Origin of the sequence: Variovorax rhizosphaerae (genome assembly GCF_037889975.1) — a bacterium.
GTDB classification, from domain to species: domain Bacteria; phylum Pseudomonadota; class Gammaproteobacteria; order Burkholderiales; family Burkholderiaceae_C; genus Variovorax; species Variovorax rhizosphaerae.
Map to the genome: position 1 here is coordinate 1 of NZ_JBBKZT010000033.1, position 47,145 is coordinate 47,145.

A 47,145-nucleotide genomic window follows, 5' to 3' on the forward strand; every position below is an offset into this window, starting at 1 on the left:
CGCAACGGTCACGGAAGAAATGACTGAAGTGACGGTGATCGCCAAGCCGGCGCGCCGCGCTGCTCGCAAGGCCTGAAGCATCCGAGGCTGAGGGCTGCGCAACTTGTGCAGGCTGCGTCCACGCGACGAGCCGATGCCCTCACCCCAGCCCTCTCCCAGGGAGGAGAGGCAGGCAGAAAGACGTCTGCGTCGTGGCCGGGAAGGACATCTCGGCCGCTCAAGAAAAAACGCCCCTCGGCTTCCCGAGGGGCGTTTTTCATGGGCTTTGCACCGTCAGGCAGCAGCCGGCACGTTGCGCAGTTCGCGGCGCAGGATCTTGCCCACGGTGGACTTGGGCAGCGCGTCGATGAGGCGCACGACCTTCGGGATCTTGTAGCCGGTCAGCGCCGTGCGGCAATGCGCGATGACATCCTCTGGCGTCAGGGTCGCGCCGGGCGCAGCCACCACGAAGAGCTGGATCGCTTCGCCGGTCTTCGCATCGGGCACGCCGATGCAGGCGCACTCGGCGACACCGGGGCAGCCAGTAGCAACGGCCTCGATCTCGTTCGGGTACACGTTGAAGCCCGACACGATGATCATGTCCTTGATGCGGTCCACGATCTTCAGGTAGCCGCGCTGGTCGAAGACGCCGACGTCGCCCGTGCGGAAGTAGCCGTCCGCCGTGAACGATGCCTTGTTGGCCTCGGGCTTTTCCCAGTAACCGCTCATCACTTGCGGACCCTTGGCGCAGATTTCGCCGGACTGGCCCAGCGGCACTTCATTGCCGGCGTCGTCCACCAGCTTGATGTCCGTCGAGGGCAGCGGGAGACCGGTCGTGGCCGAGAATTCCTTGATGAAGGGCGGGTTGATGGACAGGATCGGGCTGGTCTCCGACAGGCCATAGCCTTCCAGGATCAGCTTGCCGGTGACTTCCTGCCAGCGCTTGGAGGTCGCGTCGATCACCGCCGCGCCGCCGCCCACCGACAGGCGCAGGTGCGACCAGTCGACTTCCTTGAGCCGCGGATGCGCGGCCAGGCCGGCATACAGCGTGTTGACGCCGGCGAACACCGACATCTTCGAATCCCTGAAGGTGTTGATGAGCCCGTCGATATCGCGCGGATTGGCCACCAGCCAGTTCTCCGCACCCAGCGAGAAGTAGCTGATCAGGTTCACCATCAGCGCGAAGATGTGATACAGCGGCAGCGCGGTGACGATCACGTCCTCGCCCGGACGCAGCGTCTCCTTCATGAAGGCCTTGTACTGCTCGGTATTGGCGACCAGGTTGCGGTGCGAGAGGCATGCGCCCTTCGACAGGCCGGTGGTGCCGCCGGTGTACTGCAGGAACAGCAGGTCTTCGCCGGTGATCGTGGCGGGGGTGTAGTCGGTCGGCTTGCCCGCGGCCAGGATGTCGCCCATCGAGATGGTGTTGGTCAGGCGTGCATCGATCGCCGGTGCCGGCAGCGCCGAATTCGGCAGGCCATCGCCAGGGGCCACGGTGATCACCGTGGTAACCGGCGTCTCGCCGATGATCTCGGCCAGCGTGGGCGACGAGCCATTGAAGACGATGACGGTCTTGACGCCCGCATCCTTGAGCTGGTGCGCCAGTTCACGCGGCGTGTAGAGCGGGTTCACGTTGACCTGCACGGCGCCCAGGCGGGCCATGCCGAAGAAGGCAATCGGGAAAGCCGCCAGGTTGGGCATCATGACCGCGATGCGATCACCCTTCTTGACACCGATTTCACGCTGCAGGTAGCTGGCGAACTGCGCCGTCAGGCGGTCCACGTCCGCAAAGCTCAGCTTTTGCCCGAAAGAAACGAACGCCGTCTTGCTGGCGTACTTCTTCATCGCCTGTTCGACCAGCTCGGTGACCGAGCCATAGGCATCAGGATTGATTTCCGCGGGAACGTCGCCGTAGGCGGCCACCCAGTGTCGTTGAGTCACTCTCGTCTCCTCTGTTTGTATTGAATGTTCCAGCACTGCGCTGGAACGCTGATTGTCGCCCTTCGCGAAGGGCCCTCCGGCGCGCAACATGGCGAAAGCTGTGGCTTTTTACCAAGGCTTGCAATCCGGCCGGGGACGGGAGTTTACGACGCGCGCTCCCGCAGTCGCATGCGAAGCCCCACAGGCATCATCGTGAATGCCAGCCGTTCGCGTGCCGGCTGGCCGTCGGGGGTATCGATGCTGGCGATGTCGAAGTGGCTCAGCAAGACGGCCATGGCCATCTTGATCTCGAGCAGCGCCAGGTAGCGCCCGGGGCAGATGCGCGGGCCGGCGCCGAAGGGCATCGACGTGCGCCTGGCGCTGCCGGCCATCGCGCCCGGCCCGGCGTCCGACAACCAGCGCTCTGGCGCGAAGGCAGCGGCGCGCCGTACGTGGACTTCATTCACGCCGTCGCGCCTCATGAGGTTGATCGCCACGGTGCCGGCCGGCACCCGGATGTCTCCGACGATCACATCCTTCTTCGCCTGCACGCTGAGGACAGGCGCCACCGGACGCAGGCGCATCGTCTCGTGCGCGCAGGCCTCGACGAAATCGAGCTGGCCCACCTGCTCGAAGCTCGGCCGCGCCGCATCGCCAACCACGCGGCGCACTTCCTCGGTGACGCGGGCCAAGGCTTCGGGGTGGCGCCACAGCAAGTCGATCATCCATGCGATGGTGTTGGCGGTGGTGTCCTCGCCAGCCAGAAGCATGGTCATGACATTGCCCGAGACCTGCACGTCGGTGATACCGCTACCGGGCTCATCGGCGGCAGCAATCATGGCTTCGAGCAGGTTGCGCGGACGGCTGCGCAGCACAGGATCGGACGCCATGCGTCGGCGCGCCTGGGCGACGAAGCCGTCGACGGCCTCGTTGACCGCCGCCATCCCTTGTGCAAGCTGGCGGTCCGCCGCGCTTGGGAACCAGCGCCAGGTCGGCAAAGGGGAGAGCATGCGCTTGAGCAGCGCCGGAAAGATCTTGTCGAGGTGGCGCTGGATCACGTCGCCATCGGATTCGAGCGTATTCACCTCCGCGCCAAATGCCAGGCCGGCTATGGTGTCGACGGTGTAGCGCATCAGGTCGGCCTGCAGGTCGATGGCGCTACCATCGCGCGCGGCCTTCCGCCAGCGCCGGACGAGCCGATCCGCCACGCCTTGCAGCGACGGGAAGTAGCCCTTGACATGCGCCGGGTCGAAGCCCGCCATGACCATGCGGCGCTGCCGCCGCCAATCGTCGTCGTTGGCGCCGAACACACCGGGCTTCAGCCCCATTTCCGCCCCGATCTGTTCCAGCCGCGTGGTGCGTTTCCAACCATCCGGCCGATCACGCAGCATGGCCGCGACGGCATGGTGGTCGCCGACGATCAAGAGGTAGCGGCGGCCAACCTTGACCTTGAAGTAGGGGCCGAACTCCTTGCACCACTGCTCCAATTGCTGGTGCATGCGGGGCGGGTCGAGCTGCAGCAGGTTGCCCAGCAGCGGGATGCCGCGCGGGCCAGGCAGGTCGGCAAGCTGGCGCGGCGTGGGCTGCGCGGGGACTGCGGGCTTGTCGAGGGTGGGCGTGTCCATGGTCATGGCGCTATTGGGCCACTCTGTCGCATGGAACGCGAACACATGGTTTCCCTTGTTGTCGCCGAATTTCCAAGAGTGCGGCACTCAAGGCCGAGCAGCATTTCGCGAACCTTCGAATCCAGAGCGTCCAGACCGGTGATTGCTAGACATAGGCTCCTGGTCTTCATCGATATGATCGCGACCGTCCGTTGTGCGTCTCAATGGACATCAAAAAATCTACAGGGAGTGAATATGAAAACTACTGCCGCCGCATTGCTGGCAGCAACCTTTGTCGTCACCGGGTGCATCGTGCCACCTGGATCGCAGACCAAGAACAACGGCTCGTCTCCGGCGACGTCATCGCGCAATGCGCAAATGCTTCAACCCACAGAAGCGCAAGACGCCAAACTCGCCAGCGCGCTTCGGCAACAGGCGACCAACAAAGACACGAGCGCGGCAATTGCTGAATCGTCAGATGTGATCTCAAAGTTCCTGCGGATCAATTCGTGCATCACCGGCTACAACGCATCTGCGCTAAACGCATTTGCGGCTCCTGGCAAGAATTTTCCGTCCTTCAACTACCTCAACGCGCCGATTCCATTGATGAGGTATCACGACAAGGGAAGTTGCGCCACGGTGTTGCGCATACAGGGCTGGCAAATGCCAACTAAAAATGCGCTTCAATTTGAGGTCGTGTACACGTCTGACGCAAGTGGAGAAACAATAAAGATGAGCAATGAGGTAGTCAGGCAACCAACCGGTGCATGGCTGTTCACCCGCTAGGAGTGCACTGATCCCATCAGCAGATCGGGGCTACCGTGCTGCCATACGCGCTCCCCGCGTGCACGTTTAACCCGCCGCGCTCACCATCGGCTGCCCCGCCAGCGCCGCCGCCAGGTTCTCCTCCACCCGCCCAGCCATTGCCGCGCGCGTCTCGTTCGTGTTGCTGGCCAGGTGCGGCAGCAGCACCACGTTGTCGAGTTCGAAGAAGGCCGGCGGGACATTGGGCTCGTCCTCGAACACATCGAGTCCTGCACCGGCAATGCGCTTTTCTTGCAGCGCCTCGATCAGCGCCTTCTCATCGACCACGCTGCCGCGCGAGATGTTGACCAGGTAGCCATCGGGACCGAGTGCATCGAGGATTTCGCGCGAGACCAGGCCGCGCGTCTCGGGACCGCCGGCGCTGGCGATCACCAGGAAGTCGGCCCATTCGGCGAGGCTCTTGAGCGTCGGCTCGTAGGCATGCCCGGTGTCCGTGAGAGGCCGCCGGTTGTGGTAGCGCACCTCCATGTCGAAGCCCGATGCGCGCCGCGCGATCACGCGACCGATGCGGCCCATGCCGAGGATGCCGAGCTTCTTGCCCGACACCTTGGTCGCGAGCGGGAACGGCCCGTTGCGCCACTCGCCGCGCCGCACGAAGCGGTCGGATGCAGAGATGCGCCGCGCCACGTCCATCACCAGCACGAAGGCGGTATCTGCCACGCAGTCGTTCAGCACATCGGGCGTGTAGCCGACCGGGATGCCGCGCGCGCGGGCCGCGTCGAGGTCCAGGGTTTCGAGGCCGACGCCGAAGCTGGAGATCGCCTTCAGGTTGGGCATGGCCGCGATCATGGCCGCGTCGGCGCCGAAGCGGGCCGAGGTGACGAGCGCGGTGAACTCGCCGCCGTGCGCAGCGAGGTAGGCCTGGGGGTCGGCCTCCTGCCACAGGTTGTGAAGGTCGTAGCGCTCGGCCAGACGTTGTTCGAGGGCGGGCAGCAGCCGGCCGTGTTGCAGCACGCGGGTCTTGGACATGGGTGATTTCTCTTCTTCGGTTTTCATTCGGGCTGGATGCCGGCGTCCTTGGCAACCTTGGCCCACTTGACCATCTCGGTGCCGATGAAGTCGCCGAATTGCTGCGGCGTGCCGCCACCGGGCTCGATGCCGTTCTCCTGCAAGGTCTTGCGCACGTCGGGCAGGGCGAGGATGCGGTTGACCTCGGCGTTGAGCTTGGTGACGGTCGCTTTGGGCGTGCCGGCCGGCGCGAGCAGGCCGCCCCACGTGCTGGTCTCGTAGCCGGCGACGCCCGCCTCCTGCATCGTGGGCACGTCGGGCAAAACCGAGGAGCGCTTGGCGGTCGTCACGGCCAATGCGCGCAGGCGCCCGGCCTTGATCTGCACATTGGCCGCGGCCACGGTGTCGAACATCAGCGAGGTGCGCCCGCTGATGAGGTCGGGGTGCGCCAGCGTGCTGCCCTTGTACGGGATGTGCGCCATCTCCAGCCCCGTCATCGACTTGAACAGTTCGCCCGAGAAATGCGGCGCGCCGCCGGTGCCGCTCGACGCGAAGGACAGCTTGCCGGGGTTGGCCTTGCCGTAGGCGATGAGTTCCTTCACCGACTTCACCGGCAGTTCCGGCGACACGATCAGCACCAGCGGCACCACGTGCGTGAGCACCACCGGTTCGAAGCTCTTGACCGTGTCGAAGGGCAGCTTCTTGACCATGCTCGGATTGATCGCATGGCTGCTGGCGACCAAGGCCAGCATGTGGCCGTCGGGCGGGCTCTTGGCGACGAGGTCGGTGCCGATGATGCCGGTGGCACCTGCGCGGTTGTCGATGACCACGGGCTGGCCCCAGGCCTCGGTGAGCTTCTGGCCGATGAGGCGGGCGGCCAGGTCGATCGCGCCGCCCGGCGAGGCCGGCACGACGATGGTGATGCCCTTCGAAGGAAACGTGCCTTGCGCCATCGCGGGCATGGCGTGGGCAAGGGCGAGGCCGGCCGCCGAGGCGACGAATGTTCTGCGTTGCATGGTGAGGTTCCCGTTGTGTGGGTCAGATGCCCTTGGCCTTGCGCCAGGTTTCGAAGGCGGCCTTGGTGTCGGCGTTGGGCGGATAGGTGCCGGCGAGCTTGGCGCCACCCTCGATGCGTTCGAGCACGAAGGCTTCCATCTTTTCCTGCTCGGTCGCGTCGCGCGCGACCTCTTCAGCCAGGTGCTGCGGGACCACGACCACGCCTTCGTCGTCGCCCACGATCACGTCGCCGGGATACACCGCGACGCCGCCGCAGCCGATCGGCACGTTCAGGTCGATCGCATGGTGGTGAATCAGGTTCAACGGCGCGCTGCCGCCCGCGCAGTACACGGGGAAGTCCATCTGCGAGATCGGGCCACTGTCACGCACGGGGCCATCGGACACGAGCCCTGCCGCGCCGCGCACCTTGAGGCGCGTCGTGAGGATCTGGCCGCCCGAGGCCACGCGCGTCTCACCGCGGCAATCGATGACCAGCACATGGCCTTCCGGCACGCTCTCGATGCCCTTGCGCTGCGGGTGGTTGGGGTCGTCGAAGGCACTGATCTGGTCGAGGTCTTCACGCGCGGGGATGTTGCGCATCGTGAAGGCCGGGCCGACCAGGTTGCCGCCGCTCGGCTTGGTGAGCCGGCCGACGCCCTGCAGGTAGACATTGCGAAAGCCGCGCTTGAAGAGTTGCGTGCAGAGCGTTGCGACGCTCACATGGCGCAGCTGCTCGCGGGCGGTGTCGGACAAGGGGGTGGTCATGAAATGCCTCGATTGACGTGTCTGTGTCTGAATCTGTTCGGGAGACACCGCGGAACCGGCTTTGCCGGGCCGCTGGTGTCGCCCCCGGTAGGGGGTTGGAGGAGCGCACGCAGTGCGCGGATCCTGGGGGCGAGCGAACGTTAGTCGGCCTTCGCCCCGCTTTTTCGCACAAGCTCACCCCAGCGCGGGATCTCCTTCTGCATCAACGCAGCCAGTTGCGCCGGCGAGCCGGCCACCACATCCATGCCGAGCTGGTTGCTGAGCTTGTCCTTCACCTCCGGCGTCAGCAGGATCTTGTTGATCTCGGCCGAGAGGCGTTGCGCGATGGGCTCGGGCAGGCCTTTCGGTGCATACACCGCCTGCCATGACGCCATCTCGAAGCCCTTCACACCCGCCTCCTGCATCGTGGGCAGTTCCGGCGCCAGTGCCATGCGCTTGGCGGAGGTCACGGCCAGCAGCTTGAGCTTGCCGCCCTGCACCAGCGGCAGCGCGGCCGTGATCTGGTCGAACATGAAGGTGACCTGCCCCGACGACACGTCGAGCATCGCGGGCGGCGTGCCCTTGTACGGGATGTGCGTGAGCTTCACGCCGATCATGTCGCCCAGCATCTCGCCGGCCAGGTGCGTCGATGTGCCCGAGCCGGACGACGCGAAGGTGCGCTTCCCCGGGTCCTTCTTCAGCAGCGCGATGAGCTCTGCCACCGAGTTCACGCCGAGGTTCGGGTCGACGATCAGCACGTTCGGCAGGAAGGCCACCAGCGAGATCGGATCGAAGTCCTTCACCGGGTCGTAGGGCAGGTTCTTGTAGAGGCTGGCGTTGATGGCGTGCGTGCTGATGGTGCCGCCGAAGAGCGTGGAGCCATCCGGCTTGGCCTTGGCCACGAAGGCCGCGCCGACCGCGCCCGCGGCACCCGGCTTGTTGTCGACGATGACCGGCTGGCCCAGCGCTTCGCCGAGCTTCTGCGCGATGACACGGCCGATCACGTCGGTCGAGCCACCGGGCGTGAAGGGCACGACATAGGTGATCGGGCGCGAGGGCCATTTGTCTTGCGCGACCGCCAGCAGCGGCATGGGCAGCAGCAGTGCCGTGAGTGAGGAAAGCGCGATGCGGCGCGTGAGGAAGCGCATGGTCATTCCACCTTGACGCCGCGCGCCGTGATCACCTGCCCATAGCGCGCCTTGTCGTTCGCGATGATCTTCTGCAGTTCGGCCGGCGTGGTGCCGCGCGGCGTGGCGCCCTGCTCGATCAATGCCTTGCGCATGTCCTCGGTGCCGACGATCTCCTTCACGTCGGCGGCGATCTTGTCGATCAGTGCCGGTGGTGTGCCGGCCGGCGCCAGCAGCGCGACCCAGGAGCCAGACTCGGCATTGGGCACGCCCTGCTCCGCCAATGTCGGCACGTCGGGCATGGCCGGCGAGCGCTGCGCACTTGTCACGGCCAGCGCGCGCAGCTTGCCGGTCTTCACGTAGCTCGAAGTCTCCAGGATCGAAGCGAACAGCATGTCGACATGCCCGGCCATCAGGTCGGCCATGGCCGGCCCGCCGCCCTTGTACGGCACATGCACGAGCTTGACGCCGGCGGCCTGCTGGAAGATCTCGGCGGTAAGGTGCGGCGAGCCGCCGCTGCCCGAACTGGCGAAGGTGTACTTGTCCGGCGCGGCCTTGGCGAGCGCGATGAACTCCTTCGGCGTCTTGGCCGGGATCGATGGATTGATCACCCATGCGAAGGGCAGGTCCGCGAACAGGGACACGGGCGCGAAGGCCTTGTCCGGGTCGTACTGCATCTTGTAGAGCGACGGGTTGATCGACTGCGTGCCGACATTGCCGATCAGGAAGGTGTAGCCGTCAGGCTTGGCCTTGGCCACCATGTCCATGCCCACGATGCCGCCCGCGCCGGTGCGGTTGTCCACCACCACCGACTGGCCCCACTTCTTGCCGAGCCGCACGCCCAGCAAGCGCGCCGCGATGTCGGTGCCGCCACCCGGTGCGAAAGGCACCACGAAGGTGACGGGCCGCGCGGGCCAGCCTTCGGGCACCTGGGCACTGGCCGCGATCGGCGCGAACGGCAGTGCGGCCAATGCAAGCCGTGCTGCGAGCCGGCCGAGCGCCTTGCCGGTTTGCGGGCGCACCATGTGTGTTGTCTCCATGCTGTTCATTTCCTTGTGAGTGGATTCAATGGATTTCGGGCTCGCCTTCACCGGCGGCTTGCGCGTAGTCCGGTGCGAGGAAGTCGAAGTCGCAGCCGGTGTCGGCCTGCTGCACGTGCTTGAGGAACATCACGCCGTAGCCGCGGCCGAACTTGGGGATGGGCTTCTGCCATTCGGCGCGACGCCTGGCGAGCTCCTCGTCGCTGACGTTCATGTCGATGCGGCGCGCGTCGACGTCGAGCGTGACCAGGTCGCCATCGCGCACCAGCGCCAGCGGGCCGCCGACGTGCGACTCGGGCGTGACGTGCAGAACGCAGGCGCCGTAGCTGGTGCCGCTCATGCGCGCGTCGCTGATGCGGACCATGTCGCGCACGCCTTCCTTGAGCAGCTTCTGCGGGATCGGCAACTGGCCCCATTCGGGCATGCCCGGCGCGCCTTGCGGGCCGGCGCTTTGCAGCACGATCACGCTGTCCTTTGTGACCTGCAAGTCCGGCGAGTCGATGCGCGCGGACAGGTCGTCGTAGTTCTTGAACACGACCGCGGGGCCGGTGTGGCGGCGCAGGTGCTGCTCCATCGCGGCCGGCTTGATGACCGCGCCATCGGGTGCGAGGTTGCCGCGCAGCACGGCGAGGCCGCCGCTTTCGAGCAAGGCCTCCTTGCGCGGGCGGATCACGTCGGCGTTGTAGACCTCGGCGCCGGCGATGTTCTCTGCAAGGCTCTTGCCGGTGCAGGTCATCTGGCTGCCGTCGATGAGGTCGCCCATCTGATTGAGGAACGCGCGCAAGCCGCCCGCGTAGTAGAAGTCTTCCATCAGGTACTTGCCGCCGGGACGCAGGTTGGCAATGACCGGCGTGCTGCGCGCGAGTTCGTCGAAGCGGGCCAGGTCGAGCGGCACGCTGGCACGCCGCGCCATCGCGATCAGGTGGACGATGGCGTTGGTCGAGCCGCCCAGGCCGAGCACGGCGGTCACGGCGTTGTCGAAGGAGGCCGGCGTGAGGAAGTCCAGCGGCTTCAGGTCTTCCCACACCATCTCGACGATGCGCTTGCCGGTGTGCGTGGCCATCATCGCGTGGCGCGAGTCCGGCGCGGGGATGGACGATGCGCCCGGCAGCGTGAGGCCCAGCACTTCGGCCGCGCTGGTCATGGTGCTGGCCGTGCCCATGGTCATGCAGGTGCCGGGCGAACGGGCGATGCCGTCTTCCACGTCCTGCCAGTCGTCTTCCGTGATGTTGCCGGCGCGCAGTTCGGCCCAGTACTTCCATGTGTCCGAGCCGGAGCCGAGGAAGGTGCCCTTGTAGTCGCCGCGCAGCATGGGGCCGGCCGGCACGAAGATGGTCGGCAGGTTCATCGCCAGCGCGCCCATCACGAGGCCGGGCGTGGTCTTGTCGCAGCCGCCCATGAGCACGCAGCCGTCGGCTGGGTAGGAGCGCAACAGCTCTTCCGCCTCCATGGCGAGCATGTTGCGGTAGAGCATGGTGGTCGGCTTCTGGAAGGCCTCGCCCAGGCTCATCGCCGGGATCTCGACCGGGAAGCCACCCGCCTGCCAGACGCCACGCTTGACCTCCTCCACCCGCTGCTTGAAGTGCGTGTGGCAGGAGTTCATGTCGCTCCAGGTGTTGAGGATCGCGATGACCGGCTTGCCCAGGTAATCGTCGCGGCTCAGGCCCATCTGCGCAGTGCGCGAGCGATGGCCGAAGCTGCGCAGGTCTTTCACGCCGTACCAGCGGTGTGAGCGGAGGTCTTCGGGCTTCTTGCGTGGGGTGGTCATGATCTTGTCTCGAAATGCGCTTTGAATGTTAGCGCTGTCATTCGATCATAAGCAGGTCCGGCGGCTGGCGTCAACCGGAAAATTCAGGGATCGCGGAACTTCAGGGCGAGGCAAAACAATGCCCTTTCCAGGGCCCCCGCGGAACCGGCTGCGCCGGGCCGCTGGGTGCGCCTCATGAGGGCTGAGGGCCGCGGCTCCGATCCTGCCTGCGCAGGCTTGGACGGCCCGCAAGACCAGCCGCCTCTGGCCGCCCGGAGCGCCGCAGGCGCATTCGGGGGTGGGTCAACCTACGCGCTTTGCCGCTCAATCAGCGTGAAGCCGAGGTCGACGATCTTCTCCGTCACCTCGCGTCCCTCGGCACGTTCGACGATGAAACGCGCCGCCTGCCGACCGATGCCGGTGCCGTCGATGCGCACCGTCGTGATGGCCGGATGCGCATACTGCGCAAAGCCCAGGTCGCCGAAGCCGATCACGCCCATGTCGCCCGGCACCCGCATGCCGCGCGCCTGCGCCTCGGTGATCACGCCGTGGGCCAGCGCGTCGGAGCTGCAGGCCACGGCATCGATGTCCGCGCCCGCCGCCAGCAGCGCGGACAAGGCCTCGCGCCCGCTGCCCAGCGTGGTCGGCGCCGGCACCTCGCGCACCGGCACCGTGCCGCCGCCGAGCAGCTTCCAGGCCTGTTCGAATCCCTTGCAACGCAAGGTCGCGCGCTGGTCATCCCCGGTGACGATCACCGGCTTGCGATAGCCCTTGCGATGCAGGTATTGCGCCGTGGCCGCGCCGGCCTTCTCGTGCGAGAAACCGACCAGCATGTCGATCGGCGTGGGCGTCAGGTCCCAGGTCTCCACCACCGGAATGCCGGAGGCCAGCAGCCGCCGCCGCCCATCGACGGAGCGCATGATCCCGGTCAGAACGATGCCGTCCGGCCGCCGCCCGATGATGGCGTCGATCAGCGCGTCTTCGCGGGCGTTGTTGTAGCCGGCCTGGCCGAGCATCAGTTGATAGCCCTTGTCGGCCAGCGCCTCGGTCAGCGCCTGGATGGTTTCGAGGAACACCGGCCCGGCGATGGTCGGCACCAGCGCCGCGACCAGGCGGCTGCGGTTCGAGGCCAGGCCGCCGGCCAGCAGGTTCGGAACATAGCCGGTGCGCTCCACCGCGAGGCGCACCTTCTCTCGCGTCTCGGGCGTCACCAGGTCCGGCGTGTTCAGCGCGCGCGATACGGTGATGGCCGAGACGCCCGCCAGCTTCGACACGTCGCTCAGGGTGATGCCGCCGCTGCCGCGGCGCGAGGCTCGTCCGGACAGGTTCCGCTGGGTCAAGAAGGGGCTCCGATGGTTGCGCTAACGTCCGCACCGGACGCCTGGGCGGATTATGGTTGAAACCAGCCGCCATGGGCCCCGGTGCTACGCTGCGCGCATGTTCAATCCTTCCCCCGAAGACGTACGCCGCTTCTTCTGCGGCGTCTACGCCAAGAGCCGCCAGGGCCAGCCGCTGGAGGCGCTCGAAACCATCGCCGCCGGCTGGATCGACCAGCATCCCGAGTACCACGCCGACCTGGCCGACGCCGACGCCGCCGTCACGCGCGTGTACGACGGCAAGGACGGCCGCGAGAACCCGTTCCTGCACTTGTCGATGCACCTGTCGATCAGCGAGCAATGCTCCATCGACCAGCCGCGCGGCATCCGCCAGGCCGTCGAACTGCTGGCCGCACGGCGCGATTCACTGCTCGAGGCGCACCACGAAGCGATGGAATGCCTGGGCCGGATGATGTGGGAGGCGCAGCGTGCGGGCCGGCCGCCGGACGGCGAGGCCTACATCGCCTGCGTCCAGCGGCGAGCGACCCGGGATTGACGCCCTCCGGCATTGCCTAAGATGGGGCGATGAACAACACCGCAAAAACCAGGACGGGAGACAACGTGCAGTCACCGCACACACCCTTGCCCGAGTACTACCGCGACGAGGCCGATCACCAGCGCTACCTGCGCCGAATCTTCGACGAGACGGCAAGCGACTACGACCGCATCGAACGCGTTCTCGCGCTGGGCACCGGCCCCCGCTATCGCCGCATGGCGCTGGAACGCGCGGGCCTGCGTTCAGGTGACAAGGTCATCGACGTGGGCATCGGCACCGGGCTGGTGGCACGGGAGGCGCTGGCGCTGATCGGCTCGACCGGCAGCCTGGTCGGCGTCGATCCGAGCCCGGGCATGCTGGGCCAGGTCAGCCTGCCCGGCGTGCAACTCAAGGTCGGCCGGGCCGAACAATTGCCCTGCGACGACAACCAGGCCGACTTCCTCAGCATGGGCTATGCGCTGCGCCACGTGTCCGACGTCGGCCAGACCTTTGCCGAGTTTCATCGGGTGCTGCGCCCGGGCGGCCGCCTCGTCATCCTGGAGATCAGCCGCCCCGAGAGCGCGCTCGGCAACACCTTGCTCAAGGCTTACATGCGCACGCTCGTCCCGATCATTGCCCGCGTCGTCGCGCGCCAGCGCGGCACGTCGGAACTGTGGCGCTACTACTGGGACACGATCGAAGCCTGCATCGCGCCGGCGCAGGTCCTGGCGGCCCTGCAGGCGGCCGGCTTCGAGACGGTGGCGCGTCACAAGGAAGTCGGGATCTTTTCCGAGTACACGGCCATCAAGCCGGGTTGACCCTGGCTGGCGGGCTTGCGCCACGCCGACCGGGCAAGGCGCGACCGCTGTGCACAGAAGCGGTTCAGCTGTTCTCTGTTCCAGCCCTGGCCAGCGCGTCGATCCTTGCCTTGAATGCCTCCAGATCAGCTCGCGTCACGATCGGGCCCGTGCTCGGTACGACCAGTTCGAAGTCAAGTTTCAGGGTCTCCGTCAACACGTGTCCCCATCCCACGAAGCTCCCGCCCGCGGCCACGTCCAATGCCGGCGTTCCGGGTGTGAAGAGACCGCCGACCGCGACGATTTTCATGTCGGGGAAGTACACAACCGTGCTGTCGTTTGTGTTGGCGTTGCCAAAGTGCCTGAGTTGGATCTCGACACCCCCGATCCGCATCGCGTAATCGCGGTCGTAGGTGATCACCGGCGGGGCGGGCGTCCCTTCAGCGGTCGTGAATGCAGGGAGATTTGCGACCGCGTTCTGCTGCGCGATGACCCTGACCCCTGACGCGGCGAACTGGGCGCTGTTGCCAGCGTGCATGTCGAGGTGATCCGTGAGGATGAGTGCCCGCAGCGGCAGGTCCGAGAGCTTGGTGGTCTTTCGGATCTGCGACATCAGTGGCCGATAGTTTCCGGGAAGCTTGCCGTCCACCAGGACCCATCCGTTCGCGCTCATGCGCAACAGCGAATTGCCCCCGCCTCCCTTGATCAGGTAGAGGCCGGTCTTGACCAGTTCGGTCTCCAGCGTCGGGGCGACGTAGGCGGCACTTCCCGGTGGCGCTGCATGCGGCTCTTGTTGTGCCACCGCACCAGGCGATGCACCCAGCGCGGCCAGGATCAACGCGAATCGGGCAAGCACCGGGTGTTGAAAACGCATCCGCCCCGTACCCGGCCATCCACCAGTTTGCGCGTTCATGCTTCTACTTCCCGTTCTTCGAGAACGCGTAGAACTTGTTGTTCCCTGTGTAGCCCGGGATGCCAAGGTGGGCGTAGCCGGAGCCCCAATAGATCACGCCATCCACGACGGATGCGCCCGCGTTGACAGAGGAGCCAGCCGCGTAGCTCCAGAGCGTCTGCCCCGTTGCCGCACTCAATGCCAGCATGGTTGGCGCACTCGCAGAGCCAGCCATCGAGGACGCGAACACCACGCCATCGATGACGGTCAGGGCGCCAATCGCGATCGCCCCGTTGGGATCTCCGACCTGCCACAGGATGGCGCCCGTTTCAGGATCCAGCGCGGACCATGATCCACCGCCGCCGACGCTGGTCGGGATTCCGTAGAAGTTGGCATTCGACACATAGATTCGCTTGCCATCGGTTGCCGATCCCCACTCCATGCCGCCGAGCGACGAGCCGGGCCCGACCTGCGTGTGCCAGATTTCCGCACCGGTGTCAGGGTCGAGCGCGAAGTAGATCCCGCTCTTTTGCCCTGCACCGAGGAACTGCTTCAGGCGACCGCGGCTGTCGACGTAGGTGACCAGGTTCGGAGCGGACGCGAAGTCGAAATCAGGGCCTGCATTGGCCGGACAGTTGCCGGGGTTGACCGGCGTGAAGCAGGCCACGTTCCAGTTGTCGCTGCCGTCTGTCACGCCTGGCTGATTCCACGTCACGAACGTCTTGCCCCACTTGACCTGGCCCGTGAGCAGGTTGAGTGCCACGACCGCATCCACATAGTTGCTGGGCGAGTTGCAGGAAGCGGCGGTCCCGCCCGCCGCGATGCAGGCGACGTAAGCAGGGTCGGTGGGAATGCTGTAGTTGTTGCCGGTCGCGACGAACACGGTCCCGCGGATCGCATCGATGACGAAGTTGCTGCCCCAAACGCCGCCGCCGGAATAACCGGTTGGCACCATCGGTGTCTTCCATGCAATCTTGCCGACGTTCTTGCCGCTGATATTCACGGCGACGACGCTGCCCCGCCCCTTGCAACAGACAAACCCTGGGACAAAACCCGCGAGGCCTTCTTCGTTGGATGCGATGCCGGTGTAGAGAAGGCCACCCACGACGGCGGGCGACGCGGTGATCATGGCGTAGGGGTTGTCTGCCGGTGTCTCGAGCTGCGTCTTCCAGATCAGGTTTCCGGAGTTGGCGTCGATCGCCAGTAGCCATGCACCTTCCTGCGTTCCGATGTAGACCACCCCACCGGCAACCGCAGGGGTCGTGCGCGAGTGCGTGTTGGCGGGCAGCCCGTATTCGGAAAGTTGGCGGCCCCAGACCTTGGCCCCGGTCTTGACGTTGACCGACCACAAGTACCCGCCCCAATCCGGGAAATACGCGCGCCCATTGACGACGGCCGCGCGAGCCGACACGTCACCGCCAGTCGTGAAGGTCCATTTCACTTTCAGCTTGCTCACGTCACCGAGGGAACCAGATCCCAGGATGTTGTTCCCGGTGTTCCAGAGGTTCTGGCCGAACATGGGCCAGTCGGTCGTGATGATTGCCGAAGTCGAACTGCTGTTCGTCGTGGCGGATGTCGTGACTGCCGAAACCGCCGTGGGGGCGGCCAGCGCCGAAGAGGCGGCGATGCTGGCCGGCGCGCCGACGGCGGTGGACGCGCTTGCGCTGGCCTCGACCGCGCCAGCGGGCACTGGAACAAATACAAGCGCCAGGTAACCGACCAAAGCGTAACAAGCGTCCAGAATTCGCCCTCTTCCCTTCAATTTCTCAATAAAAAAATCAAGACGCGCGCAGGAAGCCATACCGCCCTCCGTTCGGGAAGAAAGCACCTCTTCACCTCTGTCGAAATGACAGATTGAATTGATGCAAAAATAATGAAGCACCCTCGAAAAAATATTCTTTTGAGCAACCCCTTATTGATTTGGTGCGAGTATGCGGCGCGCACATGAATTGTCAACGAACAGTAACGTGACAAATAGTTTTTGGCGTGTCGGCGTGAGACCGTCTTTCAAAAACGTCTTGTATTTGCGACGGAATCCATAAATCTTGCACAAATATCCGTTCAACTGTTCATTAAAAAGAACATGGTCGGATCTTGTCTTGAATTAAAAACATCAAGGACGCCATAAATTCCAAAGGCGCTCTGGCTGAGATACGTACTGGCGTGCAGATGCTTGATGAACCAGACCGCGAGTCCGGCGCCTGCAAGGGTGATAAGCAGCGTCGGCCCCTCCCGGCGGGCAGAGACGGTGCAACATTCGACGCCGCCGTCGCCCCCGTCGAAGCAAACGTCTGCACAAACGGATTGAATATCGCCCCACCGAGAGTTGCAGGATCTGCCGTGACATAACTGCCGCCAACGCAAGTGGATTGCCCGCCTCACGCCGCAGCAACCGGAATATCTACGGCGAGATCCATGTCTTCCGGATCAGACCTGGCCTGTGCCCCCATGACGACGCCAAGACCAATATGGCAGTCCGGAACGAGCGAAAAAAGACACGCGACTCCTCCGTCATGGAGGAGACACATTCCCGATGCCATTTTTCTCTGTTTTTGGCCGCATGGAGAGCGACTACCCAGGCATTTTCTTTTTCTCTGCAGCAGCTTTACTGATGCGCCGCACACGCCAACGACGCTATGAAAATTCGAAATCCGGGATTAGTTACCTTCGGCAGGCCAATGCGGCCCAGTGGACTTCGGGCCGCAGCCGTGGGAGCTGATGGCCGGTGGGTTCCAGGATCTCGGGAGGAGCCGGCAGCTGCACGCCGGCGGCGAGGCATTCGCGCAGCAAGAGCACGCCGTCGGCGTGATCCCGCTCCCAGACCCATCGCCCCAGGCAGCGATGAACGCCTTCCTGGACTTACTTCAGGATCGTCTCGCCCCGCAACTGCCCCATGTCCCGGATGTTGAACCGGTGCCGCTTCCACCCCGCATAGGTGCGGCGCCAGTTGAACAGGGAGACGGTGTAGTACACCACCTTGAACATCCACAACGAGCGGCGATAGGCCCAGCCCTGGTGGATGTCGGCCGCCAGCAACGACATCAGCCCCTGCTTCACGTTGAAGATGTTCTGCGGGTGCATGAACATGTCGCGGATCGTCGGGTTCGTGACGCGGTAGATGAACCACGAATAGTCGCGCGGCCCCACGCGCATGCGGGTCTCCACGGCCTCGCGCGCCGCCGGGAGTTCGGCCGGCCGGTCGAGCGCGGTCTGCACCAGCTTCGCGCCGTCGAAGGCGCTTTGCATCGCCAGGAACACGCCCGACGAGAACATCGGGTCGATGAAGGTGAAAGCGTCGCCCAGCATCAGGTAGCGCTCGCCGGTGGCATGCGTGCTCGAGTAGGCGAAGTTGCCGGTGGCGTGGACCTTGTCGTCGACGAGGGTCGCATCTTTCAGGCGGTCGTTCAGCTCCGGGCACATCGCGATAGTGTCGAAGAAGTAGTCCTTCAACGGCTTGTCGCGCGCCTTCAGGTAGTAGGCCCAGCACACCGCGCCGACGCTGGTCGTGCCGTCGGCCAGCGGGATGAACCAGAACCAGCCGTGCTCGAACCAGCAGATGCTGATGTTGCCCTCGCGCCTGCCCTCCAGCCGCCGGGCGTTGCGGAAGTGGCCGAACAGCGCGGTGCTGTTGTGCTTCGGATTCTTCTGCTTGCACTTGAACTTGTTGGCCAGCACCGTGTCGCGGCCGCTGGCATCGACGACGAAGCGGGCTCGCCAAGTGCGACGTGCACCGTCGTCCAGGTCCGCCTGCACGGTGGCGCCCGTGCTGTCGAAATCGATCTCGCGCACCCGCGCGCCTTCCATGGCCACCGCGCCCACTTTCGCGGCATTGCGGAACAGCAGTTCGTCCAGTTCGGAGCGGCGCACCTGCCAGGCCGAATCCTTGGTCGGATCCCAGCCTTCGGAAAAATCGACATAGCTGCAGTAGTCGAGGTCCGGCGGCACGAACTCGATGCCGAACTTCGGCATGCCGATCTTCTCCACCTGCTCGCGCACGCCGAGCCTCTCGAACAGCTCGACGTTGCCCGGCAGCAGTGATTCACCGATGTGGAAGCGGGGGTGGTGTTCCTTCTCGAGCAGGACCACGCGGCGGCCTTCGCGCGCGAGAAGTGCGGCAATCGTCGAACCGGCAGGGCCTCCGCCGACGACGAGCACATCGCATTCCTGAACTGCATCCATGGGCTGACTTCTCCTGGGATTGAGCAAACTATTGGGTACATATTGTGCCGCCGCGGCACTTACCCACCTACCGTCCGACCCGGGGCCTCGCGCGCAGATTGCCATGCGCAATCACACATGGGCGCGAGCAAGTACTCCCACAAAGCAAGGTGGCGCGCGGCGCCCGCAGGTTGTAAGCTGAAAAGTTGGGCCGTCGCCCAAAGGAGACTCTGATCAAGTCTGCCGCATGGGCGCGTACCCTCGGCTCCGGATGGGATGGGATGCAAGGCGCAAACCGCAGCCATGGCCGTAGCGATGGCGAGGATTTGCAACGCCGCAGACCGCCCGAGCCGGGGATGCACGCTCCCGGCAGACTTGATCAGAGTCCCCCTGACAAACAACCTGGAGATAGCGCCATGGTGGAGACAAGGACCGACGACACGACGACCGCGGCCAGCAGTGCCAAGCTCGACGTCGACGTGGTAGTGGTGGGCGCCGGATTTTCCGGCCTCTACATGCTGCACAAGTTGCGGCAACTGGGCTTCTCCGCACGCGTGCTCGAGTCCGCCGGCGACGTGGGCGGCACCTGGTACTGGAACCGCTACCCCGGCGCGCGCTGCGACATCCCGACCACCGACTACACCTACAGCTTCGACCCCGAACTGGAAAAGGCCTGGACCTGGTCGGAGAAATACGCGACCCAGCCGGAGATCCTGCGCTATGCCCAGTTCGTGGCCGAGCGCTACGACCTGCGGCGCGACATCGACTTCAACACCCGTGTGGTCGCCGCCCGCTGGGACGAGGCCGCCGCGCGCTGGCGCCTGCGCACCGACACCGGCCAGGACATCACCTGCCAGTTCTACGTGATGGCCAGCGGCTGCCTGTCGCTGCCCAAGGCGCCGGACATCCCGGGCGCCGGTCGATTCAAGGGCGAGGTCTACCTCACCGGCCGCTGGCCGCACGAAGGCGTGGACTTCACCGGCAAGCGCGTGGCGGTGATCGGCACCGGCTCCTCGGGCATCCAGTCGATCCCGCACATCGCCGCGCAGGCCAGCCAGTTGACCGTGTTCCAGCGCACGCCCAACTTCTCGATCCCGGCCGGCAATGGCCCGGTGCGGCCCGAACGGCTCGCGCCGCTCCAGGCCGATCGTGACGCCTACCGTCATGCAGCCAAGTGGTCCCGCGCCGGCGTGCCGAACGAGCCCACCCAGATCTACGGCCGCTACAGCCCGCCCGAGGTGCATCGCGAGCGCTTCGAGGCCGCCTGGCAGTCGGGTGAGTTGATCCCGATCCTGAGCGTGTTCGCCGACCAGATCTTGTTCCGCGACGCCAACGCCATCGTGGCCGGCCTGGTGCGCGAGAAGATCCGCGGCGTCGTGCAAGACCCGCAGATCGCCGACCTGCTCTGCCCCACCGACCATCCCTTCGGCACCAAGCGCCCCTGCCTGGACACCGGCTACTACGCGACCTTCAACCTGCCCCACGTGCGGCTGGTCGACCTGCGCCGTCACCCGATCCAGAGCATCACCGAGACCGGCATCGAACTCGCAGGCGAAGCGCTGGCCTTCGATGCGATCGTCTATGCCACCGGCTTCGACGCGATGACGGGCGCCATCGTGTCGGTCGACATCACCGGCCGCGACGGCCTCACGCTGAAGCAGAAGTGGGCCAGCGGCCCGCGCACCTACCTCGGCCTGATGACCTCTGGCTTCCCCAACCTGTTCACCATCACCGGCCCGGGCAGCCCGTCGGTGCTGTCGAACATGATGGTCTCGATCGAGCAGCACGTCGACTGGATCGCCGACTGCATGGCCCGGTTGCGCGCGGACGGCATGACCGCCATCGAGCCCACCGACACCGCCGAGGCCGGCTGGGTGCAGCACGTCGACGACTGCGCCAACATCACCCTCTATCCGACGGCCGACTCCTGGTACATGGGCGCCAACGTGCCGGGCAAGCCGCGCGGCTTCCTGCCGTACGTCGGTGGCGTCGACGCCTACCGCGCAGCCTGCGACGAGGTGGTGGCACGCGACTGGCTGGGCCTCAAGCGCAGCGGACCGCAGGTCACGCGCTGCACGGACGGCGTGGTCCGGCGCCTGCAGCCCGATGTGGCCATGGTCCTGCAGATGATGGCAGCGATGAACCTGCCGACCTTCGATTCGCTCCCCGTGGACCATGCCCGCGGCCTGCTGCAGCAACTGTCGGCGGCTCGCCCGCCCGGCCCCGTGATCGGCGAGACCGTCGATGGCACCCTGCCCGGAGCAGCCGGACCGCTGCCATACCGCCTGTACCGGCCGAACACGCCGGGACCGCATCCCGTGGTCGCCTACTTCCACGGCGGCGGCTGGGTGCTGGGCAGCCACGATTCCGACGACCCCCTGTGCCGCGACCTGTGCCAGCGCTCGGACACATTGATCGTCTCGGTGAACTACCGCCACGCCCCCGAGGCCCGCTTCCCCGCCGCAGCCGACGATGGGCTGGCCGCCGTGCGCTGGATCGCCGATCACGCGGCCGACCTGGGCGGCATACCCGGCGAACTGGCAGTAGCAGGCTGGAGCGCCGGTGCCAACGTCGCGGCCGTGACCTGCCAGCAGGTGCGCGACCAGGGCGGGCCGGAGATCTCGGGCCAGCTGCTGCTGACACCGGTGACCGACTGCGACATGAGCACCCCCTCCTACGTCGAGAACGCCGAAGGCTACGTGCTGACCGCCCCGTTGATGAAGTGGTTCTGGGATCACTACGCCGACCCGGCCGATCGCCCGCATCCCAAGGCCTCGCCACTGCGCGCCAGCGACCTGTCGAACCTGCCGCCCGCCTTCGTCGTCACCTGCGAATTCGATCCGCTGCGCGACGAGGGCATCGCCTATGCCAAGGCACTGGCCGCCGCCGGCACGCCGGCACGCTGGATCACCGCACGCGGCCACACCCACACCTCGCTGTCGATGATCGACGTGGTGGTCTCGGGCGAGCCAGTGCGCGGAGAGATGGCCGATGCGTTGCGGGGCTTCTTCAAGGTCGCGGTGCCGGCCTGATGCAGTGGCGCCACAGGGGCCGGATTTTCGGGCGGCGCCACCCGGGCATTCGGCGATGCATGCCGTGCAGGCCCGTGCAGCCCATGTAGGCAAAGTTCTACCGAGCGAAAGTGCTTCGTCCGATCCCTTGCACCGCTCCCGATGAAATCATGGTCCTCTTTGCGAATGGAGTACCCCATGCCCACACCCGACAAGACCCTCATCGACCTCGAGACGAAGTTCTGGCAATCGATGGTGGACCAGGACACCGACGCCGCGCTGGCGCTGCTCGACAAGCGCGCGCTGATGGTCAGCCCGCAAGGGACGATGCAGTTCGACCACGCCGGCTATCGAAAGATGGCGGAGCAGGGAACGATGGTGGTGAAGTCCTTCGAGCTCAGCGACGTCGAAGTGTTTCAGCCGAACGACACGACCGCCATCCTGACCTACCGCGTGAAGCAGGCCGTCTCCAGCCGCGGCAAGCCGGAAAAGAGCACCACGGCGGACATGATCGACACATCGACCTGGGTGAAAGCCAAGGACGGCTGGCGCTGCGTGGCACACACGGAAGTTCCCGCCGCGGCGAAGCATTGAACGGTCATTGATCCCCTGCGGGTCCCCCGCGCTCCCTTTCGCTCGCCCGCCTGGATGCAGGTCGTCGAAGGCCTGCGGGCAGCGGCGCCGGCGTGCGCAAGGTCGCCCTGGTTTTGCGCACGCCGGCGCTGCGATCGCAAGGACTCAACTTGCGGATCGCTTGCGCGAAGCGCCCGCTTTCGCAGGACCCGCAGTCCGCTTCGTCTTCGGCTGGCCCTGGCGCGCGGCGTCGCGCAGCAGGCCCACCATCGCCGCACAGGCCGGCGAACCTTCCGCCTCGCTGCGCATCAACAATCCGACCGGCTCCTCCGTGCCTGGCGTGTCGATGCGCAGCTTCACCAGCGTACCGGCCTGGAAATCGTCCCGCGCCGCGCCCAGCGGCGTGACCCAAACTGCATCGGAGGCAGCCACCAGCGCACGCGCCACCATCAGGTCCAGCGTTTGCAGTGCATCGGGCGGCACGGCAAGGCCGCGCGAACTGAAGAAGCTCTCCGTGTTGTGGCGCGGAATGGTGCCCTGGCCATAGACCACCAGCGGATAGCCCAGCACCGCCTGCACCGAACTCGCCCGCCGCGCCAGCGGATGGCCCTTGCGCACCGCGAACACCAGCGGCTCCGTGTACAGCAACTCGAAGCTCAAACCCGTCATGAGACGCGGGTCGCTGATGCGCCCGGCCACCAGATCAAGTTCGCCAGCGCGCAGTTCGTCGAGCAGCACGGCATTGGTCGCGCTCTTGACCATCACCTGCAGCGCGGGCCAGTGCGCGCGCAGTCGAGCGAGCGCCTGCGGCAGCAGCGCGGGCGCCACGCTCGGCAGCGCACCGATGCGCAGTCGCTCCAGCCGCGCGCCGGCTGTTGGCGCGATCGCCTGCGCGCCGGCATCGACCGCCTCCAGCACCCGCAAAGCATGCGCCAGCAGTTGCTCGCCAGTGGGCGTCAGGCCTTGCACGCCGCGCCGCCCCGCGCTGCTGCGCTCGACCAGCCGCGCACCCGCCAGTTCCTCGAGTTCGTTCAAGGTCTTGGAGATCGCTGGCTGACTCACGGCCAGCCGCTCCGCCGCCCGCGCCAGGTGCCGCTCCTGCGCAATTGCGACGAAGCAGCGCAAGTGGCGCAGCTGCACGTTGCGCGAAAACGCCAAGGCCGGCGCGGCGTCCTTTTTCATAACCAATGCTTATTGAAAATCTGTGATTGTTCAATTTACATCAACTAACGAGACCTCTAAAGTCAGGGCTCCTCACGAGACCCTTCCCCTGGAGACACACCCCATGCTGGACCGCACCAAGACGCCCGCCAAGACCATCGCACCGCGCGACTTCGAGAGCCACCCCTCGTACATCTACCCCGGCTACAAGTCGACCGTGAAGCGCGGCCCGACGCAGCCGCTAATCCCGCTCAAGGCCTCCATCGGCGAACTGCAGCAACCGGTCTACGGCCACAGCAGCATCGGCGAGTTCGACAACGACCTCACCCGCAATGCCCGCCGCAACGGCGAGCCGCTCGGCGAACGCATGATCCTCACCGGCCAGGTGATGGACGAGCGCAAGCGCCCCATCCGCAACACGCTGGTCGAGATCTGGCAGGCCAACGCCTCCGGCCGCTACGTGCACAAGGTCGACCAGCACGACGCGCCGCTGGACCCCAACTTCCTCGGCGCCGGCCGCTGCATGACCGACGACGAAGGCCGCTACCGCTTCCTCACCATCAAGCCCGGCGCCTATCCCTGGGGCAACCATCCCAACGCTTGGCGTCCGCAGCACATCCACGTGTCGCTGTTCGGCGAACACTTCGCCAGCCGCCTGGTCACACAGATGTACTTCCCCGGCGACCCGCTGATGCAATACGACCCGATGGTCACCGGCACGCCGGCCAAGTACCGCAACCGCCTCGTGGCCGACTTCAGCCTCGACATCACCGAACCCGACTACGCCCTCGGCTACATCTTCGACATCGTGCTGCGCGGCGCCGATGAAACGCCTTTCGAGAACCGTTGAACTGACACAAGCAAGGAGACCCACGCCATGATGAGCGCACTCGAAACCAACTTCGGCCAGACCCCTTCGCAAACGGTCGGCCCCTACTTCGCCTACGGCCTCACCGCCGCCCAGTACGGCTACGACTTCGACCAGCCCTTCGATGCCACGGTGGCGCTCGACAACGCCACCGGCGAACGCATCCGCCTCGAAGGCCGCGTGATCGACGGCGACGGCGTGCCGATCTTCGACGCGCTGGTCGAGATCAGCCAGCCCGATGGCGAAGGCCGCTATCCGCAGACCGTGGAGGAGGCCAACGAGATCGGCTTCCGCGCCTTCGGCCGCTGCGGCACCGGCACCGACGCGCACAAGCGCTTCGTGTTCCACACCGTGAAGCCGGGCGCCGAGGCGCCGGGCGAAGCGCCGCACATCAACGCGATCATCACGATGCGCGGCATGCTGCTGCACGCCTTCACGCGCATCTACTTCGGCGACGAAGTTGAAGCCAACGCGAAAGACGCGGTGCTGCAAAGCGTGCCCGAGCAGCGCCGCAACACGCTCGTCGCGCAACGCCACGAGCAAGGCGGCGCAGTGGTGTATCGCTTCGACATCCACATGCAAGGCGCGCAGGAAACCGTCTTCTTCGACGTCTGAAGGTGCGAATCTTTCTACTGCGGCCACCGATCTCGGGCCTTGCGGTGTTGGCTCCGGCATACAAGCGCTTGCGCGCAGTTGTTAGCCTCGCCGCAACTTCGTTGTCACCGCACGAGCGTGCGGTTCCGCGCCGCAGACCCGACCTCGGCACCCTCGCTACGAGATCTTCACACCTTCAAACCGGTCGTCCATCCGGACAGCAAAAAGCCCGCGATGCGGGCTCTTTTACGGGTGCAGAAAAAGCCTGGTCGGCTTATTTCGCCTTGTGAATCATCGACTCCGGCACCGTCTTGAGCTCACCCGGCACCGCGCTGATGTAGCTCGCCAGTTGCTTCAACTCGGCATTGGTGAAGTTCTTGGACTGGCCGCCCATGATCGCGTTGGAGCGGCTGACCATCGGCTGGTGTGACTTGTACGACTTGAGCGCCACCAGCAGGTAGTCGGCATGCTGGCCGGCCAGCTTGGGCACGGTGCCGTCATTCGGCGTGTTGAAGTTGGCGCCGTGGCACTTGGTGCAGTTGTTGTCCTTGTCGCGCGCGATCAGGGCCTGGACCGTGTCATTGGGCGGCGGGGCGGTGGGCGGCGCCGCATCGCCCTGGGCCATGCCGAGCGTCGCGTAGTACGCGCCGAGGTCGGCCATGTCCTGGTCGGTCAGCGTGTCCGCGATGGCGCGCATCGTCGGATGCTTGCGGTCGCCGGCCTTGTACGCATTGAGCGCGGCCACGATGTAAGTCGCGCTCTGGCCCGCGATCTTGGGCACCTTGTAGATCTCGGGGAAGCTGGCCTGATAGCCGATGATGCCGTGGCAACCCACACACATGGCCGTCTTCTTGCCCCCGTTTTCGGCATTGCCCGTCACCTTCTGGGCATTGGCCGAGACCGTCACGCAAGCGACAGCGAGGGCAAACATCGTGGTCAACAACTTGTTCATTTTGCGCGCACAATCTCGTGGAGAAATCAGATTTCAGATCAACATTTGATTATATGCAGGGCGCATTGCAGCCCCGGCGCAAGGCATCGAATGCAGCGCATCGCAGATCGAATGTGTTTCCTTTTCACCCACAGCTCCACCGATCCAATGAAATTCCAGGGCTCTGACAACTACGTCGCCACGCAAGACCTGATGCTTGCGGTCAATGCCTCCATCACGCTCAAGCGCCCGCTGCTGGTCAAGGGCGAACCCGGCACTGGCAAGACCATGCTCGCCGAGGAAGTGGCCGCCGCACTGAAGCTGCCGCTGCTGCAGTGGCACATCAAGTCGACCACCAAGGCCCAGCAGGGCCTCTACGAATACGACGCGGTGAGCCGCCTGCGCGACTCGCAACTCGGCGACGAGCGCGTGAAGGACATCCACAACTACATCGTCAAGGGCGTGCTGTGGCAGGCCTTCACGGCCGATGCGCCGGTCGCGCTGCTGATCGACGAAATCGACAAGGCCGACATCGAGTTCCCGAACGACTTGCTGCGCGAACTCGACCGCATGGAGTTCTATTGCTACGAGACGCATGAACTCATTCGCGCGAAACATCGCCCGGTCGTCTTCATCACCTCGAACAACGAGAAGGAACTGCCCGACGCCTTCCTCCGCCGCTGCTTCTTCCACTACATCAAGTTCCCCGACGCGGCGACGATGAAGCAGATCATCGACGTGCACTTCCCCAACCTGAAGCAGGAACTGCTGACGGCTGCGATGAAGACCTTCTACGACGTGCGAAACCTGCCCGGCCTGAAGAAGAAGCCATCGACCTCCGAATTGCTCGACTGGCTCAAGCTGCTGGTCGCGGAAGACATCCCGGTGGAAGCGCTGCAAAGCAAGGACGACAAGGTCGCGGTGCCGCCGCTGGTCGGCGCGCTGTTGAAGAACGAGCAGGACGTGACCCTGTTCGAGAAGCTCGTCTTCATGCAGCGCCACAACCGCTGAACCCGCAGTGCCAGGGCAACCGCATCCCACCAGTCAATTGATGATCCTCGGCGTGGCGCAGGCCGCGCTGTTCCTGGTGGGCGCCTCGCTCGGCCGCTGGCTCGGCCTGGTGCTGGGTTTCGATGCGCTGGGCGATGGCTATGGCAACAGCACGCTGGTCGGCATCCTGCTGATCGGCCTGGGCGGTGGCGGCGGCGCGCAACTCGCGCGAGCCTGGTACCGGCGCAAGTACGGCGATCCCCGCGTCTGAGCGATCGCCGCGTCTGAGAAATTGAAGAGCATGGCTTTCGTAGAACCCGTCACCCTGTCCAGCCGCGGCATCGCACTCGTGCCGCTGGCCCTGTCCCACGAAGAAGGCCTGAAGGCGGCCGCCGCCGACGGCGAGCTGTGGAAGCTTCGCATCACTTCCGTGCCCGAGCCGCAGGACACGCGCGCCTACATCGAGACGGCGCTCAAGACCGCGGATCGCTTTGCCTTCGCCGTGACCGACGAGGCCACCGGCACGGTGCTCGGCAGCACCAGCTATCACGACATCCTGCCCGCCGTGAAGCGCGTGGAGATCGGCTACACCTGGTACGCCGGGCGCTGCCAGCGCACGCACGTCAACACCACCTGCAAGCTGCTGATGATGTCGCATGCCTTCGATACCCTCGGCTGCAACGTGGTGGGCTGGCGCACCGACAATTTCAACTATGCATCGCAGGCCGCCATCGAGCGCCTCGGCGCACGCAAGGATGGCGTAATCCGCGGCCATGCCATGCGGCGCGATGGCACGATCCGCGATACCGTGATGTACAGCCTGCGCTCGGGTGAATGGCCCGAGGTGAAGGCGCAATTGCTTTACCTGCTGGACAAGCCAAGAGGCGAATCCACGGCCAAGGAGTGACGCAACATGCTGATCGATTTCTTCTACACCTTGCGCTCGGCCAAGCTGCCGGTGTCCGTCAAGGAATACATGATGCTGCTGGAGGCGCTGCAGGCCGACGTGGTCGGGCCGAACTCCGACGGTGCCCACAGCCTCGATGACTTCTACTACCTCAGCCGTACCACGCTGGTGAAGGACGAGAAGCACTACGACAAGTTCGACCGCGCCTTCGCCGCCTACTTCAAGGGTGTCGAGATGCTGGCTGACTTCACCAAGGAGGTGCCGCTCGACTGGCTGCGCAAGACGCTGGAGCGCGAGTTCACCGCCGAGGAAAAGGCCAAGATCGAGAAGATGGGCTGGGACGAGCTCATGGAAACGCTGAAGAAGCGCTTCGAGGAACAGAAGGAACGCCACGAGGGCGGCAACAAGTGGATCGGCACTGGCGGCACCTCGCCCTTCGGCCACGGCGGCTACAACCCGCAGGGCATCCGCATCGGCGGCGCCGGCAAGAACAAGAGCGCCGTCAAGGTCTGGGACCAGCGCGCCTACAAGGACTACGACGACTCGCAGGAACTGGGCACGCGCAACATCAAGATGGCGTTGCGCAAGCTGCGCAAGTTCGCCCGCGAAGGCCACGAAGACGAGTTGGACCTGGACGAAACCATCAGCAAGACGGCGGCCAACGCGGGCTACCTCGACATCAAGATGCGGCCCGAGCGCCACAACAACGTCAAGGTGCTGCTGCTGATGGACGTGGGCGGCACCATGGACGAGCACGTACAGCGCGTCGAGGAACTGTTCTCCGCCGTCAAGACCGAGTTCAAGCACCTGGAGTTCTATTACTTCCACAACTGCGTCTACGACTTCATGTGGAAGAACAACAAACGCCGTTTCTCCGAGAAGTTCGCGACCTGGGACATCCTGCGCAAGTACAACAAGGACTACAAGCTCATCTTCGTCGGCGACGCGACCATGAGCCCCTACGAGATCCTGCAGCCCGGCGGCAGCGTGGAATACAACAACGAGGAAGCCGGGGCCGAATGGATCCAGCGCCTGACCCACGCCTTCCCCAAATTTGCCTGGATCAACCCGGAGCCACAAGGTGTTTGGCAGTACCGGCAGAGCATTGCAGTAATGCAACAATTGGTATCACATCGGATGTTCCCGCTGACGCTGAAAGGCTTGGACGAGGCGATGCGCCTACTGTCAAAGTAGGTGCATTCCGGCACATCTGGTCGCTTTTTCGAGGTCTTATAGGCCTTATGCCTACACGCGACCGCGTACACTTCCCGTTACATTAGTACTTTCTATGTTCACATTCCGCAAGAATTGGGCTAGGAGGACCGCGCCACAGGGCGTGCCTGGAATTCTTGACGGGACCGCCCGCTTATTGCCGTGTATATCTCTTCGATTGAATCTGCAGCCGTTGGCATGGTCCCGCAAGCGCGCATGACGGCGTGGGAACCCGACACGATCACCATCCGCGGCGTGCGCCTGCCAGTTTCCGACCTGGTAAACCGGTCCTTCTTCGAACCCACGCAGATCGAAGCCTTGCGTGCCCGCCTGCAAGCCGGCCAGCCGTTTCCCCACCTGGTCGTCAAGGACCTGTTCAATCCTCAACTCCTGGAACTGGTGACGGAGGAGTTCGACCAGAGCCAGTGGATCGACGTGAGGAGCAAGTACGAGTCGACGCGCCGCACGGCCCTGGGCGCACATCTGGGCCCGGCGTCGCAGTTGTATTTCGACCTGGTCAACTCGGGCTGGTTCACCGAGTGGCTATCGGCCGTGATCGGTGTGCCCTACCTGTTGCCGGACCCCAAGCTGTTCGGCGGCGGCCTGCATGAAAGCAAGCCGGGTGCGACCTTTGCGGTGCATCGCGACTTCAATCTGCATCGGCACCTGGGCCTGAAGAACGAGATGGTGTTCATCACCTACCTCAACAAGGGCTGGCAGCCCGAATGGGGTGCATCGCTCGAACTGTGGAACGCCACCAAGGACAAGTGCGTGACCAAGGTGCTGCCGGAGTTTGGCTACACGTTGCTGATGCCGCACGGCCCGGCCAGCTTTCATGGCCACCCGGACCCGATGAACCCGCCGGACGGCCGTCCGCGCCGCTCGATCGCCGCTTACTACTACACCAGCCCCAACGCCGGCAAGACGCGCGAAGACCAGGTGTCATCGATCTTCATCAAGATCAGCCCACTCGACAAGCTCAAGCGCGTCGCGCAGATGATTTCACCGCCCCTGCTCTGGTCGGCGGCGCGCAAGCTGATCAAGCGATAGCCCCATGATCGCCGGTTGGCATGCCTCGCGGTTGCGAAGCATGCTGTCAGAATCGGGCGGATGCATAGGGTGGCACCCTTCAATACGCCGGCCTTGTGGCCGGCGTTGTTTTTGACGATCACCCTCCTTCTGCAAGGGTGCAGTTTGCTGCCGAACCAAAAGCAGGATGCGCCGGCCTCGGTGTCCAGGCCGGTCGCGGAGGCCGACAAGGACGACGCCGGCAGCGGGCCGAAGAAGGCGGCGCGCGATGCGTTCAGCATCGAGGTCGAGGCACCGGAACGGGTGCGCGACTACCTGATCCGCCACTTGGAGCTTCAGCGCTACCGACAGATCGACGACCTCGGTGCCGTCGAGTTGTCGCGCCTGATGGTCGCGGCCGAGACCAATGCCCGCGAGTTGCTGGGCACCCTCGGCTACTTCACGCCCACCATCACGCTTGAATTGAAGGAAACCCCCGAGGCTGCGGCCCCGCGCGAGGTGAAGGTGACGGTGGAGCCGGGCGAACCGACGCTGGTGTCCCTGGTCGAGGTCAACTTCAGCGGCGCGGTGGCCGAAGATGCGGCCGGCGAGGCGCAGCGCAATGCCGTGCGCGCCGGCTGGTCGCTGCGGCCCAGCCTGCCCTTCAGCCAGGAGGGTTGGGAGAACGCCAAGGCGGGCGGACTGCGCACGCTGACGGCCAAGCGCTACCCCACTGCCAGCGTGAAGAGCAGCCGGGCCGACATCGATGCCGACACCGCCCGCGCCCAGTTGCGGGTGGCTTATGAATCCGGGCCGGCCTTTCGCTTCGGGCCGATGCTGGTGCGCGGCAGCGACCGCTACAGTCCCCTCAATGCCCTGCGTATCGCGCGGCTGCCCGCGGGCGAAGACTACGACCAACAGCAGTTGCTCGATGCCCAGCAGCGCCTGGCCAGCAGCGGCTACTACGACTCGGTGTTCCTGACGCTGGACACCGAGGGCACCGACCCGCAGGCCGTGCCGGTGATCGCGCAGGTGCGCGACGCGCCGCTGCAGAAGGTGGTGCTCGGCGTGGGCTTCACCACCGACAACGGCGCGCGCGTGAGCCTCGACCACACCCACAACCAGATGCCCGTGCTGGGCTGGCGCTCCGTATCCAGGCTGCAGTTCGACCAGAAGACGCAACTCGTCAACACGCAGTGGACCGACGTTCCCGGCGAAAGAGGCTGGCGCTGGTTTACCGGCGCCCAGCTCAAGCGCGATACCTCCGGCGACTACGAGGTCAACAGCGCTCGCCTGCGTGGCGGCATGAGCACCAGCACCGATCACATCGACCGCAGCTATTTCCTGCAGTACGACAACGCGCAGAACAAGGGCGTCGGCGCGCCGCCATCGGCCTCGGCGTTGACGCTCAACTGGGGCTGGACGGGACGCTACTTCAACAATCCCGCGCAGCCGACGGCCGGCTACGGCGTGGCGGTCGAACTGGGCGCCGGCTACACGCTGACTGGCGAGCGCCTGCCCTTCCTGCGCAGCTACGGGCGCTGGCTGGGCGTCTTTCCGCTGGACTGGACGGACACCGGCGCGGCCCGGCGCAGCCGCATCGCGCTGCGTGCCGAAGCCGGCGCCGTCACAGCGAGCGACCGGGCACTCATCCCCACCACGCTCGAATTCCTGACCGGCGGCGACAACACCGTGCGCGGCTACAGCTACCAGCAGATCGGCGTGACCAATGCCATCGGCCAGACCGTGCAGGGCCGCTACCTCGGCGTGGCCAGCGTCGAATGGCAGCGCCCGTTCGTCTACAAGGGGCAACTCACCGACTGGGAGAGCGTCGTTTTCGTCGATGCCGGGTCGGTGGCGGACAAGGCCCGGCAGCTCCGAGCCAAGGTGGGCGTGGGGGCGGGCGCGCGCTGGAAGAGCCCGGTCGGGCCGGTACAGATCGACTTGGCCTACGGTGTCGATGTCCACAAGTTCCGGGTGCACATTCGGCTGGGCTTCAACTTTTGAGCACCCTCACGAAATGTCTTCGACACTCCTGCCCACAAGGGTCAAGCCAAGTCGCGGCGCCGCATCGGCTTGAGAACGCGTGATGACAGACGAAACGCCTTCGATGCCACCGCCGCCGGCATCCGCCGTCAAGCCGCCACGCTCGCGCACGCGGCGTGCGTTGCGCGGCCTCGCATGGCTCACGGGCGGCACGGTGGCGCTGCTGCTGGCGTTGGCGCTCGGCGCCTGGTGGTGGATCGGCTCCGATCAATCGCTCGCATTCACGCTGTCGCGGGCGGCGCGCTACCTGCCGGCGGGGCAGGCGCTGGAGTCGCGCGAGGTCAGCGGGTCGCTCCGCACGGGCGGGCACATCGGCTTCCTGCGCTGGCAGAGCGAGACGCTGGCCGTCGAGGTGCACGAGGCGACGATCGGCTGGAGCCTGCAGCCCTTGCTGAAACGCCAGGTCAAGCTCGGCGAGGTGCATGCGGAACGCGTCACCATCGAGCGCCTCGGCCCGCCGGATGACAAGCCCGTGGAGCCGCTCGAGCAACTGGCCCTTCCGGTCGAGATCGACCTGCCCTTCCGCATCGATGCGCTGCACTGGGGCGGCCCGCCGCCGCTGGACATCGGCCAGTTGGCCGGCCACTACCAGTACAAGGCGGACCATCACGAACTGCAGCTCGACGGCGTCGACATTGCCGACGGCCACTACAGCGGCAAGCTGCGGCTGCAGGGCCCGGCGCCGATGGCGATCGAGGCCGAGCTGGAAGGCAAGGTGCGTGCGCCGCTGGACAAGGAGCGCAACATCGACGTGCTGGCGAACGCGAGCGTCAAGGGCACGCTGGCCGGGCGCGATGCACGGCTCGCGATCGAGGCGCGGTTGAAGCCGGCCGAGGCGGATGCGGACACGCCGATGAATGCCCAGGTCACGGCCCATCTCGCTCCTTGGCAGCCGCAGCCCGTGCTTGACGCCCAGGTCGACCTGGAGAACGTCGACCTGGCGCACCTGTGGCCGCAGGCACCCGCGACGCTGCTCAGCGGCCAGGTGACGGCCGGGCCCGAGGCCACGGGCTGGCAGGGCAAGGCCGACCTGCGCAACGCCCGGCCCGGCCCTTGGGACGAGGGCAAGCTGCCGGTGGAGCGGGTCGAGGCCAGTGCGCACTTCGACGGCACGAACTGGGACGTGCCGCAAGCCACGATCCAGGCCGGCGGCGGCCGCATCAGCGCGGAAGGCCGCTGGAGCCCCGCGCCGTCGCCCTGGACCGCCAAGGCCACGGTGGAGAACGTGCAACCGGGCCTGTTGCACAGCCAGCTGGCCGGCGCGCCGGTGGACGGCCGCGCCAGCGTCGAGCAGCGCGGCGAGGCCCTGCTGTTCGATGTGGCGGTGGATGCCAAGGGCGGCGCCGGGGCGGTCGGCCTGGAAGGCCTGCGCCTCGACCATGCCGCCGCACAAGGCCAGTGGCTCAACGAAGTGCTGGACCTTCGCTCGCTGCACCTGGAGGCACTGCGCGCGCGCCTGGACGGCAAGCTGCAGGTGCGGATCGCCGAGCAGGCGGCCAGCGGCAATCTCAACCTGGTGGTGCCGGGAGGGCATGCGCAGGTCGAGGGGCGCGTGGCGCCGGCGCAGGGCGGCGTCCAACTCAAGGCCACCGTGGACGACGCGACAGTGCTGCAGCGGTGGATCGAGCAATTGCCCGGCCAGTCCCAGGCGTTTGCGGGCCACGTGCTGGTCGGCGCTGCGCAGCTCGACGCACGCTGGCAAGGCGGCTGGCAGGCGATCCAGCGGCGGCTGCAGGATGTGCGGCAACCCGCGGCGCGGGGCGCGGAACCCACGCTGCAGGCCACGCTTTCGGCGCCGCGGTTGGACATCAAGCTGCCGCCGGCTGCGGGCACCGCCACTACCGCCGCCACCGCCACCGCCACCGCCACCGCCACCGCCACCGCCACCGCCACAGGCACAGGCACAGGCACAGGCACAGGCACAGGCACAGGCACAGGCACAGGCACAGGCACAGGCACGGGCACGGGCACGAGCACTGGCAAACGCACAGCCGCAAGCGCAACCGCAACCGCGAGCCAGGTGCCAGCCGCTCATGCCATCGAGGCCGCGCAGACGCTGCGCTTGCGCAACCTGCGCGCCGAGATCGACGGCGGCATCGCGCAGGCCAAGCTCTCGCTGCGCGGCGAAGGCACACTCGGCACGCGCAGGCTCACGCTCGACACCCAGGCCAGCGGCGGCCTGCAGCGCGCCGACCAGTGGCAGGCCGCGCTCGACAGCCTCAAGCTGCAAGTGCAGGACAGCACCCGGCCAGGCCCGTGGACGCTGGAACTTGCCCGCGCGGTCAATGCCACGCTGCGCACCGGCAAGGGCGGGAGGCTGGACGTGGAAGCCTCGGCGGCCGGCGTGACAGTTCGCGGACCGGTGCCAGGCACGGTGCGGATCGACTGGCAACCCGTGCGCTGGAGCCAGATGGGCGAGCCGCCCAAGCGCGTCTACCGACTGCAATCGAAAGGCACGCTGAAAGGCTTTCCGATGGCCTGGGCCCAGGCGCTCGGGCCTGGCACGCTGGCCGACATGGGCGTCAGCGGTGACCTGGTGTTCGACGGCGACTGGGACATCGACGCGGGCGACACGCTGCGCGCCCATGCCCGCATCGCACGGCAGAGCGGCGACATCCGCGTGCAGGCCGGCGAGGCCGCGCTGGTGCGGCGCATTCGCAGCACCGGCACCGGCACGCCCGGCGAGATCACGACCGACGCGGCGTCCGCCGGCGCGGGCACGCCGGCCGGCTTGCGCAAGGCGGAACTCAATTTCGACGCGCAGGGCGATGCCGTCAAGGCCGACCTGGCCTGGGAAAGCGAGCGCGGCGGCCAGATCAGCGCCGAGGCCAGCACGCGCGTACAGCAGCGCGATGGCGGCTGGCTGTGGGCCGATGATGCGCCGCTGGCCGGCAAGCTCAAGGCGCGCCTGCCCAACCTGGGTGTGTGGTCGATGCTGGCGCCGCCGGGCTGGCGCATCGGGGGCACGCTGGACGCCGATGCCACGCTGTCCGGCAACCGGGCCGCGCCGCGCTGGAACGGCACGCTGGGCGCCGACCAGCTTGCGCTGCGCGCGCAGGTCGAAGGGCTGGACCTGCGTGACGGCCAGTTGCGCGCCGTGCTCAATGGCGACCGGCTGGAGGTGAGCGAGTTCACGCTGCGCGGCGGCGCGGCCAGCAGCACGCGTATCGCCGGCCAGAGCGGCAACCTCAGCACCGCGAAGAGCGAGGCCGCGAAAAGCGGTGGCACGCTGTCGGTGAAGGGCACGGCCAGCTGGGGCGGCGCCACGACCACGACCACGACCACGACCACGACCACGACCTCGACCTCGACCTCGACCTCGACCTCGCCCGCAGCAAGCGGCATCCGCATGAACATGGAAGGCCAATTGCGCGAGCTGCGGCTGCTGGTGCGCAGCGACCGGCAGGTGACCTTGTCGGGCGACGTGCAGGCCCGGCTCGATGCAGGACGGATCACCGTGCGCGGCGACCTGAAGACAGACCGCGCCGTGATCATCTTGCCCGACGAGACGGCACCGAGCCTCGGCAGCGACGTGTTCGTGCATTCCGCCGCGCGGGATCGCGAGGCCGCCGCGGCCGCCGCGAAGACAGCGCCCACCAGCGCCGCGCAGCCGCAGTCCCCCGGCGACGACTCGCTCCCGGCCGCCGCGCAAACGAAGAAGCCGCCCGACATCGAGATCGGCTTCGACCTGGGCAAGGACTTCGCGGTGCAGGGCCGCGGCATCACCACGCGCCTGGAAGGCAAGCTCGACATCAAGAGCGCCGGCATGGGCACGCCGCCGCGCATCACGGGCGAGGTGCGCACGGTGCAGGGCCGGTACCGCGCCTATGGCCAGCAGCTCGACGTGGAGACCGGCGTCGCGCGCTTCAGCGGGCCTTTCGACAACCCGGGCCTGGACATCCTGGCGATCCGGCCGAACATCTCGCAGCGCGCCGGCGTGCACATCACGGGAACCGCGCAGTCGCCACGCGTGAAGCTGTACTCGGAGCCCGCGTTGACGGATGCCGAGACGCTGTCATGGGTCATGCTGGGCCGCGCCTCCGCGTCGAACGGTGGCGAGGCGGTGGTGATGCAGCAGGCGGCGCTGGCGCTGCTGGGCAAGCTGGGCGGCAATTCCGGCGGCGGCAACTTCGCGAGCCGATTCGGCCTCGACGAGATCGGCTTCAAGGGGCCCAGTTCAGGTGGCGACCTCAACGAATCGGCGATCACGCTGGGCAAGCGGCTGTCGAAGGATTTCTACGTGACCTACGAACGCAGCCTCGCGGGGACGGTGGGGACGCTGTACATCTTCTATGACCTGACACAGCGGTTGACCTTGCGCGGGCAGGCGGGGGAGCACAACGGCGGCGACTTGATCTACACGATCAAGTTCAACTGAGCCAAGGCTGCCGAAAGCGGACTTGGCCGGACGCAGAGGATGCGAAGGTTCCGCGAAGGTCGCGAAAGAAAAAACCGAAGCAGGCCGGGCGACCGGCGAAGAGTGACCCGATGAGTCGAGTTCACAGACCGCGATGCGGCGTGCCGTAGGGGGGTCTGGTCCAGCGGGTCGGCAGCAACCTTCTTGAATTCTTCGCGTCCTTCGCATTCCTTCGCATCCGGCCAGGTCCGATCCCGCATTCATCCCGCACCGGCGCCCCACCCCATGCGCATGGCACCGCCTCAAGCAAAGGGAATAGCCCTCTCACTATTTCTCGATTGCCGCTGCGCACGACGGCGGATTCAATGGCGGCACCTGATCAAAGTCACCAGGGGCAAGTTTCAGAACAGCGGTGACGAATCAATATCCACAAGGAGACAAACATGCCCATCGCCCGTCGTCAATTCCTCCAGCTCGCCGCCGCAGGCCTTCCTGTGTTCCACGCGGCCAGTGCCCGTGCTGCGCTTTCGCTGCCCACGAACATGCGCATCATCTGCCCCTACCCGGCAGGCGACGCCAGCGATGCGTTCTGCCGCGCCGTGAGTGAATCGCTGCGTGCCGACTTCGGCCGCACGGTCCTGGTCGACAACAAGCCGGGCGGCCTGGGCCTGATCGGACTGACCGACCTGGCGCGCTCGCCGCGCGATGGTTCGACCATTGCCTTCATCGGCTCCCAGCACGTCACGCTGCAGACGTTGCAGAAGAAGTTCGACCTGTTGAAGAACATGTCGCCGATCACGCGCATCAACTACGGTCCGATGTGCATCTGCGTGCCCGCCAACTCGCCGTACAAGACGATCGAACAACTGCTCAAGGCGATGGTCGACAAGCCGGGGACGATCACCTACGGGTCCGGCGGCATCGGGACGCCGGCGCACCTCGGACTCGAAGTCCTCAAGGGCAAGGTTCCGGGGCTGAGCGCGGTGCATGTGCCGTTCAAGGCGGCGAGCGAATCCCTGCAGGCCGTCATGGCCGGACAGCTCGATTGCGCGATGGCCATCACCGCGACCGCGTTCCCTCTCGCCATGGACAAGCGCATTCGCGTCCTGGCCGTGACCGGCAACAAGCGCACGACGGCGCTGCCGGACGTGCCCACGATGACCGAGAAGGCCGTGCCCGGTTTCGTCTGGACCTGGTGGGGCGGCTTTGCAGCGCCTCCCGGCACGCCGGCGCCCGTGCTCGAAGAACTGCGCGTTGCCCTCGTGGCGGCCATCGAGAAGCCCGAGATGCGCAAGCTGCTGGACCTGTCCTCCAGCGAAGTCGCGCCCAGCAAGACCTCGGCGCAATTCGTCCAGGAACTGCAGCAGGAGATCGACACCCAGACGCTGCTGATCAAGCAGAACAACATCACGATGGATTCGTGATCCCCGGGGCCGGGCCGCGTCCGGCCCATCCTGCGCGGGGGATCACGTCGGTGCGGCAAGACCGCATCGGCCTGGGAGGCCGCCGCGCCTGAAGTCATTCCTGAATCGTTCAAAGCCTTCCATGAAACAACCAAACATCATCCTGATCCTTGTCGACGACATGGGCTTCTCCGACATGGGCTTCATGGGCTCGGAGATCCGCACGCCGAACATCGACAAGCTGGCCTCCAACGGCATCACGCTCACCTCGATGTACAACTGCGCGCGCTGCTGTCCGACTCGCGCCTCCCTGCTCACCGGCCTGTATCCGCACAAGGCCGGCATCGGCTGGATGGCGGTGGACTTCGGCCTGCCGGGCTACCAGGGCAAGCTGCGCAATGACAGCGTGACCATCGCGGAGGCGCTCAAGCCGGCCGGCTACCGGACGCTGATGGCGGGCAAGTGGCATGTGGGCGGCGACTTCGATCCGCGCCAGACCGACCTGTGGACCTTCGGCGATGTGGAGCATCCGACGCCGCGCCAGCGCGGCTTCGACCGCTTCTATGGATGCCTGGACGGTGCCACGAGCTTCTTCGCGCCGCATCACCTGATGGACGACGATGAACGCGTCCATGTGGAGACGGATGACTTCTACCTGACCGACGCCATCAGCGACAAGGCCTGCGGGATGATCGAGGAGTCGGTCGGCGACGACAAGCCCTTCTTCCTCTACCTGGCCTACACCGCGCCGCACTGGCCCCTGCATGCGCCGCCGGAAGACATCGCACGCTACGAGAACGCCTACCGCGGCGGCTGGGATGCGTTACGCGGCTCACGGCACGAATCGATGATTGCCACCGGTGCCCTGCAGAACCCGTGGTCGCTGAGCCCGCGCGACAAGGCCGCGCCGGCATGGCAGGAGGCACCCCATCACGACTGGGAGGCGCAGCGCATGGCGGTCTATGCGGCGATGGTCGACCGCATGGACCAGGGCGTGGGCAGGATCATGGGCACGCTGGAGCGCCTGAACGTCAAGGACGACACGCTGGTGCTGTTCCTGTCCGACAACGGCGGCTGCGCCGAGCCCTTGTGCGAAGACGGCTGGTGCAAGGCATTTCCCTCGACCTTGCCCGATGGCCGCGCGATCGACTCCGGCAACCGGACCGACCTGCGGCCGGGCGGGGCCACGACCTTCATGAGCTATGACCTGCCGTGGTCCAACGTGTCGAACGCGCCGTTCCGCCAGCACAAGCACTACGTCCATGAAGGCGGCATCTCCACGCCGCTGGTGGCGCACTGGCCGGCAGGGATCGAGGCGCGCGGCTTCGTGCACCAGCCCTTCCATGTCGTCGACGTGTTGCCCACGCTGCTGCAGGCGGCCGGGGTCGCCTATCCCACGGAATACGCGGGCCAGGCGATCCAGAAGGTCGATGGCGAGAGCTTTGTGCCGCTGTTCAAGCAGCCGTCGCATCAGCGCAGCGCGCCCATCTACTGGGAGCACGAGGGCAACGACGCGGTGCGCATGGGCGACTGGAAGCTGGTGCGCCAGTACGGCCAGGACTGGGAGCTCTACAACATGGTGGACGATCGCACCGAGCTCAACGACCTGTCGGGCAAGTCGCGCCAGATGCGCGAACAGATGGCAGGGATGCATGCGCACTGGGCCACTCAGGTCGGCGCACGGCCGTGGGACGAACTGATTGCGCGAGCCCGCAGCCGCTACGCGGAACAGAAACCCTGAGGTGCCGAATAGGTGTGACAGATTTCGTAGCGGGGGCGCCAGCCGGGAGGCCGCTTCGCGCAGCGGCGCCGCACTCCAGTGCGGTGACAACGACGTTGCGGCGAGGCTGACAACTCGGCGGAGCGCCTGTCATTCCGGAGCCAACACCGCAGACCCGAGATCGGCGGCCGCAGTAGAAAGATTCACACCTTCTGCCGGGTGACTACGCGCTGGCACACATCACGAAACTCGCGTGCCGGCGCGAATTCCAGCAGGCTGCCACGGCACACCATGCCCGTGCTGTAGCGCGAGAACACGTCCTGCAGCGGCACCCTGACAACCCCCTTGGCCGCCAGCACCGACGCCATGGCATCGCTGACCACCGCCAGGTGGTCGCCATGCACGACCACCTCGCCCAGTGCGCTGGCCGTCGGCACACTCAGTTCGAGGCCCTGCGCGTGCTCACCGCTCAGGCCCAGGTCGTGATCGATGAGCTGCACCAATCGATCGTTCAGCGAGAAGCCGATCCAGGGGTATGCGCGCATGTCATGGAGGGTCAGCGCGCGCTTGCCGAGAACCGGGTGCGAAGGCCTCGCGAAGAAGCCGAGCGACATGTCGAGCATCGGCAGTGCCTGCAGAAGCTCGTCGTCCATCGTCGTCGGCAGGACGCCCAGGTAGATGTCGAGATGGCCCTCCCGGATCTGGTTCAACGCCTCAGCACACGAACCCACCGAAACGGTGACGCGGATGCCTGGCTGAAGGCGCAGGAAAGTGGGCAGGATTTCGGGCAGGAAAGCTTCGTTCCAGACCGGTCCGACGCAAACCTTCAGATGACCCTTCAGGCGCTGCGTGACCGCATCGAGTTCCCACTGCGTGATGTCCAGCTCCTTGCCGAGCACGCGCGCGCGTTGCCGCAGCACGTGGGCCCATGGCGTCGGCATCAGGCCTTTTGAAGTCCGGTCGAACAGTTGCAGGCCGGCAAGATGCTCGAACTGATGCAGCGACTTGGACAAGGCGGCCTGCGAAAGCCCCACCTCGCTGGCGGCCGCGCGCAGGCTTCCCGCGTCATAGACGGCGTTGAAGTGCGCCAGGTGGCGGGACAGGATGAAGCGCATGGGCGCGATTGTTTTCTGGAAGCAGGCGTCTCGTCTATCGCCCGCCCACGCCCTGCAACGCACTTGCTTTCGCGATCTCGGACTCGACGGGCCAATCCACCACGCCGGTAGCCGCGGCCCAATCGACGTAGTGGGCGACCAGCGCCTTCAACTTGTCGGCATGCTGTTGCGAGACGTCGCAAGTCTCCGTGCGGTCGACGACCATGTCGTACAGCTCCCAGTCGCCCGGGTATTTCCGCACGGCCTTCCATCGGCCGATGCGGACAGCGCAGTTGCCCTCGTGCTCCAGGCACAGCGGCTTGTCGCGCTCGAACCGGTCGCCCTGGAGCGCGGCCGCAAAGCTCTCTCCTTCGACGGATTGAATGCCCTTGTCGCCGCGCGACATCGACGCCGTCGCGCCCGCCAGGTCCGCAAAGGTCGGCAGGAGGTCCTGCACATGCACCACGCTGTCGTCGATGCGCGCTGCCTTGACGATGGCGGGCCAGGAGACGACGAGCGGCGTGGCGATGCCGCCTTCATGGACGTAGTGCTTGTAGAGGCGAAACGGGGTGTTCGATGCGTTCGCCCACGGCAGGCCATAGCTCATGAACGTGTCTTCCGGTCCGGGCACGATATCCATCTCGTTGCCCACCCGGGTCGGACGGCCATCGCGGGTCGGCACGCTGTAGCGGACGAACCAGCCGTCTTCCTTCAGGTACTCCGCGCAGCCGCCGTTGTCGCTGAGGAACATGACGATGGTGTTGTCGCGCACGCCGAGGCGGTCCAGCGTCTCGAGCATGCTGCCGATGCCGCGGTCCATGCAGGTGATCTGGGCCGCATAGACGGCCATCCGCTGCGCCTCCCATTGGCGGGTCGCTTCGTCCAAGGATTCCCACGGCGGCGCGTACTCGTCGCGCTCGGTGATGGTCCACTCGCGCGAGACGATGCCGAGGTCCTGCATCTTCCGGTGCCGCTGCGCGCGTATCGCATCCCAGCCGCACAGGTAGCGATCCTTGTAGCGCGCGATGTCCGCGGGATGCGCGTGCAGCGGCCAATGGGGCGCGGTGTAGCAGACGTGCGTGAAGAAGGGCTTCCCTTCCGCGACCGCATCTTCCATCATGCCGATCGCCTTGGCGCTGATGGCATCGGTGTAGTAGTAGTTGGCGCCCTCGGGCTCGACGAACTGGTCCTGCTCCATCAGGTTGAAGGGATTGAAGAAGCTGCCGGCACCGGCCATGGTGCCGTAGAAGCGATCGAAGCCGCGCTGCAAGGGATGCGGATAGCCGGGCTTGCCCACCTTGGCGACCTTGTCCGCCAACGGCGTGCTCGGTCCGCCAACCGCCCAGTTCACATGCCACTTGCCGGACAAGCCGGTGTGGTAGCCGGCCTGCTTGAGCAACTCTCCGATGGTCTGCGTGTCTTCGCGCAGATAGCCTTGATAGGCCGGTCCCACGCCGAGGTCCTCGACCATGTGGCCGACACCCGCGCGATGCGGACTCAAGCCAGTGAGGAGCGAGGCGCGCGTGGGGCAGCAACGCGAGGTGTTGTACATCTGCGTGAAGCGCAGGCCACTGGCCGCGAGTCGATCCAGATGCGGCGTCTCGATCTCCGATCCGTAGCAGCCGATGTCCGAGAAGCCGAGGTCATCGGCAAGGACGAGCAGGATGTTGGGGCGCTGTTTATCGGTGCTCATGTCTTCATTCAAGTCGGATGTTGTTGCTGGCGATGAACTTCGCATTGCGCTCGTGTTCGGTGGCGATCCATTTCTTCGCGTCGCTCGCCGACATCCAGCGCGGCGACAGGCCAAGGTCTTTCAGCTTGTCCTGCAGCGAGGTGTCGCTCAAGGCCTGCTTCATGCGCTCGCTGGCCTTGTCCTTGTCCGCTGCCGGCGCCTTGGCCGACATCATCAGGAAGTAGGCGCCTTCGCCACGGAAGCCTTTCAAGCCGGCTTCGGCGATGGTCGGCACGCCGGGCGCCAGTGGCAGCCGCGTGTCGCTCGCGACGGCCAGTGCGCGCAACTTGCCCGACTTGACGAGGCTGGCGACGCCGGAGACGAGGACGAAGGCAGCATCCACCCGTCCGCCGATGAGATCCGTGAGCGCGGGTGCAATCCCCTTGTACGGCACATGCATCGGCGTGAAGCCTGCCGCTTCGGCGAACAGCCCCATCGTCAGATGGCCGCTGGAGCCGATGCCGCCGGAGGCGAAGCTCACACTGCCGGCCTTGGCTGCATCGACCAGATCCTTCATGGTCTTCCAGGGCGCATCGGCCCTGACCACCAGCACCGTCGGCTGCAGGAGCAGTCCGGCCACCGGTTCGATGTCGCGTTCGATGTCGAAGGCCTTTTCCTTGGGATACAGCAAGGGATTGACCGTGAGCAGCGTTCCATCCGCGACCATCCAGGCCTTGGCATCGGAGGCCACGCCGCGCGCCGCGATCATGCCGTTCGCTCCGGCCCGGTTGTCGATGACGAAGGTCTCGCCTTGCGACTGGAACTTGCCGATCACGATGCGGGCAATGAGATCGGACGGCCCGCCCGGCGGCGCCGGAACGACCACTTGCGTGACGGCGGGTGCCTGTGCGCCGCAAAGGACGGACGACATGGAGAGGGCGAGGGTCGCCAGCAGTTTCTTGAGCATGTTGAAAGCATCCTTTGGGCCGCCTTGAGCTGGGGCCCTCAGGAAATTCTAATAACTAACTAGATACTTACAACAGGGTTTGACCCTAGGCTCACTCCTTCCCTGATCAAGGCTGCGAAAGGCGGACTTGACCGGACGCAGAGGACGCGAACGCGAAGGTACCGCGAAGGACGCGAAGGAAAACCGAAGAAATGCTCCTTCGAACTCTTCGCGACATTCGCGACCTCCGCGTACGGCCCAATCCGATCCCGCGTCACCCGCCCCAACGAATGCGGGGCGCCAACTTCCGCGCGATCAGCCCAGCGTGCCAGCCACGCCTTCCACCAGGTAGTCCATCTTCTCGAGCACCGGGTCGTAGAGCCCGTAGCCCTTGTCGAGCACGACCTTGCCGGTGTTGCTCTTCACCGGGCCGGTGTAGATCGGCTTGCCGGCCTTCAGGTCGGCGATCGCCTGCGTCGCGGCATTGCGTGCCTTGTCGCTCGCACCAGCGCCGAAGGGCGTGCTCAGCACCATGTCCTTGTCGTAGCCGCCGAAGAACTGGTTGGGCAGCTTCTTGCCTTCGGAGATCGCGACGGCGAAGGTCTTGTAGACCGTTTCCCACTTGTTCTCGGCGCCGGTGATGAAGCCCTTGGGCGCGAGCTGGGCCTGCGAGGCGTTGTGGCCCAGCGTCTTCACACCCGCTTTCTCGGCCGTCTCGATGATGACCTTCGGGCTGTCGACGTGGCAGGCGATCACGTCGTTGCCGGCGGAGATCAGCGCATTGCAGGCCTCGGCCTCGCGCACCGGCATCGACCAGTCGCCGGTGAACACCAGTTGCACCACCGCGTTCGGGTTGACCTTGCGCACGCCCATGGTGAAGGTGTTGATGTTGCGCAGCACGATGGCGATCGGCTTGGCGGCGATGAAGCCGATCTTGTTCGACTTGGTCGACAGGCCGGCGGCGATGCCGTTGATGTAGTGGGCCTGGTCGAGGTAGCAGAAGTAGCCGCCGAGGTTCATCGGATGCTTGTCGGCCGACCACAGCGAAGTCGGATGGCGGAACTCGACCTTGAGGTACTTCTTCGACATGTCGACCATGAAGGGGTCGAAGTAACCGAAAGAGGTCGGGAAGATCAGCGAGGCGCCGTCGCTCTGGATCATGCCTTCCATGGTCTTGCGCACGGCCACGGTTTCGGGGACGTTTTCTTCCTCGACGACCTTGACGCCGGGCACTGACTTCAGCGCCTTGGCAGCCACCGCATGGGCCTGGTTCCAGCCATAGTCGTCGCGCGGGCCGACGTAGATGAGGCCGACGGTGACGCCCTTGCCTTGGGCCTGTGCAGCCGTTGCACCAAGGATGGCGGGCGCGATCGCCGTGCCGGCGAGCGTGCTGCCGACGGCGGAACTCAAGGTGGTGCCCAGGAAGCGGCGGCGGTTCCAGTTGGTGGTGTTCGACATTTGCAGATTCCTTTGGTGGTCGAGTTGGGAGAGCAGGGGGAAATCGTTGTGGGAAAGCGCGATGCGTCAGGCCGACTTGCGGCGACGCCTTGTTGTTGTTATCGGGGTGATGGCGGCGGTGCCCGCGCTGTAGCGGCCGAGGATGCTGCCGAGGTCTTCATCGACCGGCTTCTTCTCGGGCATCAGCGCGCGCTCCTGCACGCCGTTCAAGTGCGTGACCATGAGGCGCACGGCCGTCTTCTCGTCGCCGCGGCGGAAGGACTCGATCAGCGTGCGGTGTTCGTCGATGCCGCACTGCGACGAATGCGGGTTGCCGTAGATGGCCAGGATCAGCGAGCAGCGCGAGACCAGCTCCGAAAGGTAGCGCTCGATCACCGGGTTGCCGCTCAGTTGCGCGAGCTTGATGTGGAACTCGCCCGCGAGGCGTGCGCAGACGGTCGGCGGCAGGTCGCGCGCTGCTTCTTCCTCGCTGCGCACATGGCCTTCGAGCACCGCGCCCATCGCGGGCGTCCAGTTCTTGATGACGAGGCGCACCACCTCGCGCTCCAGGCAGGCGCGCGCCTCGAACACGCTCTGCGCCTCGGCGCGCGAAGGCTGCGCCACCGTGGCTGTGCGCTTGCGGCCGGCTTCGACCAGGCCTTCGGCGGCGAGGCGTGCGAGGGCCTCGCGGATCAGCGTGCGGCTCACGTTCAAGTGCGTGCCCAGCACGTCCTCCGGCAGTCGGGTGCCCGGCGTGAGGGCTTGCTCGATCACCGCATGCTTGATCGCCAGGTAGGCGGCGTCGGCCTTTCTCGGTTCGGTCATGGTGTACAGCGCAGGTATTCCTGAAGTTGCGACCATGTATGCGAAAAGCGGGCCAGCTCCGAATCGTGCCAAAGCACGCTTCCCGCACCGGATTGGCGCACCGGAGCCCCGTCTAGGCCGACGACTTGCACCGACTCGGGTATGCGGCGCGCCCAACCGATTGGCCAAGATCTTGCATACCTGCACACACTCATCAGGTACACCAAACAGGAGTTGAAATGACCTCGCAGACGCTCAGGCTGAGCCTGAACCAGCAGCAATCCGAACTGATCGACCGGTGCATCGCGCTCGGTGATGCGGCCGACATCCAATCACTGGCGCAGCGCGCGATTCGCGAATGGAAAGACGGCGTGCCATCGGCGAAACCCGCGCCCGCAGGCAAGCCCGACGTGTCGTCGTTCTCGACGAAGCGCACGCTCCTGACCTCGCATGTGATCCAGCCCGGCACCGGCAAGGCCTTCGAGGTACTGAAAGGCCAGGTCATCCGCATCGAGCAGGTAGAGGGCGGCCAGTGCGCCGACTTCAACTGCTTCAACCTGCACGACTACAAGGAGTTCATGCACGTCGGACGCACGCGCACCGTGCATGGACTCAACCCCGGTCCCGGCGACTACCTGTGGTCGGCGCCCCCGCGCGAGCGCGCGATGATGTACGTGCTGGCCGACACGGTGCGTGCCAATGACGTGATGTTCCCGCGTTGTAGCGCCAACCTCTACGAGTCGGCCTACGGCTTCCGCAAGCACACCAATTGCCACGACATCCAGTCGGAAGCACAGCGCGAATACGGTCTCACGCCCGACGACGTGCACGACTCCTTCAACCTCTTCATGGTGACGGAGATCGTCGGCGACCGCGGCCGCATCGAGCGCCAGACTTCCAAGGCCGGCGACTACGTCGAGTTCCTCGCGCTGATGGACGTGCTGGCCGTGCCCAACGTCTGCGGCGCCGACATCATGCGCACCAGCAACTTCTCGCTGAAGCCGCTGAAGATCGAGATCTACGACGCCTCCGAGGCCGACCTAGCGGTCGTGCCCGCCCTTGCCGAGTACGACACGCAACGCACGCCGGCGCAGTTCAGGCAGCCGACCATCAAGGCCGACCGGCCGCTGCAGCGCGATGAGCGCTATGTGCCGCAGTTCACCAACACGCCGATCGTCGAGCGGGATGTGGAGGTGCAGTTGAGTGATGCCGAAGTCGAGACGCTGGCGTCGTTTGGCTTGCACCAGTACTACGGGAGCAACCGGGGCGCGATGCTGCGGGACGTGGTGTTCAGTTGGTGGGAGAAGCGCTACCTGGGTTGAAGGTGCGAGTCTTTCTACTGCGGACGTCGATCTCGGGTCTGCGGTGCTGGCTCCGGCGTGACAAGCGCTTCGCGCAGTCGTCAGCCTCGCCGCAACTTCGTTGTCACCGTACAGGCGCACGGTTCCGCTGCGCGAACCGGCCTCCCGGCTGCCGCCCTCGCTGCGAAATCCTCGCACCTTCAGAGCGTGCGCGCGGTGAACGACAAAACGCCCTCCGCTAATCCGGAGGGCGTCTTGTCTTGGATGGCCGGGTCATCGTTCCCGGCCATGGCGCAGGCCACGTGTCCTGCCTGACTCTCTCTCCCGCTGGGAGAGGGCTGGGTGAGGGCACCGGCCCGTCGTCTCGACGCAGCCTGCGCAAGTTGCGCAGCCCTCAGCCTCGGACGCTTCAGCCCTTGCGAGCAGCGCGCGCCGGCTTGGCGATCACAGCCACTTCGGTCATTTCTTCCGCGACCGTCGCA

General features: G+C 65.9%; 37 protein-coding genes. 18 read left to right on the forward strand and 19 right to left on the reverse strand.

All coding sequences use genetic code 11. The features are described from left to right. Window positions 1–273: 273 nt before the first annotated feature. Together WKW82_RS36565 and WKW82_RS36570 are read right to left on the reverse strand one after the other, a co-directional pair. Window positions 274–1,920, reverse strand: a complete 1,647-nt coding sequence (locus tag WKW82_RS36565) for an AMP-binding protein (protein WP_340348095.1) — start codon at window positions 1,918–1,920, stop codon at window positions 274–276. Window positions 1,921–2,063: 143 nt separating this feature from the next. Next, window positions 2,064–3,524: a cytochrome P450 gene (locus tag WKW82_RS36570; protein ID WP_340348097.1), complete on the reverse strand. Its 1,461-nt coding sequence runs from the start codon at window positions 3,522–3,524 to the stop codon at window positions 2,064–2,066. 234 nt (window positions 3,525–3,758) lie between these two features. On the opposite strand from WKW82_RS36570, the gene WKW82_RS36575 reads away from it, so the two are divergent. Beyond that, window positions 3,759–4,289: a hypothetical protein gene (locus WKW82_RS36575; RefSeq protein ID WP_340348099.1), complete on the forward strand. Its 531-nt coding sequence runs from the start codon at window positions 3,759–3,761 to the stop codon at window positions 4,287–4,289. A 66-nt stretch (window positions 4,290–4,355) separates the two neighbouring features. On the opposite strand, the gene WKW82_RS36580 is transcribed toward WKW82_RS36575, so the two are convergent. The 7 genes from WKW82_RS36580 to WKW82_RS36610 all read right to left on the reverse strand — a co-directional run bounded on the left by WKW82_RS36580 (window position 4,356) and on the right by WKW82_RS36610 (window position 12,270). Continuing rightward, complete coding sequence (locus tag WKW82_RS36580) at window positions 4,356–5,297, reverse strand: 2-hydroxyacid dehydrogenase (RefSeq protein WP_340348100.1); 942 nt, start codon at window positions 5,295–5,297, stop codon at window positions 4,356–4,358. A gap of 23 nt (window positions 5,298–5,320) precedes the next feature. Further along, on the reverse strand, window positions 5,321–6,292 hold the full coding sequence (locus WKW82_RS36585) for a Bug family tripartite tricarboxylate transporter substrate binding protein (RefSeq protein ID WP_340348101.1): 972 nt from the start codon (window positions 6,290–6,292) through the stop codon (window positions 5,321–5,323). A 22-nt stretch (window positions 6,293–6,314) separates the two neighbouring features. Next, window positions 6,315–7,037 (reverse strand): ribonuclease activity regulator RraA, encoded by a 723-nt coding sequence (locus tag WKW82_RS36590; RefSeq protein WP_340348102.1) that lies wholly within the window; start codon window positions 7,035–7,037, stop codon window positions 6,315–6,317. Window positions 7,038–7,177: 140 nt separating this feature from the next. Beyond that, window positions 7,178–8,164, reverse strand: coding sequence for a Bug family tripartite tricarboxylate transporter substrate binding protein (locus WKW82_RS36595; protein WP_340348103.1), 987 nt, complete (start codon window positions 8,162–8,164; stop codon window positions 7,178–7,180). Window positions 8,165–8,166: 2 nt separating this feature from the next. Beyond that, complete coding sequence (locus WKW82_RS36600; protein ID WP_340348104.1) at window positions 8,167–9,168, reverse strand: Bug family tripartite tricarboxylate transporter substrate binding protein; 1,002 nt, start codon at window positions 9,166–9,168, stop codon at window positions 8,167–8,169. Between the two features lie 40 nt (window positions 9,169–9,208). Next, window positions 9,209–10,951 (reverse strand): L-arabinonate dehydratase, encoded by a 1,743-nt coding sequence (gene araD, locus WKW82_RS36605; RefSeq protein WP_340348105.1) that lies wholly within the window; start codon window positions 10,949–10,951, stop codon window positions 9,209–9,211. A 287-nt stretch (window positions 10,952–11,238) separates the two neighbouring features. Continuing rightward, window positions 11,239–12,270 carry a LacI family DNA-binding transcriptional regulator gene (locus tag WKW82_RS36610; RefSeq protein ID WP_340348106.1) on the reverse strand — a complete coding sequence of 344 codons (1,032 nt, stop codon included), beginning with the start codon at window positions 12,268–12,270 and terminating at the stop codon, window positions 11,239–11,241. Between the two features lie 97 nt (window positions 12,271–12,367). On the opposite strand from WKW82_RS36610, the gene WKW82_RS36615 reads away from it, so the two are divergent. Together WKW82_RS36615 and WKW82_RS36620 are read left to right on the forward strand one after the other, a co-directional pair. Then, on the forward strand, window positions 12,368–12,802 hold the full coding sequence (locus WKW82_RS36615; protein WP_340348107.1) for a DUF1841 family protein: 435 nt from the start codon (window positions 12,368–12,370) through the stop codon (window positions 12,800–12,802). A 29-nt stretch (window positions 12,803–12,831) separates the two neighbouring features. Then, window positions 12,832–13,599, forward strand: a complete 768-nt coding sequence (locus WKW82_RS36620; protein ID WP_340348109.1) for a class I SAM-dependent methyltransferase — start codon at window positions 12,832–12,834, stop codon at window positions 13,597–13,599. 64 nt (window positions 13,600–13,663) lie between these two features. Here WKW82_RS36620 and WKW82_RS36625 read toward each other — a convergent pair whose 3' ends face one another. Both WKW82_RS36625 and WKW82_RS36630 read right to left on the reverse strand, forming a co-directional pair. Then, window positions 13,664–14,491 (reverse strand): MBL fold metallo-hydrolase, encoded by an 828-nt coding sequence (locus WKW82_RS36625; protein ID WP_340348110.1) that lies wholly within the window; start codon window positions 14,489–14,491, stop codon window positions 13,664–13,666. A gap of 4 nt (window positions 14,492–14,495) precedes the next feature. Next, window positions 14,496–15,926: an outer membrane protein assembly factor BamB family protein gene (locus tag WKW82_RS36630; RefSeq protein WP_340348112.1), complete on the reverse strand. Its 1,431-nt coding sequence runs from the start codon at window positions 15,924–15,926 to the stop codon at window positions 14,496–14,498. Window positions 15,927–15,963: 37 nt separating this feature from the next. Between WKW82_RS36630 and WKW82_RS36635 the strand changes: the two genes are divergently transcribed. Next, complete coding sequence (locus WKW82_RS36635; protein WP_340348113.1) at window positions 15,964–16,185, forward strand: hypothetical protein; 222 nt, start codon at window positions 15,964–15,966, stop codon at window positions 16,183–16,185. A 1,144-nt stretch (window positions 16,186–17,329) separates the two neighbouring features. Here WKW82_RS36635 and WKW82_RS36640 read toward each other — a convergent pair. Beyond that, the gene (locus tag WKW82_RS36640) at window positions 17,330–18,649 is read right to left on the reverse strand and encodes an NAD(P)/FAD-dependent oxidoreductase (protein ID WP_340348114.1); all 1,320 of its coding nucleotides are present in this window, start codon (window positions 18,647–18,649) and stop codon (window positions 17,330–17,332) included. Between the two features lie 395 nt (window positions 18,650–19,044). Here WKW82_RS36640 and WKW82_RS36645 point away from each other — a divergent pair, with 395 nt between their 5' ends. Beyond that, the gene (locus tag WKW82_RS36645; protein WP_340348115.1) at window positions 19,045–21,660 is read left to right on the forward strand and encodes a flavin-containing monooxygenase; all 2,616 of its coding nucleotides are present in this window, start codon (window positions 19,045–19,047) and stop codon (window positions 21,658–21,660) included. A 177-nt stretch (window positions 21,661–21,837) separates the two neighbouring features. After that, complete coding sequence (locus WKW82_RS36650; protein WP_340348116.1) at window positions 21,838–22,233, forward strand: nuclear transport factor 2 family protein; 396 nt, start codon at window positions 21,838–21,840, stop codon at window positions 22,231–22,233. A 144-nt stretch (window positions 22,234–22,377) separates the two neighbouring features. Here the strand turns inward: WKW82_RS36650 and WKW82_RS36655 are convergent, their stop codons facing one another. After that, complete coding sequence (locus WKW82_RS36655) at window positions 22,378–23,394, reverse strand: LysR substrate-binding domain-containing protein (protein ID WP_340348117.1); 1,017 nt, start codon at window positions 23,392–23,394, stop codon at window positions 22,378–22,380. Window positions 23,395–23,497: 103 nt separating this feature from the next. Here WKW82_RS36655 and pcaH point away from each other — a divergent pair, with 103 nt between their 5' ends. After that, the gene (pcaH, locus tag WKW82_RS36660; RefSeq protein WP_340348118.1) at window positions 23,498–24,223 is read left to right on the forward strand and encodes a protocatechuate 3,4-dioxygenase subunit beta; all 726 of its coding nucleotides are present in this window, start codon (window positions 23,498–23,500) and stop codon (window positions 24,221–24,223) included. Window positions 24,224–24,250: 27 nt separating this feature from the next. Then, window positions 24,251–24,856, forward strand: a complete 606-nt coding sequence (gene pcaG / locus WKW82_RS36665; protein ID WP_340348119.1) for a protocatechuate 3,4-dioxygenase subunit alpha — start codon at window positions 24,251–24,253, stop codon at window positions 24,854–24,856. Between the two features lie 253 nt (window positions 24,857–25,109). On the opposite strand, the gene WKW82_RS36670 is transcribed toward pcaG, so the two are convergent. Beyond that, complete coding sequence (locus tag WKW82_RS36670; protein ID WP_340348120.1) at window positions 25,110–25,787, reverse strand: c-type cytochrome; 678 nt, start codon at window positions 25,785–25,787, stop codon at window positions 25,110–25,112. Window positions 25,788–25,934: 147 nt separating this feature from the next. Between WKW82_RS36670 and WKW82_RS36675 the strand changes: the two genes are divergently transcribed. From WKW82_RS36675 to WKW82_RS36715, 9 genes are all read left to right on the forward strand, one after another. Next, window positions 25,935–26,777 carry an AAA family ATPase gene (locus WKW82_RS36675; protein WP_340348121.1) on the forward strand — a complete coding sequence of 281 codons (843 nt, stop codon included), beginning with the start codon at window positions 25,935–25,937 and terminating at the stop codon, window positions 26,775–26,777. 7 nt (window positions 26,778–26,784) lie between these two features. Beyond that, the gene (locus WKW82_RS36680) at window positions 26,785–27,027 is read left to right on the forward strand and encodes a hypothetical protein (protein WP_340348122.1); all 243 of its coding nucleotides are present in this window, start codon (window positions 26,785–26,787) and stop codon (window positions 27,025–27,027) included. A 30-nt stretch (window positions 27,028–27,057) separates the two neighbouring features. After that, a complete protein-coding gene (locus WKW82_RS36685; RefSeq protein ID WP_340348123.1) occupies window positions 27,058–27,663 on the forward strand; it encodes a GNAT family N-acetyltransferase in 606 nt (201 codons plus the stop codon). A 6-nt stretch (window positions 27,664–27,669) separates the two neighbouring features. Next, the gene (locus WKW82_RS36690) at window positions 27,670–28,857 is read left to right on the forward strand and encodes a vWA domain-containing protein (protein ID WP_340348125.1); all 1,188 of its coding nucleotides are present in this window, start codon (window positions 27,670–27,672) and stop codon (window positions 28,855–28,857) included. Window positions 28,858–29,073: 216 nt separating this feature from the next. Continuing rightward, on the forward strand, window positions 29,074–29,925 hold the full coding sequence (locus WKW82_RS36695) for a 2OG-Fe(II) oxygenase (RefSeq protein ID WP_340348127.1): 852 nt from the start codon (window positions 29,074–29,076) through the stop codon (window positions 29,923–29,925). A 60-nt stretch (window positions 29,926–29,985) separates the two neighbouring features. Next, a complete protein-coding gene (locus tag WKW82_RS36700) occupies window positions 29,986–31,890 on the forward strand; it encodes an autotransporter assembly complex protein TamA (protein ID WP_340348128.1) in 1,905 nt (634 codons plus the stop codon). 82 nt (window positions 31,891–31,972) lie between these two features. Then, the gene (locus WKW82_RS36705; protein ID WP_340348129.1) at window positions 31,973–36,307 is read left to right on the forward strand and encodes a translocation/assembly module TamB domain-containing protein; all 4,335 of its coding nucleotides are present in this window, start codon (window positions 31,973–31,975) and stop codon (window positions 36,305–36,307) included. 422 nt (window positions 36,308–36,729) lie between these two features. Continuing rightward, window positions 36,730–37,710 carry a Bug family tripartite tricarboxylate transporter substrate binding protein gene (locus WKW82_RS36710; protein WP_340348130.1) on the forward strand — a complete coding sequence of 327 codons (981 nt, stop codon included), beginning with the start codon at window positions 36,730–36,732 and terminating at the stop codon, window positions 37,708–37,710. Window positions 37,711–37,831: 121 nt separating this feature from the next. Beyond that, window positions 37,832–39,430: an arylsulfatase gene (locus tag WKW82_RS36715; RefSeq protein WP_340348131.1), complete on the forward strand. Its 1,599-nt coding sequence runs from the start codon at window positions 37,832–37,834 to the stop codon at window positions 39,428–39,430. Window positions 39,431–39,612: 182 nt separating this feature from the next. Here the strand turns inward: WKW82_RS36715 and WKW82_RS36720 are convergent, their stop codons facing one another. The 5 genes from WKW82_RS36720 to WKW82_RS36740 all read right to left on the reverse strand — a co-directional run bounded on the left by WKW82_RS36720 (window position 39,613) and on the right by WKW82_RS36740 (window position 45,383). Continuing rightward, window positions 39,613–40,524 carry a LysR family transcriptional regulator gene (locus tag WKW82_RS36720; RefSeq protein WP_340348132.1) on the reverse strand — a complete coding sequence of 304 codons (912 nt, stop codon included), beginning with the start codon at window positions 40,522–40,524 and terminating at the stop codon, window positions 39,613–39,615. Between the two features lie 34 nt (window positions 40,525–40,558). After that, window positions 40,559–42,196 (reverse strand): arylsulfatase, encoded by a 1,638-nt coding sequence (locus WKW82_RS36725; RefSeq protein ID WP_340348133.1) that lies wholly within the window; start codon window positions 42,194–42,196, stop codon window positions 40,559–40,561. Window positions 42,197–42,200: 4 nt separating this feature from the next. Beyond that, the gene (locus tag WKW82_RS36730; RefSeq protein ID WP_340348134.1) at window positions 42,201–43,142 is read right to left on the reverse strand and encodes a Bug family tripartite tricarboxylate transporter substrate binding protein; all 942 of its coding nucleotides are present in this window, start codon (window positions 43,140–43,142) and stop codon (window positions 42,201–42,203) included. A gap of 294 nt (window positions 43,143–43,436) precedes the next feature. Continuing rightward, a complete protein-coding gene (locus WKW82_RS36735; protein WP_340348135.1) occupies window positions 43,437–44,579 on the reverse strand; it encodes a BMP family ABC transporter substrate-binding protein in 1,143 nt (380 codons plus the stop codon). A gap of 66 nt (window positions 44,580–44,645) precedes the next feature. Beyond that, window positions 44,646–45,383, reverse strand: coding sequence for a GntR family transcriptional regulator (locus WKW82_RS36740; RefSeq protein WP_340348136.1), 738 nt, complete (start codon window positions 45,381–45,383; stop codon window positions 44,646–44,648). Between the two features lie 218 nt (window positions 45,384–45,601). Between WKW82_RS36740 and WKW82_RS36745 the strand changes: the two genes are divergently transcribed. Further along, window positions 45,602–46,684: a DUF1989 domain-containing protein gene (locus WKW82_RS36745; RefSeq protein WP_340348137.1), complete on the forward strand. Its 1,083-nt coding sequence runs from the start codon at window positions 45,602–45,604 to the stop codon at window positions 46,682–46,684. The last annotated feature ends 461 nt before the right edge of the window (window positions 46,685–47,145 follow it).

What these genes read in the sequence shown, in the direction of transcription:
- WKW82_RS36595 (WP_340348103.1), bottom strand. Translation starts at nt 8,164, where the DNA reads ATGCGCTTCCTCACGCGCCGCATCGCGCTTTCCTCACTCACGGCACTG.
- WKW82_RS36675 (WP_340348121.1), top strand. Translation starts at nt 25,935, where the DNA reads ATGAAATTCCAGGGCTCTGACAACTACGTCGCCACGCAAGACCTGATG.
- pcaG (WP_340348119.1), top strand. Translation starts at nt 24,251, where the DNA reads ATGATGAGCGCACTCGAAACCAACTTCGGCCAGACCCCTTCGCAAACG.
- WKW82_RS36690 (WP_340348125.1), top strand. Translation starts at nt 27,670, where the DNA reads ATGCTGATCGATTTCTTCTACACCTTGCGCTCGGCCAAGCTGCCGGTG.
- WKW82_RS36745 (WP_340348137.1), top strand. Translation starts at nt 45,602, where the DNA reads ATGACCTCGCAGACGCTCAGGCTGAGCCTGAACCAGCAGCAATCCGAA.
- WKW82_RS36730 (WP_340348134.1), bottom strand. Translation starts at nt 43,142, where the DNA reads ATGCTCAAGAAACTGCTGGCGACCCTCGCCCTCTCCATGTCGTCCGTC.
- WKW82_RS36590 (WP_340348102.1), bottom strand. Translation starts at nt 7,037, where the DNA reads ATGACCACCCCCTTGTCCGACACCGCCCGCGAGCAGCTGCGCCATGTG.
- pcaH (WP_340348118.1), top strand. Translation starts at nt 23,498, where the DNA reads ATGCTGGACCGCACCAAGACGCCCGCCAAGACCATCGCACCGCGCGAC.
- WKW82_RS36670 (WP_340348120.1), bottom strand. Translation starts at nt 25,787, where the DNA reads ATGAACAAGTTGTTGACCACGATGTTTGCCCTCGCTGTCGCTTGCGTG.
- WKW82_RS36710 (WP_340348130.1), top strand. Translation starts at nt 36,730, where the DNA reads ATGCCCATCGCCCGTCGTCAATTCCTCCAGCTCGCCGCCGCAGGCCTT.
- araD (WP_340348105.1), bottom strand. Translation starts at nt 10,951, where the DNA reads ATGACCACCCCACGCAAGAAGCCCGAAGACCTCCGCTCACACCGCTGG.
- WKW82_RS36705 (WP_340348129.1), top strand. Translation starts at nt 31,973, where the DNA reads ATGACAGACGAAACGCCTTCGATGCCACCGCCGCCGGCATCCGCCGTC.
- WKW82_RS36720 (WP_340348132.1), bottom strand. Translation starts at nt 40,524, where the DNA reads ATGCGCTTCATCCTGTCCCGCCACCTGGCGCACTTCAACGCCGTCTAT.
- WKW82_RS36650 (WP_340348116.1), top strand. Translation starts at nt 21,838, where the DNA reads ATGCCCACACCCGACAAGACCCTCATCGACCTCGAGACGAAGTTCTGG.
- WKW82_RS36600 (WP_340348104.1), bottom strand. Translation starts at nt 9,168, where the DNA reads ATGGTGCGCCCGCAAACCGGCAAGGCGCTCGGCCGGCTCGCAGCACGG.
- WKW82_RS36715 (WP_340348131.1), top strand. Translation starts at nt 37,832, where the DNA reads ATGAAACAACCAAACATCATCCTGATCCTTGTCGACGACATGGGCTTC.
- WKW82_RS36740 (WP_340348136.1), bottom strand. Translation starts at nt 45,383, where the DNA reads ATGACCGAACCGAGAAAGGCCGACGCCGCCTACCTGGCGATCAAGCAT.
- WKW82_RS36725 (WP_340348133.1), bottom strand. Translation starts at nt 42,196, where the DNA reads ATGAGCACCGATAAACAGCGCCCCAACATCCTGCTCGTCCTTGCCGAT.
- WKW82_RS36570 (WP_340348097.1), bottom strand. Translation starts at nt 3,524, where the DNA reads ATGGACACGCCCACCCTCGACAAGCCCGCAGTCCCCGCGCAGCCCACG.
- WKW82_RS36575 (WP_340348099.1), top strand. Translation starts at nt 3,759, where the DNA reads ATGAAAACTACTGCCGCCGCATTGCTGGCAGCAACCTTTGTCGTCACC.
- WKW82_RS36735 (WP_340348135.1), bottom strand. Translation starts at nt 44,579, where the DNA reads ATGTCGAACACCACCAACTGGAACCGCCGCCGCTTCCTGGGCACCACC.
- WKW82_RS36580 (WP_340348100.1), bottom strand. Translation starts at nt 5,297, where the DNA reads ATGTCCAAGACCCGCGTGCTGCAACACGGCCGGCTGCTGCCCGCCCTC.
- WKW82_RS36655 (WP_340348117.1), bottom strand. Translation starts at nt 23,394, where the DNA reads ATGAAAAAGGACGCCGCGCCGGCCTTGGCGTTTTCGCGCAACGTGCAG.
- WKW82_RS36640 (WP_340348114.1), bottom strand. Translation starts at nt 18,649, where the DNA reads ATGGATGCAGTTCAGGAATGCGATGTGCTCGTCGTCGGCGGAGGCCCT.
- WKW82_RS36685 (WP_340348123.1), top strand. Translation starts at nt 27,058, where the DNA reads ATGGCTTTCGTAGAACCCGTCACCCTGTCCAGCCGCGGCATCGCACTC.
- WKW82_RS36645 (WP_340348115.1), top strand. Translation starts at nt 19,045, where the DNA reads ATGGTGGAGACAAGGACCGACGACACGACGACCGCGGCCAGCAGTGCC.
- WKW82_RS36615 (WP_340348107.1), top strand. Translation starts at nt 12,368, where the DNA reads ATGTTCAATCCTTCCCCCGAAGACGTACGCCGCTTCTTCTGCGGCGTC.
- WKW82_RS36625 (WP_340348110.1), bottom strand. Translation starts at nt 14,491, where the DNA reads ATGAACGCGCAAACTGGTGGATGGCCGGGTACGGGGCGGATGCGTTTT.
- WKW82_RS36695 (WP_340348127.1), top strand. Translation starts at nt 29,074, where the DNA reads ATGGTCCCGCAAGCGCGCATGACGGCGTGGGAACCCGACACGATCACC.
- WKW82_RS36620 (WP_340348109.1), top strand. Translation starts at nt 12,832, where the DNA reads ATGAACAACACCGCAAAAACCAGGACGGGAGACAACGTGCAGTCACCG.
- WKW82_RS36585 (WP_340348101.1), bottom strand. Translation starts at nt 6,292, where the DNA reads ATGCAACGCAGAACATTCGTCGCCTCGGCGGCCGGCCTCGCCCTTGCC.
- WKW82_RS36700 (WP_340348128.1), top strand. Translation starts at nt 29,986, where the DNA reads ATGCATAGGGTGGCACCCTTCAATACGCCGGCCTTGTGGCCGGCGTTG.